General features: G+C 71.0%; 49 protein-coding genes and 2 pseudogenes (1 of these 51 running past the window's edge). 32 read left to right on the top strand and 19 right to left on the bottom strand.

Annotated features, from left to right (window positions below; all coding sequences use genetic code 11):
- Positions 1–127: the 3' end of a hypothetical protein gene (locus ACFYUV_RS45855; protein ID WP_387681139.1), read on the top strand. Its footprint begins 170 nt before the window's first position; the window shows 127 of its 297 coding nt (coding positions 171–297); its start codon lies beyond the left edge, outside the window; its stop codon occupies positions 125–127.
- 193 nt (positions 128–320) lie between these two features.
- Positions 321–635, top strand: coding sequence for a hypothetical protein (locus tag ACFYUV_RS45850; RefSeq protein WP_387681136.1), 315 nt, complete (start codon positions 321–323; stop codon positions 633–635).
- A gap of 20 nt (positions 636–655) precedes the next feature.
- Here ACFYUV_RS45850 and ACFYUV_RS45845 read toward each other — a convergent pair whose 3' ends face one another.
- Complete coding sequence (locus tag ACFYUV_RS45845) at positions 656–1,519, bottom strand: helix-turn-helix transcriptional regulator (protein WP_387681134.1); 864 nt, start codon at positions 1,517–1,519, stop codon at positions 656–658.
- Positions 1,520–1,671: 152 nt separating this feature from the next.
- On the opposite strand from ACFYUV_RS45845, the gene ACFYUV_RS45840 reads away from it, so the two are divergent.
- The 7 genes from ACFYUV_RS45840 to ACFYUV_RS45810 all read left to right on the top strand — a co-directional run bounded on the left by ACFYUV_RS45840 (position 1,672) and on the right by ACFYUV_RS45810 (position 7,910).
- Positions 1,672–2,733 carry an aldo/keto reductase gene (locus tag ACFYUV_RS45840; protein WP_387681131.1) on the top strand — a complete coding sequence of 354 codons (1,062 nt, stop codon included), beginning with the start codon at positions 1,672–1,674 and terminating at the stop codon, positions 2,731–2,733.
- A gap of 14 nt (positions 2,734–2,747) precedes the next feature.
- The gene (locus tag ACFYUV_RS45835; protein WP_387681128.1) at positions 2,748–3,035 is read left to right on the top strand and encodes a putative quinol monooxygenase; all 288 of its coding nucleotides are present in this window, start codon (positions 2,748–2,750) and stop codon (positions 3,033–3,035) included.
- A gap of 170 nt (positions 3,036–3,205) precedes the next feature.
- The gene (locus tag ACFYUV_RS45830) at positions 3,206–4,012 is read left to right on the top strand and encodes a S1C family serine protease (protein WP_387681125.1); all 807 of its coding nucleotides are present in this window, start codon (positions 3,206–3,208) and stop codon (positions 4,010–4,012) included.
- A 35-nt stretch (positions 4,013–4,047) separates the two neighbouring features.
- On the top strand, positions 4,048–5,025 hold the full coding sequence (locus ACFYUV_RS45825) for a MoxR family ATPase (protein ID WP_352361528.1): 978 nt from the start codon (positions 4,048–4,050) through the stop codon (positions 5,023–5,025).
- Between the two features lie 6 nt (positions 5,026–5,031).
- On the top strand, positions 5,032–5,916 hold the full coding sequence (locus ACFYUV_RS45820; RefSeq protein WP_387681122.1) for a DUF58 domain-containing protein: 885 nt from the start codon (positions 5,032–5,034) through the stop codon (positions 5,914–5,916).
- On the top strand, positions 5,913–6,863 hold the full coding sequence (locus tag ACFYUV_RS45815; protein WP_387681120.1) for a VWA domain-containing protein: 951 nt from the start codon (positions 5,913–5,915) through the stop codon (positions 6,861–6,863). Before ACFYUV_RS45820 ends, ACFYUV_RS45815 begins: the two co-directional genes overlap by 4 nt.
- Complete coding sequence (locus tag ACFYUV_RS45810) at positions 6,864–7,910, top strand: VWA domain-containing protein (protein ID WP_387681117.1); 1,047 nt, start codon at positions 6,864–6,866, stop codon at positions 7,908–7,910.
- A gap of 15 nt (positions 7,911–7,925) precedes the next feature.
- On the opposite strand, the gene ACFYUV_RS45805 is transcribed toward ACFYUV_RS45810, so the two are convergent.
- The gene (locus ACFYUV_RS45805; protein WP_387681114.1) at positions 7,926–8,345 is read right to left on the bottom strand and encodes a DNA-binding protein; all 420 of its coding nucleotides are present in this window, start codon (positions 8,343–8,345) and stop codon (positions 7,926–7,928) included.
- 153 nt (positions 8,346–8,498) lie between these two features.
- Between ACFYUV_RS45805 and ACFYUV_RS45800 the strand changes: the two genes are divergently transcribed.
- The gene (locus tag ACFYUV_RS45800) at positions 8,499–9,665 is read left to right on the top strand and encodes an erythromycin esterase family protein (protein WP_387681111.1); all 1,167 of its coding nucleotides are present in this window, start codon (positions 8,499–8,501) and stop codon (positions 9,663–9,665) included.
- Between the two features lie 80 nt (positions 9,666–9,745).
- On the opposite strand, the gene ACFYUV_RS45795 is transcribed toward ACFYUV_RS45800, so the two are convergent.
- Entirely contained in the window at positions 9,746–12,136 is a 2,391-nt protein-coding gene (locus tag ACFYUV_RS45795) for a hypothetical protein (RefSeq protein ID WP_387681108.1), read from the bottom strand.
- 227 nt (positions 12,137–12,363) lie between these two features.
- Here ACFYUV_RS45795 and ACFYUV_RS45790 point away from each other — a divergent pair, with 227 nt between their 5' ends.
- Positions 12,364–13,173: an ArsR/SmtB family transcription factor gene (locus tag ACFYUV_RS45790; RefSeq protein ID WP_387681105.1), complete on the top strand. Its 810-nt coding sequence runs from the start codon at positions 12,364–12,366 to the stop codon at positions 13,171–13,173.
- Positions 13,174–13,279: 106 nt separating this feature from the next.
- Positions 13,280–13,408 (top strand): hypothetical protein, encoded by a 129-nt coding sequence (locus ACFYUV_RS45785; protein WP_387681103.1) that lies wholly within the window; start codon positions 13,280–13,282, stop codon positions 13,406–13,408.
- Between the two features lie 34 nt (positions 13,409–13,442).
- Here the strand turns inward: ACFYUV_RS45785 and ACFYUV_RS45780 are convergent, their stop codons facing one another.
- Together ACFYUV_RS45780 and ACFYUV_RS45775 are read right to left on the bottom strand one after the other, a co-directional pair.
- Positions 13,443–15,050 carry a beta-N-acetylhexosaminidase gene (locus ACFYUV_RS45780; protein WP_387681101.1) on the bottom strand — a complete coding sequence of 536 codons (1,608 nt, stop codon included), beginning with the start codon at positions 15,048–15,050 and terminating at the stop codon, positions 13,443–13,445.
- Complete coding sequence (locus tag ACFYUV_RS45775; protein ID WP_387681098.1) at positions 15,047–16,291, bottom strand: Gfo/Idh/MocA family protein; 1,245 nt, start codon at positions 16,289–16,291, stop codon at positions 15,047–15,049. The genes ACFYUV_RS45780 and ACFYUV_RS45775 overlap by 4 nt, the downstream gene beginning before the upstream one ends.
- Before the next feature lie 141 nt (positions 16,292–16,432).
- Between ACFYUV_RS45775 and ACFYUV_RS45770 the strand changes: the two genes are divergently transcribed.
- Both ACFYUV_RS45770 and ACFYUV_RS45765 read left to right on the top strand, forming a co-directional pair.
- Positions 16,433–17,605 carry an ROK family protein gene (locus ACFYUV_RS45770; protein ID WP_387681095.1) on the top strand — a complete coding sequence of 391 codons (1,173 nt, stop codon included), beginning with the start codon at positions 16,433–16,435 and terminating at the stop codon, positions 17,603–17,605.
- A 210-nt stretch (positions 17,606–17,815) separates the two neighbouring features.
- On the top strand, positions 17,816–18,328 hold the full coding sequence (locus tag ACFYUV_RS45765; protein WP_387681093.1) for an RICIN domain-containing protein: 513 nt from the start codon (positions 17,816–17,818) through the stop codon (positions 18,326–18,328).
- Between the two features lie 19 nt (positions 18,329–18,347).
- On the opposite strand, the gene ACFYUV_RS45760 is transcribed toward ACFYUV_RS45765, so the two are convergent.
- Complete coding sequence (locus tag ACFYUV_RS45760; RefSeq protein ID WP_387681090.1) at positions 18,348–21,110, bottom strand: ATP-binding protein; 2,763 nt, start codon at positions 21,108–21,110, stop codon at positions 18,348–18,350.
- 67 nt (positions 21,111–21,177) lie between these two features.
- Between ACFYUV_RS45760 and ACFYUV_RS45755 the strand changes: the two genes are divergently transcribed.
- Positions 21,178–22,401 (top strand): GNAT family N-acetyltransferase, encoded by a 1,224-nt coding sequence (locus tag ACFYUV_RS45755; RefSeq protein WP_387681087.1) that lies wholly within the window; start codon positions 21,178–21,180, stop codon positions 22,399–22,401.
- 95 nt (positions 22,402–22,496) lie between these two features.
- Here ACFYUV_RS45755 and ACFYUV_RS45750 read toward each other — a convergent pair whose 3' ends face one another.
- Positions 22,497–23,096 carry a DUF305 domain-containing protein gene (locus tag ACFYUV_RS45750; RefSeq protein WP_387681084.1) on the bottom strand — a complete coding sequence of 200 codons (600 nt, stop codon included), beginning with the start codon at positions 23,094–23,096 and terminating at the stop codon, positions 22,497–22,499.
- A 249-nt stretch (positions 23,097–23,345) separates the two neighbouring features.
- Here ACFYUV_RS45750 and ACFYUV_RS45745 point away from each other — a divergent pair, with 249 nt between their 5' ends.
- Together ACFYUV_RS45745 and ACFYUV_RS45740 are read left to right on the top strand one after the other, a co-directional pair.
- Complete coding sequence (locus ACFYUV_RS45745; protein ID WP_387681081.1) at positions 23,346–23,888, top strand: hypothetical protein; 543 nt, start codon at positions 23,346–23,348, stop codon at positions 23,886–23,888.
- 135 nt (positions 23,889–24,023) lie between these two features.
- Positions 24,024–24,479, top strand: a complete 456-nt coding sequence (locus tag ACFYUV_RS45740; protein ID WP_387681078.1) for a hypothetical protein — start codon at positions 24,024–24,026, stop codon at positions 24,477–24,479.
- Positions 24,480–24,591: 112 nt separating this feature from the next.
- Here the strand turns inward: ACFYUV_RS45740 and ACFYUV_RS45735 are convergent, their stop codons facing one another.
- The 3 genes from ACFYUV_RS45735 to ACFYUV_RS45725 all read right to left on the bottom strand — a co-directional run bounded on the left by ACFYUV_RS45735 (position 24,592) and on the right by ACFYUV_RS45725 (position 27,600).
- Positions 24,592–25,773 (bottom strand): RNA ligase RtcB family protein, encoded by a 1,182-nt coding sequence (locus tag ACFYUV_RS45735; RefSeq protein WP_387681075.1) that lies wholly within the window; start codon positions 25,771–25,773, stop codon positions 24,592–24,594.
- 172 nt (positions 25,774–25,945) lie between these two features.
- The gene (locus tag ACFYUV_RS45730; protein ID WP_387681072.1) at positions 25,946–27,136 is read right to left on the bottom strand and encodes a serpin family protein; all 1,191 of its coding nucleotides are present in this window, start codon (positions 27,134–27,136) and stop codon (positions 25,946–25,948) included.
- A gap of 50 nt (positions 27,137–27,186) precedes the next feature.
- Complete coding sequence (locus tag ACFYUV_RS45725; RefSeq protein ID WP_387681069.1) at positions 27,187–27,600, bottom strand: RNA-binding S4 domain-containing protein; 414 nt, start codon at positions 27,598–27,600, stop codon at positions 27,187–27,189.
- Between the two features lie 246 nt (positions 27,601–27,846).
- Here ACFYUV_RS45725 and ACFYUV_RS45720 point away from each other — a divergent pair, with 246 nt between their 5' ends.
- On the top strand, positions 27,847–28,116 hold the full coding sequence (locus ACFYUV_RS45720; RefSeq protein ID WP_387681066.1) for a hypothetical protein: 270 nt from the start codon (positions 27,847–27,849) through the stop codon (positions 28,114–28,116).
- A 229-nt stretch (positions 28,117–28,345) separates the two neighbouring features.
- Here ACFYUV_RS45720 and ACFYUV_RS45715 read toward each other — a convergent pair whose 3' ends face one another.
- Positions 28,346–29,602, bottom strand: a complete 1,257-nt coding sequence (locus tag ACFYUV_RS45715) for a S1C family serine protease (RefSeq protein WP_387681063.1) — start codon at positions 29,600–29,602, stop codon at positions 28,346–28,348.
- A 197-nt stretch (positions 29,603–29,799) separates the two neighbouring features.
- On the bottom strand, positions 29,800–30,600 hold the full coding sequence (locus ACFYUV_RS45710) for a hypothetical protein (protein WP_387681060.1): 801 nt from the start codon (positions 30,598–30,600) through the stop codon (positions 29,800–29,802).
- Here ACFYUV_RS45710 and ACFYUV_RS45705 point away from each other — a divergent pair.
- Positions 30,541–30,663 (top strand): annotated as a pseudogene (locus ACFYUV_RS45705) (DUF305 domain-containing protein); the annotation flags it as partial. The gene ACFYUV_RS45710 and the pseudogene ACFYUV_RS45705 overlap by 60 nt on opposite strands.
- A gap of 324 nt (positions 30,664–30,987) precedes the next feature.
- Here ACFYUV_RS45705 and ACFYUV_RS45700 read toward each other — a convergent pair.
- Both ACFYUV_RS45700 and ACFYUV_RS45695 read right to left on the bottom strand, forming a co-directional pair.
- On the bottom strand, positions 30,988–31,887 hold the full coding sequence (locus tag ACFYUV_RS45700) for a cation diffusion facilitator family transporter (protein ID WP_387681057.1): 900 nt from the start codon (positions 31,885–31,887) through the stop codon (positions 30,988–30,990).
- Positions 31,887–32,270, bottom strand: coding sequence for an ArsR/SmtB family transcription factor (locus ACFYUV_RS45695; protein WP_387681054.1), 384 nt, complete (start codon positions 32,268–32,270; stop codon positions 31,887–31,889). The genes ACFYUV_RS45700 and ACFYUV_RS45695 overlap by 1 nt, the downstream gene beginning before the upstream one ends.
- 426 nt (positions 32,271–32,696) lie before the next feature.
- On the opposite strand from ACFYUV_RS45695, the gene ACFYUV_RS45690 reads away from it, so the two are divergent.
- Positions 32,697–33,191: a hypothetical protein gene (locus ACFYUV_RS45690; protein ID WP_387681051.1), complete on the top strand. Its 495-nt coding sequence runs from the start codon at positions 32,697–32,699 to the stop codon at positions 33,189–33,191.
- Between the two features lie 43 nt (positions 33,192–33,234).
- Here the strand turns inward: ACFYUV_RS45690 and ACFYUV_RS45685 are convergent, their stop codons facing one another.
- Positions 33,235–34,377, bottom strand: coding sequence for a hypothetical protein (locus tag ACFYUV_RS45685; RefSeq protein WP_387681048.1), 1,143 nt, complete (start codon positions 34,375–34,377; stop codon positions 33,235–33,237).
- Positions 34,378–34,652: 275 nt separating this feature from the next.
- Between ACFYUV_RS45685 and ACFYUV_RS45680 the strand changes: the two genes are divergently transcribed.
- Positions 34,653–35,072 (top strand): DUF4279 domain-containing protein, encoded by a 420-nt coding sequence (locus ACFYUV_RS45680; protein ID WP_387681045.1) that lies wholly within the window; start codon positions 34,653–34,655, stop codon positions 35,070–35,072.
- Positions 35,073–35,309: 237 nt separating this feature from the next.
- Here ACFYUV_RS45680 and ACFYUV_RS45675 read toward each other — a convergent pair whose 3' ends face one another.
- Complete coding sequence (locus ACFYUV_RS45675) at positions 35,310–36,221, bottom strand: hypothetical protein (protein WP_387681043.1); 912 nt, start codon at positions 36,219–36,221, stop codon at positions 35,310–35,312.
- Positions 36,222–36,284: 63 nt separating this feature from the next.
- Entirely contained in the window at positions 36,285–42,467 is a 6,183-nt protein-coding gene (locus tag ACFYUV_RS45670; RefSeq protein ID WP_387681040.1) for an RHS repeat-associated core domain-containing protein, read from the bottom strand.
- Between the two features lie 936 nt (positions 42,468–43,403).
- Here ACFYUV_RS45670 and ACFYUV_RS45665 point away from each other — a divergent pair.
- From ACFYUV_RS45665 to ACFYUV_RS45615, 11 genes are all read left to right on the top strand, one after another.
- A complete protein-coding gene (locus ACFYUV_RS45665) occupies positions 43,404–44,162 on the top strand; it encodes an urease subunit gamma (RefSeq protein ID WP_387681037.1) in 759 nt (252 codons plus the stop codon).
- On the top strand, positions 44,162–45,937 hold the full coding sequence (locus ACFYUV_RS45660; protein WP_387681034.1) for an urease subunit alpha: 1,776 nt from the start codon (positions 44,162–44,164) through the stop codon (positions 45,935–45,937). Before ACFYUV_RS45665 ends, ACFYUV_RS45660 begins: the two co-directional genes overlap by 1 nt.
- A gap of 34 nt (positions 45,938–45,971) precedes the next feature.
- Complete coding sequence (locus ACFYUV_RS45655) at positions 45,972–46,646, top strand: urease accessory protein UreF (RefSeq protein ID WP_387681031.1); 675 nt, start codon at positions 45,972–45,974, stop codon at positions 46,644–46,646.
- Between the two features lie 41 nt (positions 46,647–46,687).
- Positions 46,688–47,365 carry an urease accessory protein UreG gene (gene ureG, locus ACFYUV_RS45650; RefSeq protein WP_387681028.1) on the top strand — a complete coding sequence of 226 codons (678 nt, stop codon included), beginning with the start codon at positions 46,688–46,690 and terminating at the stop codon, positions 47,363–47,365.
- 53 nt (positions 47,366–47,418) lie between these two features.
- Positions 47,419–48,186, top strand: a complete 768-nt coding sequence (locus tag ACFYUV_RS45645) for an urease accessory protein UreD (RefSeq protein WP_387681026.1) — start codon at positions 47,419–47,421, stop codon at positions 48,184–48,186.
- 610 nt (positions 48,187–48,796) lie between these two features.
- Entirely contained in the window at positions 48,797–49,693 is an 897-nt protein-coding gene (locus tag ACFYUV_RS45640; RefSeq protein ID WP_387681024.1) for a phytanoyl-CoA dioxygenase family protein, read from the top strand.
- Positions 49,694–49,786: 93 nt separating this feature from the next.
- Positions 49,787–51,259, top strand: coding sequence for an FAD/NAD(P)-binding protein (locus ACFYUV_RS45635; protein WP_387681021.1), 1,473 nt, complete (start codon positions 49,787–49,789; stop codon positions 51,257–51,259).
- Positions 51,260–51,302: 43 nt separating this feature from the next.
- Positions 51,303–52,658 (top strand): DUF6002 family protein, encoded by a 1,356-nt coding sequence (locus ACFYUV_RS45630; protein ID WP_387681018.1) that lies wholly within the window; start codon positions 51,303–51,305, stop codon positions 52,656–52,658.
- 31 nt (positions 52,659–52,689) lie between these two features.
- A complete protein-coding gene (locus ACFYUV_RS45625; RefSeq protein ID WP_387681016.1) occupies positions 52,690–53,355 on the top strand; it encodes a pyridoxamine 5'-phosphate oxidase family protein in 666 nt (221 codons plus the stop codon).
- 58 nt (positions 53,356–53,413) lie between these two features.
- The gene (locus ACFYUV_RS45620; RefSeq protein ID WP_387681014.1) at positions 53,414–54,640 is read left to right on the top strand and encodes an MFS transporter; all 1,227 of its coding nucleotides are present in this window, start codon (positions 53,414–53,416) and stop codon (positions 54,638–54,640) included.
- 32 nt (positions 54,641–54,672) lie between these two features.
- Positions 54,673–55,764 carry a hypothetical protein gene (locus ACFYUV_RS45615; RefSeq protein WP_387681011.1) on the top strand — a complete coding sequence of 364 codons (1,092 nt, stop codon included), beginning with the start codon at positions 54,673–54,675 and terminating at the stop codon, positions 55,762–55,764.
- 141 nt (positions 55,765–55,905) lie between these two features.
- Here ACFYUV_RS45615 and ACFYUV_RS45610 read toward each other — a convergent pair whose 3' ends face one another.
- Entirely contained in the window at positions 55,906–56,775 is an 870-nt protein-coding gene (locus tag ACFYUV_RS45610) for an aldolase (RefSeq protein ID WP_387681009.1), read from the bottom strand.
- Positions 56,776–57,030: 255 nt separating this feature from the next.
- Positions 57,031–57,179: pseudogene (locus ACFYUV_RS45605) on the bottom strand (IS5/IS1182 family transposase); the annotation flags it as partial.

Genomic DNA, 57,179 nt, shown 5'->3' with positions numbered 1-57,179 from the left:
GCTGGCGGCCCTGCGCCGCCACATGAACGACCACTTCACGTCCAGCAGGCCGCGCTGCTGCAAGGACCCGGAGCCCGGCTGCCCGCAGGGGACGCAGGCGTACGGCCCGGACCCGATCAACAACTGACCTGCCAGGCCAGGCTCGGCCTGAGGCCGCCACCCGGCGCCGGGCCGGGCCCTCCGCGGCCCCGCACCCGTTGCTTGCCGGCGGTCGTGTCGGGTATACACGGGTTGCCACCATGTGCTTACAGCAAGTGGGACCCGGCCGCCCTCCACCACTGGGCCGGTTCCCTACCGACTACCGGCAAAGGTAGGAGTAAGTGGATGTAGAGGCGGAGATCCTGGACATCAGGCTTCGGGTCCAGGCGCTGGAGGCGACACTGTGCGCCGAGGCCGACTGCTCCGAGGCGGTGCTCGGCATCGCCGAGATGCGGGCCGACCTCGCCGAGACCCGGAGCCAGTCGGGCCAGGACGTCACGACCCTGACCGACGAGCTGCTCGGCCTGCGCGGGCAGACCGACGAGCACTTCCAGGCGATCCGGTCGAAGATCCGCCGGCGGCTCGACCTGCTGCGCTGCGAGACTCTCGATCTGGCCATCCGGCTCGACCACCTGCTGGAGAAGGGCGACTCCTAGCGGGCGCGCCCCGCCGCGGGTCAGGTGGCGGCGTGGGCCTGGCGGGTCCAGGCGGACAGCAGGCGGAGAGCGGTCTGGGAGGGGGAGCCCTCCTCGGTGGTGTGGGCGATCAACGCCTGGTCGGGGTCGTCGGGCAGGCGGAGGGTCTCGAAGCCGAGGTCGAGCCGGCCGACCACCGGGTGCAGGTAGACGTAGCGTCCGTGGGTCTTGTCCTTGAGCCGGTGCTCGGCCCAGAGCTCGCGGAACTCCGGGCTGGCCGCCGACAGCTCCTCGACCAGCTCCGACGTCCGGGTGTCCGCAGGATGGCGGCCGGCGTCGAGGCGCAGGTAGGCGGCCACGTCGGCGGCCTTGGCGGGCCAGTCGGCGTACAGGTCGCGCATGCCCTCGTCGAGGAACACCAGGCGGGCCAGGTTGCGCTGGCGGGGCGGCAGCGCGCCGAAGTCGGTGATCAGCGCCGCCGCGAGGTGGTTCCAGGCCAGGACGTCGGTGTTGCGCCCGACGACGTAGGCCGGCACGTCGGCCGACGCGTCCAGCAGGCGCTGGAGGCCGGGCCGGACGCGTTGCAGCGGCGGCGCGGCCTGCGCGCGGTCGCCGTCGTTCCAGGGGCGGGCCAGGCGGTGCAGGTGCGCGCGCTCGACGTCGTCCAGGCGCAGGGCGCGGGCGACGGCGTCCAGGACCGCTTCGGAGAAGTGCAGGGTACGGCCCTGCTCCAGCCGGACGTAGTGGTCCACGCTCACCCCGGCGAGCTGGGCCAGCTCCTCCCTGCGCAGGCCGGGCACGCGTCTGCGGCTGCCGTACTCGGGCAGGCCGAGCTCCTCGGGACGCAGCCGGGCGCGGCGGGATCGGAGGAATTCGCCCAGTTCCGCGCGTCTGTCCAGTGCCATGGGACCAGTATCGCCGTCCGGCGCCGTCACGAGCCTGGTCATGCCGTGCCTAGGCAGCGGCGGGCACTGGGTGGGCCGCGGGCGGCGCGCCAGAGTGAGCTGCACCGGACGTCCACAAGGGATGCCCGGTCACCCACAGGGAGCAACGCGACATGAGCACCACCCACCTGCCCACCCGGCCTCTGGGCACCACCGGCATGGACGTCACCCGCCTCGGCTTCGGCTCCTGGGCGGTGTCGGGGGCCGGCTGGAAGTTCGGCTGGGGCACGACCGACGACGCCGAGTCGATCGCCGCGATCCGGCACGCCGTCGCCGGCGGCGTCAACTGGATCGACACCGCGGCCGTGTACGGGCTCGGCCACTCCGAGGAGCTGGTCGGCAAGGCCATCGCCGACCTGCCCGAGGCCGACCGCCCGTACGTCTTCACCAAGGTGGGCCTGGTCTGGGACCCCGACGACCCGCAGGCCGCCCCGCGCCGGATCATGAAGCCGGCCAGCGTCCGGCGCGAGCTGGAGGACTCGCTGCGCCGCCTGAACGTCGAGCGCGTCGACCTGTACCAGGTGCACTACCCCGACACCGGCGAGTCGCTGGAGTACGCCGGCGGCGGCTTCGGCGCGGTGTCGCCCAACGCCACGCCGCTGGAGGAGTACTGGCAGGTCATGGCCGATCTGAAGGCCGAGGGCAAGGTCCGCGCGATCGGCCTGTCCAACCACTCGCCGCAGGAGCTGGCGGCCGCGGAGCGCGTCGCGCACGTGGACGTCATCCAGCCGCCGTTCTCGGCGATCAACCGGTCGGCGGCGGCCGAGATCGCGTGGGCGCACGCCCACGGCACGGGCGTGATCGCGTACTCGCCGCTGCAGTCGGGCCTGCTCACCGCGACGTTCTCGGCCGAGCGCGTCGCGAGCCTGCCCGACGGCGACTGGCGCACCGCCCACCACGACTTCACCACGGGCCTCGCGGCCAACCTGCGGCTGGCGGAGGCGCTGCGTCCGGTCGCCGCCCGGCACGGCGTCGGCGTCGCCGAGGTGGCCATCGCGTGGGTCCTGGCCTGGCCGGGCGTCACCGGCGCCATCGTCGGCGCCCGCCGGCCCGAGCAGGTGGACGGCTGGATCGGCGCCGGCGCGGTGGACCTGACGCCGGCCGACCTGGCGGAGATCGCCGCCGCGATCACCGCCTCCGGCGCCGGCGCCGGCCCCGCCCGGCCCCTCGCGTGAGGACGGCGCCGGAGATGTCCCTCATCGTGCTGGCCCAGTACGTGGCCGCGGCCGGCCAGGAGGACCGGCTGCGGACCGCGCTCGAAGCGATGATCGAGCCGTCCCTGGACGAGCCCGGCTGCCTGGCCTACCGCGCCTACGGCGACCCGAACCATCCGGCGAGCATGGTGGTGATCGAGGAGTGGGCCGGCGCCGGGGCGCGGGCGCGGCACCTGACCACTCCGCATCACCGCCATGCGGCGCAGGTGCTGGCCCTCGTCCTGGCCGCGCCGATGGTCGTGCGCACGCTCGTGACCGCCTAGCTCCACCCGAGTGTCCGCAGGAGGCCGATTCGGGGGACTGGTCGGCGAACGGCTGAGGAATCGGTCCTGCCGTATGGATTGCGGCCCGACCCCGTCGCGTCCGGAGATGTCGGCCATTTGTGTGTCCTTCTTTATGGCAGTTTTCGGTGCGATTGCTGAGTATGAGGGGCATGGAGCGCGTGCCGCAGGAGGACGGTGCGGCCGGGGCTCGGGAAGCCGGGCGGGCCAGGGCCGGGAAGGTTCGGCGGGTCGCCGCCGGGGGCGGGGTGCTGGTCGTCGTGGCGGTGCTGGCGTACTGGCTGGGCGGCGGCGGCAGCGGCGGGACGGCCGCAGGAGGGCCGGGCGCCACGCCGACGCCCACGGCGACGCTCACGGTGCCGGACGTCTTCCGCAGGGTCGGGCCGTCGGTCGTGGTCATCCAGGCGGGCAAGTCGCTCGGCACGGGCGTGATCGCGGCCGAGGACGGGACGATCCTGACGGCCCATCACGTGATCAAAGCCACGAAGGACATCAACCTCACGTTCGCCGACGGGACCAGGGCGAAGGCCGTCGTCGCCGCCGCGAATCCCCAAAGGGACGTCGCCGTGCTCAAGCCGGTGAAGCTGCCGGAGATCGTCGTGCCCGCGACGCTCGGCGGAGCCGTGGCCGTGGGGGCGCCGGTCGTGGCGATCGGCAATCCGCTGGGCCTGACCTACAGCGTCTCCACCGGGGTGGTGTCGGGCCTCGACCGGACCACCGGCCGGACCGGCAAGGACGCCGGTCTGAAGGGGCTGATCCAGTTCGACGCCTCCGTCAACCCGGGCAGCTCCGGCGGCCCCCTGCTGGACGCCCGCGGGCTGGTCGTCGGGATCGTCGTCTCGATCGCCGACCCCGGGGGCGACGACGCGTTCGCCGGCATCGCGTTCGCGGTGCCGATCGGCGCGGCCCTGGGCGGCGACGACGGCGACGGCCCACCAGGCGACGGACCCCAGCTCTGACCGCCACCGCCCATAGCGCCCACAGAAGGGACATCATGCCCCCGGCCCAGGCTCATCCGCTCGAACAGGTCCTCTTCGAGGTCAAACGCACCATCGTCGGGCAGGACGTCCTGCTCGAACGCATGGCCGTCGCGCTGATCGCCGACGGTCACCTGCTGGTGGAAGGCGTGCCGGGCCTGGCCAAGACGCTGGCCGTCCGGTCGCTGGCCGCGGCGATCACCGGCGGGTTCCAGCGCGTGCAGTTCACCCCCGACCTGGTCCCCGCCGACCTCGTCGGCACGCGGGTCTACCACCAGCACTCCGGCGAGTTCCGGACGGAGCTCGGCCCGGTGTTCACGAACCTGCTGCTCGCCGACGAGATCAACCGCGCCCCCGCCAAGGTGCAGAGCGCCCTGCTGGAGGTGATGCAGGAGCACCAGGTGACGATCGGCCGCGAGACGTTCCAGGTGCCGGAGCCGTTCCTGGTGATGGCGACGGAGAACCCGATCGAGTCGGAGGGCACGTACCCGCTGCCCGAGGCGCAGGTGGACCGGTTCATGATGAAGGTGGTCGTCGGCTATCCCGCCCAGAACGAGGAGCAGGCGATCGTCGAACGCGCGCTGCGTCCGCCGGACCCGCCGCAGCCGACGGTCACGACCGCCGAGCTGATGGAGATGCGGGCCCGCGCCCGGCAGGTGTACGTCGATCCGTCGATCGTCGACTACGCCGTACGCGTGGTCGCCGTGACGCGTTCGCCGGGGACGGCCGGGCTGGGGGAGCTGGAGCGGTACGTCACGTACGGGGCCAGCCCGCGGGCGTCCATCGCGCTCGTCACGGGCGCCCGCGCGCTGGCGTTCCTGCGCGGCCGCGACTACGTCCTGCCGGACGACCTGTCCGAACTCGCGCTCGACGTGCTGCGCCACCGGCTCGTCCTGTCCTACGAGGCCCTGGCGGACGACGTCGACGCCGACACGATCATCAGCAGGGTGCTCGGGGCCGTCCGGGTACCCGACGTCGTCCTGCGGAACCGCTGAGCCGTCATGGCCACCGTCCCCGAGAAACTCCTGCTCCGCCTGGAGTGGAAGGTCGTCCGCAGGCTGGACGGCCGCCTCCAGGGCGCCCACCGCACCGCGCACCGCGGCTCCGGCGTCGACTTCACCGGCCTGCGCCGCTACGCCGACGGCGACGACGCCCGGCACATCGACTGGAACGTCACCGCCCGCCTGGACGAGCCCCATCTGCGCGTGTTCACCGAGGACCGCGAGCTGACGGTGTGGCTGGTGCTCGACCGGTCGGCCTCGATGACGGCCGGGCGGCCGGGCCGCGGCAAGCACGACGTCCTGGCCGAGCTGGCGCTCGTCCTCGCCCGGCTGTTCGGGCGGGGCGGCGACCGGGTCGGGGCGCTGCTGTTCGACACCGGGGTGGTGCGGGTCGTGCCGCCGGGCACGTCCCGGCGGCACGCGCTGCGGATCGGCGCCGAGCTGGAGCGCACCGCCGGCCCGCGCGTCGGCGCCACCACCGACCTGGCCCTGATGCTCGACGCGGCCGGACGGCTGGCGCGCCGTCGGGCGCTCGTCGTCGTCCTGTCGGACTTCATCGGCGAGGGCGACTGGGAACGCTCGCTCCAGCGCCTGGCCCGGCGGCACGAGGTCGTCGCCCTGCGCATCGTGGACGCGGCCGACGACGCGCTGCCCGAGGCCGGGCTGATCGTGGTCGAGGACGCCGAGACCGGCGAGCAGCTCGTCGTCGACTCCGCCGATCCGCTGCTGCGGGTGCGCTTCCGCGAGGCCGTGGACGCCCGCGACGCCCGGCTCGCGGCGGGCATGCGCCGGGCGGGGGTGCCGGTCCACCGCGTCGCCACCGACCACGACCTGACCGACACGCTCGTCGAGCTCGCCGCCCGCACGGGGGAGCGGTGGCCATGACGCTGTCGTCCCCCTTGTTGCTGGCCGCCGGGCTGCTCGTCACGGCGGCGCTGGCCTGGGCGGCCGTCGTCTCGGCCCGCCGCCGGAGGTCGGCGCTGGCCGCGGCCGGGGTCGCCGGGCCGGGCGGGCGCGGCGCGTACCTCGGGACCGGCCTGACGATCGCCGGGGTCGGCGTGCTCGCGGTCGCCGCCGCGGGACCGGCGGCGATGGTGCCGCTGCCGCGCACCGCGGGCACCGTCATCCTCGCCGTCGACGTCTCCAACAGCATGGGCGCCGGCGACGTCGCGCCGACCAGGCTGGCCGCCGCGCAGCGGGCGGCCCGCGCGTTCGTGGCGGCGCAGCCCGACAGCGTGGACATCGGGGTCGTCGCGTTCGAGCGCGGCGCGCTCACCACCGCGCGGCCGGATGCGGACCATTCCGTCGCGCTCAGGGCCATCGACCGCCTGAGGATCACCGGCGGCACCTCGCTCGGGGCGGCCATCACGGCCTCGCTGACGGCCATCACCGGCCGGCAGGTGGTCATCGGCCGCGACGGGCCGCCGCCCGACCTCGGCTACTGGCCGTCGGCCACGATCGTGATGTTCTCCGACGGCCAGAACCAGGGCGGCGACGTCGAACGGGCCGCCGCCGCGGCCCAGAAGGCGGGCGTGCGCGTCCACACCGTGGGGGTCGGCACGGCGGCCGGGGCGGCGGTCCAGGTCGACGGCTACCACCTGCAGACCTCGCTGGACGAGGACACCCTCACCACGATCGCGCGGACCACCGGGGGCGCCTACCACCCGGCCGCCGACGCCGCCCGGCTCGACGGCGTCGCCGACACGATCGACCTGCGGCTCACCGTCTCCGACGAGCCGCTGCCGCTCGCCGGCGGGCTGATCGGGCTCGCCCTCGCGCTGCTCGCCGCGGGCGCGGCGGTCACCGTGTCCCGGTCCGGGCGGGTGATCTGAATGTCGTTGTCCTGGCCGTGGGCGCTGCTGTCGGCGCTGGTCATCCCGTTGATCTTCGCGATCCGCTGGTGGGCGGGCCGCCGGCGGCGGCGGGCCGTCGTGCGCGTCACCTCGATCGCGCTCGTACGGGCCGCACTTCCCGGGCGTACGCGCTGGACGCGGCGCATCCCCGTGGCGCTCTTCGTCGCCGGGCTGGCGCTGCTCGCGGTGGGGGCGGCGCGGCCGCAGGCGTCGGTGCCGGTGCCGATGCGGTCGGCGACGATCCTGCTCGCGCTCGACACCTCCGGCTCCATGTGCTCCACCGACGTCGATCCCAACCGCCTCACCGCCGCCAGGAAGGCCGCCGCCGGCTTCATCGAGTCGCAGCGCGGCGGGCCGCGCATCGGCCTGGTCACCTTCGCCGGCACCGCGGGCCTGCTCGTCCCGCCCACCGACGACACCGACGCGCTGATCGAGGCCCTGGACGGGCTCACCGTCGCCCGCGGCACCGCGATCGGCCAGGCCATGCTCACCTCGATCGACGCGATCGCCGAGGTGGACCCTTCGGTCGCCGCCACCGCCGCCACGCCGCCCGCCGGGGCCTCCGGGTACGCCGGCGCCGCGATCGTCGTGCTCACCGACGGCGCCAACACCCAGGGCGTCGACCCGCAGCGGGCCGCCCAGGAGGCGGCGTTGCGCCGCGTACGCGTGTTCACCATCGGCTTCGGCACCACGAAGGTGGTCCCGATGGTGTGCGACAACTCGCAGTTCGACGGCCGCGGCTTCGGCGACTGGGGCGGCGGGTCCGGCGGGGGCTTCGACCGGGGCCGCAACCCCCGGGTCATCGACGAGCCGGCACTCCGGCAGATCGCCCGTACGACCGGCGGCTCCTACCACCGGGCCGAGAACGCCGCCCAGCTCGCGACCGCCCTCGACGCCCTTCCCGGCACCTTCACGGTCGTCCGCGAACGGGTGGACACGGCCGCCGCCTTCGCCGGGGCCGGCGCCCTGCTCGTGGCCGCGGCGCTGTCGCTCTCCCTCTGGTGGAACCGCCCGCGCCGCGCCTGACCCCTGACGGGCGGCCTAGTCGAGAGCCGTCCGTTCGGCGAGCCGTTCGTGGCGTTGCCGGGCGGCCTGCGCGGTGCCGAGGCCGAGGCCGAAGGCGATCTCCTGCCAGGTCATGCCGCGCCCACGGGCCATCGCCAGCAGCCCGGCCTCCAGCGCGTCCAGCTCTCCGCGAACCAGCGGGACGAGGCTCAACGCCGCGGTGATGTCGGCCTGGTCAACGTCGGGCTCGCCGTCGTCGAGCCGCGCTGCCCCGCTGAGCAGGAACGACACCAGCCTGACGGCCTCGTGCGGCCCGATGACCGACGGGTGCGCCTGCCTGAGCCGCTGCTCGTCGGTGGCCGCGTGCCGCTCGGCGATCCGGAACAGGGACGCGTGCACCCGCCGGGCGCGCGCCTGCTCGGGGTCCGGCGGGGAGAAGGGGTGCTCGATCGACATGGAGGCAACGATGGCGCGGGAACCGATTGATGTCAACAGCCCGTTTTGAACGGACTGTTCAACACGTGAAGTGTCGATTGAAGGTTTTGAGAGAGCGCTGCCGGTATTCGGCGGCAAAGATTACACCGAAAGTTCAACGCTAGCGTTGAAGGCATGGATATCAAGGACATCGCCTGGCCGGTCGATGGCGCGGGTGTCTCGGCGTTCCTGGAGACGCTCCCCGCCAGGCCGCTGCTGCTCGGCCTCGGTGAGGCCCGGCACTTCGTGGGAGAACTCGGCGAGTTGCGCAACGAGATCTTCCGGCACCTCGTCGAGAACGAGGGCTACCGGTCGTTCGCCGTCGAGAGCGACTGCCTCAAGGGCCTCCTGGTGGACGACTACGTCACGACCGGCGCCGGCACCCTCGACGACGTCATGGACCGCGGCTTCAGTCACGGTTTCGGCGCCCTGCCGGCCAACCGCGAGCTCGTCCGCTGGATGCGCGCCCACAACGAGGAGCACGACGAGAAGCTGCGCTTCTTCGGGGTGGACGGCCCGCTGGAGTACTGGGCGGCGAGCCCGCGCGAGGCGCTCACCGGCCTCTACGACCTGCTCGACGGCCCGCTCCCCGCCGCGGTGGTGACCAGGGAGGCCCTCGACGCGCTGCTGGGCCCGGACGACCGCTGGTCCGACGAGGCCACGGCCATGGACCCGGCGAAGTCGATCGGCCAGTCCGCCGACGCCCAGCGGCTGCGGGTGATCGCCGACGACCTGGCGGCGCTGCTCGACACGCAGTCGCCGCAGCTCGGCGCGCGGGACAGGGAACGCGCGCACCTGTACGCGCGCACCGCCACCGGCCTGCTGCGTTACCACCACTGGATGGCCGACGCCTCCCCGGCGCGCTGGACCCGGCTGTCGGCCCTGCGGGACGCGATGATGGCGGCCAACCTGCGTGCCGTCGCCGAGCACGGCCCGGCCCTGGTCTTCTCCTCCAACCTGCACCTCCAGCGCGACAAGACGTTCATGCCGTTCGGCGACCAGCGGCTGGAGTGGTGGAGCGCGGGGGCGATCGCCGCCGCCCACCTGGGCGACCGGTACGCCTACCTGGCCTCCGCCTTCGGCACGACCGGCGACGACACCCCGCCGCCGGACACCGTCGAGGGCGTGTTGTCCGCGCTGCCGTGGGACCACTCGGTGATCGACGCCCGCCGCCTGGCCGGGATCGTCGCCGACCCGGCGCGGCGCGTGTCCCAGGATTTCGCCTACTTCCCGCTGGACCCGTCCCACCTCGGCACGATCGACGGCGTCGTCTTCCTCAAGCAGGTCGGCGCCTGGGGGTGACCGTCCGGGGGCGGACAGCACGATGGTCCCTCCCCGCGGGGAGGGACCATCAGGCTGGCGCGGATGGGAAGAGGGACGACCTACTCGGAGGTCTCCCAGGGCATCGGCATGTCGCCCATCTCCCGGTAGGAACGTTCCATGTACGGGTCGTCCATCATGTCCTCAGGCTGAGGCTCGTAGGACTCGTCCATGGACCGGCCCATGTCCCGCTCGTTCTTGTCCGCCTCCTCGGAGACACATCCCGATTCGGCGGTCCTGCCGTCGTACGGCCTCTTGCCCGGCGGGCACTGGTGGTCGTAGCCGTGGTCGTACCGCTGGTCGTACCCGTGCTCGTGACCGTGGTGACGGCCGTGGCCGTGGTGGTGGTGCGGCTTCTTGCCGGGCCGGCAGTGGCGGTCCTTCTTACCCGGCCGGCACGGGTGGTGCGGGTTCTTCGACTTCTGCACGACCCGGATCGTCGCCCTGGCCGGACCGGAGGTCAGGTCGTCCGCCCTGGCGACGGCGGTGTTGGTGACGGTGAAGCGGCAGCCCTTGCGGCAGTCCTTCTTGCCGCCGGGACGGCTCGGCACGACGAAGACGCCCGTGCACGTGGTGGTCTCGCCCGGCTCCAGGGTGGTGGTCCGGCAGACGATGTTCGTCACCCGGTCGTCCTCGATCCGGAGGTTCCGCAGCGTCTCGCCGGAGTTGTTCCTGACCTCGTAGCGGTAGGTGACCCGCTCGCCGGGCCGGTACGTGCGGGTGTCGTCCACGCTCTTGTCCAGCAGCAGCGTCCCGCGCTCGCCCATGACGTCGATGGTGGCCTCCGACGGCGGCGAGCTCACCTCCGTGTCGTCGATCAGGCCCACCGCGGTGGCGGTGTTGGTGACCGAGCCGTGGGCGGCGTCCTCGTCGGTGACCGTGTAGGTCCCCGTGCAGGACGTGGACTCGCCGGGCTCCAGGGTGGTGGTCTCGCAGACGATGTCCGACACCCGGTTGTCGTCGATCCGCAGGTCGGTCACGATCTCGTCGAACGTGTTCCGCACGACGTAGCGGTAGGTGACCCGGTCGCCGGGGCGGTACGCGCGGGAGTCGTCGACGCGCTTGTCCAGCTCCAGCATCCCGCGCTCGTCCGTGACGCCGACGGTGACCTCGGACGGCGGCGAGCTGACCTCCTCACCGTCGGCCCGGCCCATCGCGGTGGCGGTGTTGGTGACCGAGCCGCGCTCGGCGTCCTCCTCCGTGACCGTGTACGAGCCGCGGCAGATGACCCGCTCGCCCACGTTCAAGGTGGTCTGCGGGCAGGTGACCTCTTCGACGACGTCGTCGTCCACCATCAGGTCGGCGATGTTCATGTTGCCGGTGTTGGTGACCACGTACTCGTAGGGCACCTCCGTGCCCACCGGCACCGGGTCGGGCAGGTCGGCGTCCTCGGCGACGCGCTTGGTGAGCGACAGCTCAGGCCGCTCGGCCACCGGACGGACGACCACGTTCCGGATCAGGTGCACATCGGTGAACAGACCGGTGGACGCGCCGAAACCGAACTTGTAGGTCTCCGGAACCGGCTGCGGCGCGGGCAGGGACAGCACCTCCTGCATCCCGTCGCCGTCGTTGAAGTCGATCGAGATGGTGACCTCGGGGTTCGGCGCCGGAGTGATCCGGACGTTGACCGTGCGCTTCGACTCCTCCAGCACGGCCTGCGCCGCCCGCGGGTCGCTGGGCACGGTCCGCGTGGGCCCCTGCAGGTTGCCTGGCAGCGTCGAGGGCCACGGCCCGGTCGTGGTGAAGTTGCTGGTGGTGGCGGTCACGAAGCAGTAGCCCGCGGTGCCGTTGCCGGGCCCGCGCACCGTCACCATGTTCGGCCCGGGAGCCGGGACGCGGAACCCGGTGCCGGCCGGTGAGCGCTCGGCGCAGGTGCGGCCCCGCTGCTCCCAGTCCCCGAAGTAGTTGCCGAGGACGTCTAGGCCGATGCCGATGTAGCCCTGGTTGACCCCGGGCTCGAACGGGTTCGCCGGGTCGTCGTCGGGCAGCTTCTGGGCGTAGCCGAGGCTGCCGCCGAACGCGCCGGGACGGTCCAGCGTGGCCGCGCCGTCGATCAGGAAGAAGGAGATGCCGTCGGCGGGCACCGCCGTGGTGTTGCCGTACTGCCACTGCTCGAACGTCACGTCCAGGCCCTCTTCGGCCGGGATCGGCTCGTTGTAGAGGGCGGCCGCCGTCTGGTCCAGATCGGCGCTGGTGAGCTGGAGGTAGCCGTACGGGGCTGCTCCGGTCGGCGGGACAGGGCCGGTCGCGTCGGCGGGGCAGCCCCCGAGCGGATGGTCGCCGGGCCCGGCGGGCGGAGCCGCGGGCGCGCCGGTCAGGCAGGCCGATCCCACGCCGATGAACTGCGGGATCGCGGTGGCCCCGGTGAAGTCCTCCTCGACCAGCGGAACCGGCTGCGCGGCCGCTGGACGGGCAGGTTGCAGCGCGACAGACACCGCGCTCAGAAGGAGCATGGTGGAAATGGCCGCACGTTTAGGGCCAGATGAGCTGTTTCCCGGCCCCGCAGGGCCAGATCGTATCTTCACGAATACCGAAGGTAACCATGCGCACTTGTGAACAGCTCGATCGACATAGCAAATGATCAACCACGAATGACTACAGGGATTCCGCGTGGCAGCGCGTTCGGCCTGGTCCCGCGGGCTTTGACAATAGGCAGGTAAATACCTGCATAATGGACGACGTGAGCCCCGAAGCGACAGCCGTGGATCTCGTCTTCAAGGCGCTGGCCGACCCCACCCGGCGCCTCCTGCTCGACCGACTGCGCGAGCACAACGGCCAGACGCTGCGCGAACTGTGCGAACGCCTGGACATGGCCCGCCAGTCGGCGACCCAGCATCTGAACGTGCTTGAGCAGGCCGCCCTCGTCACCGTCGTCCGGCGCGGACGGGAACGGCTCCACTACCTCAACCCGGCGCCCATCCACGAGATCCAGGAGCGCTGGATCTCGGAGTTCGACCGGCCCCGGCTGCAAGCGATCAACGCCATCAAGAACCAGGCAGAGGAGTACGCCATGAGCGACGCACCCACGTCCGTGCCGACCTACGTCTACGTCACCTACATCCGCGCGAGCGCCGAGCAGGTCTGGCGGGCCCTGACGGACGCGGACCTCACGGCGCGCTACTGGGGACACGCCAACGTCTCGGACTGGCGGCCGGGATCGCCCTGGGAGCACCGGCGCGCCGACGGGTCGGACGTCGTCGACGTCGTCGGCGAGGTGATCGAGGCCGAGCCCCCGGCCCGCCTGGTCGTCACCTTCGAAGACTCCGCCGGCACGGAACCGGCGCGGAAGGCGTCGGTCGTCACCTTCCTCATCGAGCCGCACCAGGACATCGTCCGGCTCACCGTGACCCACGAGGACCTGCCCGACCAGGCGATGCACGACGGGATCGCGCAGGGATGGCCGGCCGTGCTGGCCAACCTCAAGTCGCTGCTGGAGACCGGCGAGGTTCTCCCACAGGCCCCGTGGGAGATGCACCGGGCACACGCCTGACGCCCCGGCCCCGGGCGACACGACCGCAGAGCGCGTCCGCCGCCAGGGTGACGCCCTCTGCGCGCTCGGCGGGCCGGCGCTGAGCGAGGCCGAACTCGACACGCCGGTGCCCACCCTGCTCCTGTCCAACGGCACGGTCCTGGTCGATCAGGCCGTGCCCCTGAGGGACCTCCTCACCGGCCTCGCCGACGTGGAGCTGCCCGCCCACACCGCGCAGCTCCTGGCCCTGCTCTGAGACCGGCGCCGCCCTCGGCGCGGGGACGCGCGGTTCAGAGACGCAGGCTCGACGTCCAGCGGGCGAGCTGGGCGTCGATCTCCGCCCTGGTCCGGGGGTCACCGGGGGCGTCGGGACGGCGCTGCCACGGGTGCGGCCCGGCCGCCGGCCGGTACTCCACGCCCAGCGCGTCAAGACGTCTCTCGTGCACGGCGAGCCGCGCCAGGAAGTCCGCGAAGTCGCGCTCGCCGCTCCACATCGCCTCGGCGAAGGCGGCCAGCCGCGGGAAGGCCATGTAGTCGAGCAGCCGGGGGGAGTCGATGTGCTCGGTCCACAGAGCGGCCTGCGCGCCGAGGATCCGGTCGCGCTCCCCCTCGCCCAGGCCGCCGGGGACGGGGTCGAAGGCGTGCACCGCCCGCAGGGACGTCACGCTGCCGATCGGCACCGGCTCCTGGTCGCCGTCGGCCTGGCGGAAGTCCAGGTACGTCTCGCTGAACGGCGAGACGACCACGTCGTGACCGGCCCGCACGGCCAGCACCGCGCACTTGTCGCCGCGCCAGGCCGCGACGGTGACGCCGGGCGGCAGGCCGCCTTCCAGGAGCTCGTCCCAGCCGAGCGGTCTGCGCCCGCGGGACAGCAGGTAGTCGGTGAAGTGGCGCATGAGCCAGGTCTGGAGCTCGTCGGCGTCGTGCAGGCCGAGCTCCCGGATGCGCTCCTTGGCCGGGACGCTCTCGTTCCACTGGGTCTTCGGCACCTCGTCGCCGCCGACGCAGACGTACCGGCCGGGGAAGAGCTCCAGGACCTCGTCCAGGACGTCGGTGAAGAAGGCGATCGTGCCGTCGGCGACGTTGAGCACGTTCTCGCCCACCCCCCACTCGGTGCGGACCGGCAGGCGGTCGTCGAGGTTGCCGAGCTCTGGGTAGGCGGCGATGGCGGCCTGCGTGTGGCCGGGCAGGTCGATCTCCGGCACGACCGTGACGAACCGGTCGGCGGCGTAGGAGACGATCTCGCGGATGTCGTCCTGGCTGTAGAAACCGCCGTGCGGGCGCCCGTCGAAGCGCTGGTGCCGCGCGGCGCCCACCGGTGACTCGTGCCGCCAGGCGCCGACCTCGGTGAGCCTGGGGTACTTCCTGATCTCCAGCCGCCAGCCCTGGTCGTCGGTCAGGTGCAGGTGCAGGACGTTGAGCTTGTGCGCGGCCAGCAGGTCGATGTACCGCAGCAGGTCGTTCTTGGGCAGGAAGTGCCTGGCCACGTCGATGAGGCAGCCGCGCCAGCCGTATCGCGGAGCGTCGGCGATCTCCGTCGCGGGGATGCTCCACGTCCTGTCCCCGGTGCGTCCGGCCCGGAAGGCGGCGGGATCGAGCAGCTGGCGCAGGGTCTGCGCCCCGTAGAAGGCGCCGGCCGGGCCCGTCGCCTCGATCAGCACCGACCCGGTCGTGGCGGTGAGCCGGTACTCCTCGGGCCCGAGGCCCGCGACGAGCCGGATCTCCACCCCGCCGGGCCCCTCGGGGAGCGGCAGGCCGGTGGCCGGGGTGAGGGCCCCGCGAAGCCATTCCGCGGCCCTGGCCAGCGCCGGGTCGGCGGACAGCGGGGTCGTGGCGGTGAAGGTGAACCGGCCCTCGCCGGGCGTGCGGTGGGCGGGCGCCGGGATCGTCGCGTTCACAGGGCCTGCACGGTGCGGGTCTCGCGGGCGCGCTCGGCGGCCCAGACGACCAGGTGCCCGGCCAGGGCCTCGGCCGGGCCGGCGCCCAGCGGCGCCTGGTCCCCGGCGGCGACGGCGTCGATGAACGCCTTGGTGAGGCCCCCGTCGCCGCCGCCGTGGCCGTCGGCGAGCGACGCGCCCGCCGTCGTCTGGGTGTCGATCCGCTCCTCGGCGCCGGTCACGAAGTCGACGACCCTGATCTCGCGCCCGTCGCCCTCGGCGTACCCGCGGGTGCCGAAGATCCGGGTCCTGCGGTGCTCCAGCGGCGTGAACGCCGTCATGGTGAACGACACGGTCGCGCCCTTCGCGAACTCCAGCGTGACGACCTGCTGGTCGACCACGTCGTTGTCGCAGTCGTAGACGCAGCGGCCGTACGGGCCGGTCTCCAGCGCGTGCGTGACGCCCGCCACGGTGGCGTCGGACGTGACGGCGCCGAGCGGCCAGAACTCCCGGCGCGGGTCGCCCAGGCAGCTCAGGTAGAGACGCTTGGCGGAGTAGGCGCAGTCCGGCTCGACGGCGCAGCTCACGCACCGCGTGCTCGCGCCCTCGGGCCGGTTCTCCGGCCGGAAGTGGGTCAGCGAGCCGAAGGACGACACCGCGACCGGCTGCTCGCCGAGGATGTGGAGCAACCAGTCGATGTCATGACAGGACTTGGTCAGCAGCATCGGCCCCGATTCGGCCGCGTTCCGCCAGGCGCCCCGCACGAAGGAGTGGGCCATGTGCCACCAGCCCACCGGCTCCAGGTGCTGCACGCTGGAGATCGTGCCCAGCCTGCCGCTGTCCAGCAGCTCCTTGAACGCCCTGGTGTAGGCCGTGTAGCGGAGCACGTGACAGACCGCGAACAACACCCCGTTGCGCTCGACCGCCTCGACGATCCGGCGGGCCTCCGGCTCCGTCGGCGCCATCGGCTTCTCCAGCAGGATGGCGTAACCGAGGTCGGCGAAGGCCACGGCCGGCTCGACGTGCAAGCGGTCCTGGGTCGCGATGACCACGGCGTCCGCGAGCTTCGGCACGGCGGCCAGCTCGTCCCATCCGGCGAAGCAGGCGTTGTCCGGCAGGTCGTGGTCGGCGGCCACCCTGGCCCGCCGGGCCGGGTCCGGGTCGGCCACTGCCACGATGCGGGCCCGGCCGTCCGCGGCGGCGGCCCTGGCGTAGATCTGGCCGCGCGATCCGGCCCCGACGATGGCTATGGTCACTGTCATTTCGCAAACTCCTTTATGAAGGTCTCCATAGATAGTCACGAGAATGACCTTGCCGTCAAGCCTCTTCCCGCACGGCACATGCAGCTAGAAGTGGGGATGGGCCAAAGGGATATAGTTCAGAGACCAGTGATAGTGAGGAGTGTGACCGTGCAGGTCAGTGGTGGCGACCTTCAGCGGCTACGCCAGCTGAACTCCCTGAGCAGCATCCGCGCCCTGCGGGAGGCGCGCGAGCCGCTGACGCTCACCGAGCTGTCCGCCCGCACCGGGTTGTCACGGGCCTCCGTCGTGGACGTCGTCACGGATCTGGAGCAGCGCGGCTGGATCGCCGAGGTGCCGCCCGCGCCGGGCGCCATGGGCCGGCCCGCCAAGCGCTACCGGTTCCGCAGCGACGCGGGGCACGTGCTCGGCATCGACGTGGGCGTGCACAAGGTGCTGGCCGTGATCACCGACCTGGCCGGCCGGATCGTGGCCAGCGGGCGGGTCGCCGTCGACCGGCACACCGCCCAGCGGGAGCGGCTGGAGGCGGTGTGGCGGGCCGTCGACGCCGCGCTCGTCGCCGCCGGGCTGAGCGCGTCCGACATGTGGGGCGTCACCGCGGGCAGCACCGGCGTCGTCAACCGCGAGGGGCTCGTCACCATGGTCAACGACCTGCCCGACTGGCCCGGCGTCGACCTCGTCGGTCACCTCGGGCAGCGGCTGGCCTGCCCGATCACCATCGAGAACGACAGCAAGCTGGCCGCGCTCGCCGAGCAGCGGCTCGGGGTGGCCGCGGGCGTCCAGCACCTCGTCTACCTGCACGTCGGCCGCCGGCCCGGCGCCGCGCTGATCATCGACGGGCGCCTGTACCACGGGTTCAGCGGGGCCACCGGCGAGGTCGGGCTCATGGAGATCACGGGCTGGAGCACCATGGCCGGGCGGCTGGAGAGCGGCCCGGCGGCCAAGGGCGCCGCGCCCGAGGAGGCCGCCCGGCACGTCTTCGGCGCGGCCCGGGCCGGCGACCTGGAGGCCCAGGCCGCGGTCGACGCGTACGCCCGCCATCTCGCGCTCGGCACCGCCGCGATGGTGCTGACGCTCGACCCCGAACTGGTCGTGCTCGGCGGCGGGTTCTCCCGCTCGGCCGACGTCCTGCTGCCCGCGCTGCGCCGGGCGCTCGAACCTCACTGTGTACGCGTTCCCGACATCCGGCCCTCGACGCTCGGCGAGGAGTGCGTCGCCCTGGGCGGAGCCTGTCTGGCGCTGGACCACGTGGACGATCGGTTCTTCTCCCCGGAGGGTTCCATCTCCAGCCCCGCCGCTCCGCAGCGACCCTCCTGACCTGCTTCCGGCGGGTGCGCCTCCGACCTCCCGGGCGGATTCGGAGGCTTTCGACACGGGCCAGTGATGCGTCACCTTTCCGCCAGATCACTTTCCGCTGTCACGCGATTACTTTCTGTATGCATTGCTCATGGTCGTCACGGCCTGTGGGGGCTCGCCCGCCGTCCGAGGCCCGTGCCGGCCCACCCACCGCATCAGTGGAGGTAACCCATGCCCGCCAGCCCCGTCGCCCGTCTGATGGCCGCGTCCGCCGTCGCCCTGGTGGCCGCCGCCGTCGCCCCCGCCTCGACGGCCCACGCCGCCCAGGCCGGCCCGCCGGTGTGCCTGGACGCCACCAACAGCCGCGCCGACAACACCAACGTGCGCCTGTGGACGTGTCTGAACCATCCCAACCAGAAGTGGGTGATCCAGGGCGGCCAGATCAAGGTCGAGGACACCGTCGGCACCGGCCGGGAGGTCTGCCTGGACGCCACCAACAGCCGCGCCGACAACACCAACGTGCGCCTGTGGACCTGCCTGAACCACCCCAACCAGAAGTGGGTGATCCAGAACGGTCACATCAAGGTCGAGGACACCGTCGGCACCGGCCGGGAGGTCTGCCTGGACGCCACCAACAGCCGTGCCAACAACACCGTGGTGCGGTTGTGGACCTGCCTGAACCACCCCAACCAGAAGTGGGTCGTCCAGGGCGGCCAGATCAAGGTCGAGGACACCCTGACCTGACCCCGGGGCTGCTTCCAGCTCACGGCCGGGTCGTGGAGGATCCCGCCAGTCCCTCGCGGAACGCGATGGCCGCCGCCTCGGTACGGGTGGCCGCGCCCAGCTTCGCCAGGATGTGGGAGACGTGCACGCCCGCCGTGCTGGGCGAGATGTGCAGCCGGGCGGCGATCTGCCGGTTGCTCAACCCGTCGGCGATCAGGACGAGCACGTCGCGCTCGCGCTCGGTGAGCCCGTCCTGCGCCGGTCGGGGCCGTCCGAGCAGGGCGATCTCTCTGGCGAGCGGCGCGGCGCCCAGCTCGTCGGCCAGCCGCGCGGCCTCCCTGAGGCGGGCGGTCCCGCCGGGCCGGTCGCCCGCCGTCAGCGCGGCCCGCGCGCCGTGGAACAGGCTCAGCGCCAGCTCGTACGGCTGCCCCAGATCCCGCCAGGCAGCCGCCACGCCGTCCCAGCCGGCGTCCCAGCCGGCGTCCTCGACCAGCGCGCGCAGCATGGCCTGCCAGGCCCGGTCGAACGGCCCGTCCACGCCGAGCATCGCATCGGCCGCGGCGAGCTCGGCCCGGCGGGCCGCGACCCGCTCGCGGGGCGCGCCGCGGGCCAGCCGCGCCTGCTGCACCAGGGCGCCGGCGACCAGGACCGGCCGGGCGTCGCTGCTGTAGATCCGGGTGAGCGCCGGATCGGCCAGCGCCCGCTCCAGCAGCAGGTCGGCCCGCTCCGGGTCGCCTTGGGCGACGGCGAGCAGGCAGAACAACTGATGGCGGGAGAACAGGCCGCCGCTCCCGGCGTGCCCGGCGGCGTCGGCGGCGGCGTCGGCGGCGGTGGCCAGGTCCCCGCGCAGCAGCGCCAGATAGCCGGCCAGGACGCGCAGCGCCAGGCGCGACAGCGGCGGCGGATCCTGCTGGAGGCTCTCCTCCAGCAGGGCGGCGGCCTCGTCCCATCGCCCGGCCAGGATCAGGCCGCGCGCGGCGTAGCGGGCCAGCTCGGCGCCACGGCTGCGGCCCAGCCCGTACCGGCGGGCGTGACGGATGCCGCCGCGGGCCGCCTCCACGGCGCGGTGCTGGTCGCCGGCCTTGGCGTGCAGCGTGGCCTCGTACATCGGGACGGTCATGAGCAGGTCGTGGCTGTCCAGCCGCTCGGCCAGCGTGCGGGCCTCGGCCAGCATCGCGAGGTCGCTCGTCATGGACCCGACGCCCAGCAGCCCGCGGATCGTGACCGTGGCGTCGCCGGTGCGCCGGCCGACGGCCAGCGCCTCCACGAACAGGTCGCGGGCCCGGTCCACCTCCGGCAGCAGGCCCATGGCCAGCACCCCGAGCAGCCGCCCCCGCCGGACGCTGTCGGGAGCGGCGGCCAGCAGGTCGAGGGCGTGTTCCCAGTCGGAGACGCCCGTGCTGTCCAGCCGGTGCCGCAGCCTGCCCCGGTGCTCCAGCAGCTGGGCGGCCCGCTCGGGTTCGCGCCGCTCGTCCACCTCGGCCAGCCCCGCCGTGGCGTGGTCGACGCCGCGGGCGTAGTCGCCGCTGAGCATGGCGGCCTCGGCCGCCTCGGTCAGGACGTCGATCCTGTCGGCCCCCAGCCGCGCCTGCGGATCCCACAGTTCGAGGACCTGGTCGAGCAGGCGGAGCTGCTCCTCGTAGGCGTAGGACCGGCGGGCCTGCGCCGCGGCCAGGTAGGCGGCGGTCAGGGCCGGGCCGCGCTGCCCGGCGGCGTAGGCGTGCGCGGCCAGCTGCGCATGGGCGTCGCCGTCGCGCAGGGCCTCGGCGTAGCGCGCGTGCAGGCGGGCCCGCTCGCCGGGCAGCAGGTCCTCGTAGACGGCGTGCCGGATCAGCGCGTGGCGGAAGTCGTAGCCGTCCCCTGCCGTGACGAGCAGGCTGCGGTCGACGAGCTCGCGCAGGAGGGCGTCCAGGGCGGTCCCGTCCTGCCCGGCCACCTTCGCCAGCAGCCGGTGGGCGACCCGTCCGCCCGCCACCGAGGCCAGGCGCAGCAGCTCACGAGCCGGGCCGGGCAGCGAGCGCGGGCCGTGCAGCAGCAAATCACGCAGGCTGTCCGGGGTCCGCTCGCCCGCGCGGGCGAGCGCCTCGACGAACAGCGGGTTGCCGTCGCTGCGTTCGTGCACGCGCAGCACGGCGGCCGCGTCCGGTTCCGTGCCGAGGATCGCGGCCAGCTGGCGGCCCACGTCCTGCCGATCCAGGCGGTCCAGGCGCAACGCGGTGGCGCGCGGGCGGCGGGCGAGCTCGGACAGCAGCAGACCGTCGCCGGTCTCGTGCGGCCGGTACGTGATCAGCAGCAGCACGCCGGGCTGGGTCAGGTTCCTGGCCAGGAAACCGAGCAGCTCGCGGGTGGCGGCGTCGGCCCAGTGCAGATCCTCGATCGCGACGACCACCGGCTGGTCCGCGGCCACCCGCTCGACCAGCGTCAGGACCTCCTCGTACAGCCGGTGCCTGCCGCCTTCGGCCTCGTCCGTCCCGCCGAGCCCGGGGAACCAGCGGGCCAGCTGGCGGTACGGCCCGGGCAGCACCCCTTCCACGCGGATCAGCCGGCGCAGCACCGTCACGAACGGCGCGTACGGCAGGCCGTCGCTGCCCAGCTCGGCACAGGCGCCCTCGACCATCCGAACCCGAGGGCCCAGCGAGCGGGCGAACTCCGCCAGCAGCCGCGACTTGCCGATCCCGGCCTCCCCGGCGACCAGCGCCACCGCGGGCCCCTCCGCGACAGCGCGGTCGAGGGCGTCGGCCAGGGCCGACAGCTCCTCACCCCGGCCGACGAACACGGGACTGACCACGCGCTCCGCCACCACGGCGTCAGCATATAAATACCCGGATCACCCGATGCGCGGCCCATGTTTACCCGGCCAGGCTCGAAGCATGACGACCACCTACCCCCTGCGCACCATCCACGCCCACGAGCTCGACGCCTGGGCCCGCATGATCACCACCACCTACGGCCAGGACTGGTACGAGGGCAGCCTCCGCAACGCGGCCACCTCCATCGAGCCCGAACGCACGCTCGCCGCCTGCGACGGCCCGGAGATCGTCGGCGGCGCCTCGATCTACGGCCGGGTCATGACGGTCCCCGGCGCGGCCGTCCCCGTCGCCGGCATCACGCTCGTCGCGGTCCTGCCCACGCACCGGCGTCGCGGCATCCTCACCGCGATGATGCGCAAGCAGCTCACCGACCTGCACGAGTCGGGCGGCGAGCCGATCACCGCGCTCAACGCCGCCGAGGCCACCATCTACGGCCGGTTCGGGTACGGCGTCGCCAGCCACGTGGCCGAGATCCAGGCGGACAAGAGACTCATGGCCCTGCGGCCCGGCACCGACCTCGGCGACGGCACGATCCGCCTGCTCGCCCGTCAGGACGCCCGGCCGCTGCTGGAGAAGGTCTACGACACCGCCCGCCGCGGCGCGGTCGGCTGGGTGGACCGTACGGAGAAGTTCTGGCAGGCCCGCCTGGCGGACGGCGAACGCGTCCGCGGCGGCGGGACGGAGCTGCGCTTCGCCGTGCACACCGAGCCAGGCGGCGAGGCCACCGGGTACGTCCTCTACCGCTCCAAGCCCGGGTTGGTGCAGATCATCGAGGTCGCGGCCACCACCAGGCAGTCCTACGCCGCTCTGTGGCGCTTCCTCATCGACCTCGACGCGCACGCCGGACTCACCTACGACGGCGCCGTCGACGAACCGCTGACGCACCTGCTGACCGACCCGCGCGCGGCCCGCACCACCACGATCGACAACCTCTGGGTCCGCCTGGTGGACGTCGACCGGGCGCTGGCGGCCCGCCGCTACTCGACCCCCCTGGACCTGGTCCTGGAGGTTCAGGACCCGTTCTGCCCCTGGAACGCCGGACGCCACCGCCTGCGCGCCGACGGCGACTCCGTCACCTGCGAACGCACCCGGGCCCAGGCCGACCTGCGGCTGACGTCCGCCGAGCTGGGGGCGGCCTACCTGGGCGGCACCACACTGTCGTCGCTGGCGGCGGCGGGCCGGGTCGAGGAACTGCGGCCGGGCGCGGTCACCGCCGCCTCGCTCGCCTTCCGCGGGGAGCGCGCGCCCTTCCACCCCTCAGGCTGGGCCTTCCCCGCCTTCTGACGGTTCGCCCCCCTCCGCCCCCGGCGGGGCGGTCCCCGCCTTCTTCGCCGCCCGCGCCGTCCTTTCCCCTCGCTGGCCGAGCGGTCGGGGCGCCGTCAGGACGTGCCGGTGGTGGGCGTCATGCCGGACATGTGCGGCCCTGGTGTCATCTCGGACATGTGCGGCCCTGGTGTCATCTCGGACATGTGCGGCTCTGGCGTCATGTTGGGCATGCCGGGCATTTGTGGGATGCAGGGCATGCTCTGCTCCCCGAACCACTGGACCAGGTACCGCCGCATCGTGGCGACCTCGGCCCGCTGGTCGTCGCGTACCTTGCGGGCGAAGGCGGCGACCTCGGGATGCACCGCCTCACCGTGCACGAGGAGCTGCTGCGACATCATGATCGCCATCATGTGGTGCGGGATCATGTGCTGCAGGAACGCCTTGTCGAGCTGATTCCCCGAGAGCCCCGACAGGTCGGGCATCGTGGTCCCGGTCGGGCTCGGCGCCGGGCTCTGCGGGTACCACTGCAGCAGCCAGCCCTTCATCCGGGCGACCTCGGCGGTCTGCGTCGTGACGATCGACTGCCCGAGCCGCCGCATCTCCGGCCTGCTGGACCGCTGCAGCTGCCGGGCCGCGGCGATGGCGTCCTCGTGGTGCGGGACCATCTGCGACAGGTAGTCGTACTCGCTGGTCACGGCATGCATCTGCCCCATGCCGGGGCACGTGGGCTGCGTTCCTTCAGGGCTCGGGGACGGCATCGGCGGAGATGCCATGGCCGTCGCGGCTGATCCGGTGGTGATGGCGGCCAGGAATGCCCCTGCGGCCATCGCTGTCTTCGCGGAGCGTCGCTTCATGCGTACCCCCAACGCCGATTCGACACCTACTCCAACGGTAACCCGCCCCTGGAATGTCACCGCATACGCCCGTACGGCACGAAGTTTCGACCTTATGATGATCGACCTATGCGGGGAAAAATCGTGATACTTGCGGTCTTATTGTTGACGGGCTGTTCGACGAACGAGCCGAAGGACTGGCTGCTCAAGGATCCGGGCCGGTGGCCGCTGGCGTCATTGCCGGCCGCGGCTTCCAAGTCGGGCATGCCGGACGGGGCGGACAAGGTGCTGGCGCGGATCCAGATCGGCAAATACGACATGGTCCCCTGGATCAGCACCAAGGGCGTGTGCGGGCTCGCCGACCAGGGATCCTCCAGCGTGCTTTTCAACATGAGCCAGGATCTGACCAAGTCCGAGGGCAACGTCGTCACCGCGGAAGAGGGCTTCGCCGGGCCCAAGGAACCCATGGTCGGCACCAGTTCGGAGAGCACCGTGACACTCTGGTGCACCCCGACCCGGATGTTCGTCACCGTCCAGGCAAAAAAGCTCGGAAAGGTGCAGCTCTACGGAAACGCGGCGGCAAAGAAGACCGAGGAAAAACTGACGGTCGTGGTGGGCACGCCGGAGGCGGTCAAGCAGTCACTCCCAGACGCGACCCTGATCGGTCGCTAGCCCCGTATTTCCACAGGCCGGCACCGGAGCCAACCTCTCCGTCCCCGCCTGCCTGAACAGATACTCAACCGATCCTCAACACCGCCGCCGTCAACCTCGACCACAGATCCGAGCCATGCGAAGGGAGACGCGCAAATGACGCACATCCTCGGGAACGCCGCGGCCACGCTCGCCGGAGCCGGCCTGGCACTCGCCCTGCTGACCTCCGCCGCGCACGCCACCACGGCCGCTCCGGCGCAAAGCGTCAAAGCCAGCTGCACGATGAGCGATGGCGAGAAGGCGTACTTGGAGCTGAAGTACCGGACGACCGGCGGATACCACCGCATCTCCGACATCATCTACCGCTGGAGCTCCAAGGCGCCGACCCGCCTGAAGGCCGCACACCTCAACCTGATGGTCGAACGCCGCGGCAAGGACGGAAAGGTCTACGGGAAGACGTTTCGCGAGAAGAAGGCACTCTACGACGTCTCCTACGACGTCATCCTCGACCTCAAGGTCCCGGCCAGGAAGAAGCTCTACTTCGCCGTGGACGCCACGTTCGTGAGGAAGGGCGACACGCTGCGCTGCACGGGGCGCACTGCCAGCGTCTGACGCCTCCCGATCGCGCACCGACCCCACTCGAACTCCCGCAGCCGGACGCGCTCACCGAAAGCCGCCGGCACAGGGACGCCGCCTTCGAGCCGGTGCGGCAGGCGGACGACGTTCACGGCCGCCCCCGCTTGCGGCGGTCCTTTCGGGAGTCCGGTCCGAGATCGGGGGTCTTGTAGGTGACCAGGGGGATCGTGGTGGCCACGGGCGTGGCCAGTCCGTGGTCGACGAGGTCGCTGATCACCTGCTCGATGCGCTTGTAGGCCGTGGGCGCCTCCTCGAAGAGGAGCTGGCGGTCGCCGCACACCACCACCGACCCCACCGGCGTGCGGCGCAGCTCTTCGACGGTGTGCTTGGCCCGGCCGCGGCGCAGGGCGTCCGCGCGCGACATCTTGCGGCCCGCGCCGTGCGCCACGGAGTGGCCGGCGTCCGGACCGGCGTGGGCGGCCACGAGGTAGGACGGGGTGCCGCGGGTGCCGGCGATGAGCACGTCGCGGCCGTCGCCCGGCGCCGCTCCCTTGCGGTGCAGGTAGCCGCCGTCGCGGAGTTCGACCAGGTTGTGGCACTGGTCGAGGATCGGCTCGGCAGGCTCGAACCCCAGCGCGTGCGCGACCCGGGCGGCCAGCAGCCGCCGGTTGAGCGACCCCCACCGTACGGCCTGGTCGTGCCTGGCCAGGTAGGCCGCGGGATCGGGGGCGGGGCCCGCGCCATGGACCTCGGTGTGCTCGCGCAGGATCCGTTCGCCCAGCCCCCGTGAACCGCTGTGGACGACGAGGACCAGGTCACCGGCGCCGAGGCCGAGCCGAGCGGCATGGCCCGGTTCGAAGACGGTCCCGATCCGGGCCAGCTCGACGAAGTGGTTGCCGCGGCCGACCGTCCCGAGGCCCTCGACGTGACCGGCGGGGATGTCGTCCTTCATGACGGCCCAGGCGGGATCGTCGGCATCACGCTCGGGATCCAGCGCACGATCGAGGTCGGGAAAGCGGGCGGCGAGCCTCTCGGGCACGGCGCGCTTGAGCCTCACCGGGAACACGGCGATGCCGCACCCGATGTCGGAGCCCACCAGGAACGGGTACAGGACGGCCGACGCCATGGCGGCCCCGACGGGCGCGCCCTTGCCGGGGTGCAGGTCAGGCATGGCCGCGACGTGCGTCATGCCGTCGAGAGCGGCCACCTGACGGCACTGCGCGACGGCGTCGGACTCGATCCAGCTGGTGGGCGCGGCGAACACGGTGACGGTGGCCCCCGCGACCGGAGCCGACGGGGCCGGGCGTGGCTGAGACTGTTGCTGAGACAAAGACGTTCTCTTCCCTGCAGAAGGGCATGGACAGGCGGCATCACGACGCGAACCGGCGTCGCGGCATCACAAAGGGCGGGGTGTCTTCCGTCAGAGCCTCATGGGGATCACGCTCTCGAACCCCCGCCATCCCAGGCAACCGATTTTCGGCGCGCCGAGGGCGCCGCGGTCCTCAGCCCGACCAGGCTTCGGCTTCGGCGACCCAGCCGGCGGCCATGACGAGCCGGCTCCGGCGGTCAACCGCGAGGAACCCGAAGGGACGGCTGAAGTCGAGGTCGACGTGCCTGACGCGGTACCGGGACGGCGGGGCCACTCCACCCCCGACGGCGCCGAAGGCGGTGATCGCTTCGGCTTCGAATCCGGCGGAGTGGAAGGCGGCGACGACGTTCTGCCGGGCCTGGGTGACGGCGAGCGGCTGGGTGCTGATGCCCGGGAAGTGTCCGCGGGCCGGGTCGGTCACCGTTGCCAGGCCGAAGACCTCGGGCAACTCCAGGAGGTCGTGCGTGGCGGCGATGGTGAAACGCGGGATTTTGACGTTCAGCACGTCCTCGGGGACGTGGTCGCGAACGTGGCGGACAGTCATCCCGGGGCCCGGACAGCCCACAGCCAGAACATCGGCCGGCGTGGCGAGATGACGCCCGTCCAGCACATCGACCCCGGCGCCGAGAACCTGCCCGGGTCCCATCGAGTCGTCACCCAGCACCAGATGGACGTCGATCCCACCGGTACCCATGACCCGAAGCAAGGTCAGCCGGCCGGCCGGGGTGTCGGCGACCCCGGCCCGGTCGAGCAGGCGGGTGCTGCGGCGTAAGAGATGGATCTCACGTCCGGCCCACGGGCCGGCCTCGAACAGGCCGACGCCGTCGGTGAACGGCCGCAGCCACGCGGTGCGCACGGTCAGCGCCATGGCCAGGACGAGCAGCACGCGGTCGCTCAGCTGGAGGGGCATGCTGTCGATCAGCCCGCCGGTCTGCTCCTTGGCCCAGGTGTCGAGCCGGAGCCGGTCCGCGGCCGGGTCTGCGGTCAGTTCGCCGTGCATGCCCGCGGGAAGCGTGCTGAGCCAGTCCCGACGTAGCGGCAGGTCCGGCCGGGACCACAAGCCCAGCGCCGACCGTACCGCCGTGGACTCGTCCATGATCGACAGCACGACTCGGGCCGCCTGGGACGCGGTGGCGGCGTCCATCCCCACGGCCTCCTGCAGTTCCGCGCGCCCCCCTCCTCCGGCGGCTGACGCGAGATGAGCCAGCAACGGCCAGGCGCCTGCGCCGGCCATCACGACGGATCCCCCCGAACAGGTCTGCACCCACCGGGCGGTCAGTGCGTTGGCGGCGGTCACCGCGGCGTGCTGCTGCTGCCGGTTCATGCGGGCGACCGTACAAGATCGATGCATCCGGTGCGGCGGGATCTGCTCGGTCAGTCCGGGCGTGCCCGGCCGCCCCGTCGCTCCTCCACCACCGGGCGCGCGAGCAGCTTGTCGAGGCTGCGGCGTTCGCGTTTGGTGGGACGCCCCGCGCCACGAGCCCGGACGGCCACCGTCACGGTCTCCTCGCGGGGAGGGGGCGGAGGGCTCTTGTCGACGTAGCACTCGGCGGCCACGGCGGCGCCGACGCGCTTGGTGATGGCACGGGAGACCACCACGATGCGTTCGCGCCCGTCATGCCGCAGCCGGATCTCGTCCCCGACCCGTACGGCGTGCGCAGGCTTGACCCGCACCCCGTTGACCCGGACGTGACCGCCCCGGCAGGCATCGGCCGCGGTCGAACGGGTCTTGGTGAGCCGTACCGACCAGATCCAGCTGTCCACCCGCACACTCAGCTGCTCACCCACCACCCCGACACTGTACTGAGAACCCCGCACCGCCGACATCCGCCCCTTGCCTGGCAGGGGGTGAATGCGCATGACGACCAGAGCTCGCGGCATGCCTGGGTCAGCCGTGCCTCAGCTGGGCCCGCTCGACATACCCAGGAAAGTCCGGATCACGGGCCCAGGCGGCTCCTGCGGTGGGCGTGGTCGGCCGTTAAGATCCGCTTCTGGTGAGGTACGTCCGAGGCTGCGCCTGTCAAAAGGAGCACAATGGCCGCACACGAGCACCCGCTCACGGATCTCGAACAGCGCCTGTTGGCCATCGCGCACGAGCGCGGATTCATCCTGCCCCCCGAGACCGATCTGTCACGGCTTCCGGCGGAGGCCGGATCAAGGATTGCTGACGCGCCCAAGCACTCCGATGGCATGCGTCACTTTCCCAAGAAGGTCAACAAAGGGGAGCGTCCGTCCACCTACGGCTATCCGATCACCTGCGCGGATCTCACAGCATTTGGCCGGCTCCTCGCCTCTCTGACATAGAGGCGTCCTTCGGTTGTCCCGCCGGGGCAGGCGCAGCGCTCGGAGGACTCCCCGAGCGCCGGCGCCTTCTACGTGTTCAATCGGCGGTTCTGTCGTGACCGCTTCATGCCGTGGCGAGCGGCCAGAGAGGCTCCGGCGTGTGCCGAGAACGCTGTCAGGCGCCGAATCGCTGGCCAGAGCCCAACCTTGGGGGAGGCGTGGCCGCTCACTGGCTGGCGTGGACGTCGGGTCAGGTCTTCTCCTGGAGGGTGACGTTGACCTCGTGCGCCTGGCCGTCCCGCAGGTAAGTGATCTTGACCTGTTGGCCCGGCTTGGCGCCTCTGACCTGTCCGACGACGGTCTCGCCCGCGTCGACCGGCGTGTTGCCGATCTTCGTGATCAGGTCGCCCTGCTTCAGTCCGGCCTTCTCCGCCGGGCTTCCCGCTATGACCTGGCTGATCAGGGCGCCGGGCACATCGCCGGTCGCGTCGGTGACGCTCACCCCGAGGACCGCGTGGCGGACCTTGCCGGTGGCGATGAGCTGGTCGGAGACCTGCTTGGCGGTGTTGACCGGGATGGCGAAGCCCACACCGCCGCCGGCGGCGTTCGAGGCGATGGCGGTGTTGATGCCGACCAGTTCCCCAGCGGCGTTGACGAGCGCGCCGCCGGAGTTGCCCGGGTTGATCGAGGCGTCGGTCTGGATGGCGCCGCCGATCGTCGTGCCGGCGCTCTGCCGGCTCTGCTCCTGCCCCCAGCCGGGAGGGAGCTGCTGCCGCTGGTCAGGGCCGGTGGTGAGGGTACGGTCAAGCGCGCTGACGATCCCCGCCGTCACGGATCCGTCCAGGCCGAGGGGGCTGCCGATGGCCAGTACGGCATCACCGACCTTGAGTGCGTCGCTGTCGCCGAGCGTCGCCTTGGTCAGCCCGGACACGTCCGCGGCCTTGATGACGGCCAGGTCGGTGGCTGGATCGGTGCCGACGATGCTCGCCTTGGCCGTCTTGCCGTCGCTGAACTTCACGCTCATCTGCCCGCCGCCCTGGCTCGCGCCCTCGACCACGTGGTTGTTGGTGAGGATGAGGCCGTCCGCCGACAGCACGACGCCCGAGCCCTCGCCGGTCTGCCCCTGGATCATCACGACGGTCGGCTGAACCTTGGCCGCGACGTCTGCCACGGTGAGCGACCCGGAGGCCGGCTTGAGGACGGGACTGGGCACGTGGGTGGTGGTGGTGGCGACGGGCGCGGGCCGGAAGGTGGTCACCGCGACGGCGCCGACCACCCCGCCGACGATCGCCATCGCTGCCAGCGCGAGCCCGGCCACCGCCTTCTGGCCGGCGGTGAAACGGGCCTTCAAGGTCGGCGCCGGCGGAGGCGGGGGCGGCGGCTGCTCCGTGACGATCGGGTCACGGCGGGGGAAGCCTCCGGCGGTCGGTGGCGTGGTGCCGAACTGGCTCCACCCGCCGTTTCCCTGCGCTCCAGGGTCCTGCTCGTGAGGCTCGTGCGCGTTCATCTGTCATCTCCCTCAAGTTCTGCTGCCTCACGGTGCCAACTCCGGCGTAAGACCCGGCTAAGCCCTTGATCCCGAAACCGGGCCCGCTCCTCATGACGGCCTTATCGATCCAGGTCGGGGCGGGGGGTGAGCCGCCGATATTGCTTTCTACATGTTGTCGAACCTGACCGGCCGGACCGGTGGGCCAAGGCGGCGTCTCAGGGGCGCGGGGTGGGGAGCGCGTCGCTGAGTGAGGTGAGCAGGAGGTGGCGCTGCAGCAGGGTGAGCTCACCGACGCTGGTGCCGGGATCGATCTTGGCCTGGCGCAGGGTTCGCGTGATCTGGTCGGGGGTGTGCTCGGGCAGGGCGCGCAGGAGGGCGGTGGCGTCGGCGGTGATGGTGGTGGCGTCCCTGCGGGCCAGGAGTTGTTCGAGGGTGAGCCGCCTGGCGGTGACGGCGGCGCGTAGCTGGGCTTCGGACATCTGCCGAGGCAACGGATCGCGGGGCGGTGCGGCTTCGGCCGTTCGAGGGTTCGGCGCGGTGGCGAGGCCCCGGGCGGCGGCGACCGGTGCGGAGGATGGCGCCGGACCGTCGGCGAGCAGGGTCTGAGCGGTGACCAGCAGGCCGCCGATGGCGGCCACGGCGGTGGCGGCGAGGACGAGGTGGCGGCGGGTCGGGCGGCGGCTGTCGCGGGCGCTGGTGAGTCCGATGAGACCGGTACGCAGCAGTACGCCGGTCACCATGCCGAGCAGCACCGGCACGCTCTGGGCGGGCAGCGGCGCCACCGTCGCCAGGACGACGCCGGCCGCGGGAGCCAGACAGGACAGGGTGAGCAAGGGGGCGGCCGGTCTGCGTGCCAGGTCGAGCATGGCGGTCAGGGCCAGCCCTTCACTGGCCGAGTGGATCACCAGGGCGGCCACCACGACGGCGGACGCGGCCCCCGCGACCAGCTCAAGCAGCTGGAACAGGCGAGCGGCAAGGAGGCGGAGACCCTCTTCCTGCGCCTGATGATCCCGCATCACCAGGGCGGCGTGCAGATGGCTCAGGCGGCGCAGGGGAGCGGCCAGTCGCAGGTGAGACGCATGGCGAAGTCGATACTCGCCGCCCAGGAGGCGGAGATCGAGCTGATGCGCGACATGCTCGCCGCCGCGGCGCGGCCGGCACGCCTGCGCCTCAAGCCGGCTGAGGCATGGCCGGGCTGGGCACCCACACGCTGTACTGCCGCCTGCCGCACGGCGTCGTCGTGCTCATCGCCAAGGACCAGGGATGGCTGTCCTGCCCTGGCTCTTCGGCCCGCTCGGCGCCCTGACCATCGTGCTGTGCCTGCCGCAGACCCGCGGCATGTTCAGGTGGGTGCTCGAACCCCGCCTGACCTTGCTCTACCGGACGGCCGGCCAGGTAGCCGGCTACCAGCCGACCTCGTCGCAGCCGATGTGGCCGTCCGGCTCCACCTGCAGGGTCGCGTGCGCGACGCCATGACGGGTGCGCAGCAGGTCACGGGCCTGATCGAGGACGGAGTGATTGTCGCTCTGGTCGCCCGTGACGAGGTGGGCGGTGGCCACGTTCATGCCGGAGGTCAGCGTCCACAGGTGCAGGTCGTGCACGTCGCGCACGCCCTCGATGGCCGCCAGGTCGGCCGCCACGACGGAGGCGTCCATGCCCTCGGGCACGTGCTGGCCGAGCACCGCGAACACCTGCCGGCCGAGCGAGATCGCACGCACGGCGACGAACACGCCGATGGCCAGCGCGATGACCGTGTCCCAGAACACCTGACCGGTCGCCGTGATCAGCCACCCCGCCGCGATGACGCCGACCGAGCCCGCCGTGTCGGCCACCACCTCCAGGTACGCGCCCTTGACGTTGAGGCTCTCACTGGCGCCGGACCGCAGCAGGAACAGGGCGATCAGGTTGACCGCCAGCCCGAGCGCGCCCACGACGAGCATCGGCCCTGAGGACACCTCGGCCGGGCCGCCGATCCTGCCGATCGCCTCGGCGACCACATAGACGGCGACGCCCAGCATGAGGACCACGGCCAGCAGCGAGGCGAACACCTCGGCCCGGTAGGAGCCGTAGCTGCGCCGGCCGGTGGTGTCGGGGCGAGCGGCGATCCTGGTGGCGACCAGCGCCGCGCCGAGCGTGACGACGTCGGCGGCCATGTGCCCGGCGTCCGACATCAGGGCCAGCGACCCGGAGATCAGCCCGTAGGCCAGCTCGACCAGGAAGAATGCACCGATCAGGACGAACGAGACCGCCAGCCGCCAGCGGTGCCGGGCCCCGGCGTGCCCGTGCCCGTGACCCACGCCCATCAGCCCTCGCCCTCCCGCTCCGGGTGGATGGCCTCGGTGTGCTCGGTATGGGCCAGCGCCAGGTCCAGCAGCATCCGGACGTGCGGATCCTCCAGCCGGTAGTACGCCATCCGGCCCGAGCGGCGGGCGGCCACGATGCGATGGGCACGCAGCAGACGCAGCGCGTGGGAGACCGCAGACTCGCTCTGCCCGGTCACCGCCGCCAGGTCGCACACGCACAGCTCGCCGTCCAGCAGGGCGACCAGCAGCTTCAGCCGGTTGGGGTCGGACAGCAGGCCGAAGATGTCCGCCGTGTCGGTGAGGTCCTCGGCAGCGGGCATGCGCTCGCACACCGCGGACACCCGGTCGGCATCCACCACCTTGACGGCACAACCGTCCACCATCAACACATTCTCAGCTGAAGAACTGTTCATATGTGTATTCTGTCGCCTATGCGGCGAATGTCAACAACGCGCGAGCGAGGCAACAGCCGTACCAGGGGAGCCCGTCGTTCAGTGCGCGCAGGCCGGCTGGGCAGCAATTCGCCGAGCAGCGACGGCATCACCCCGGTCGGCTGAGCCCGGCCCTCCAACAGGGAAGGAGTGGCGGTTAGTGGCCGTCCGGTCGGGATGGTCCGCGGCCAGAGTGCAACCGGTGCCGGTGCTGTCTGCAGATCAAGAACATCTGTGGGAGTCGTCCTGGACCGAGTGCGGCGGCTCGGCCACCATCAGAACATGACCGGAAGCGGATCAGCGGGGGCGGGCGGCGGGGGAGCAGGCTCGCGCCTGAACTGGACGGCAGTGAGCGCTCTGGCGGGTTCCATCGCAGCCGTGGTCGCGCTCTTCGCCTACCTGATGCCGCTCAAGACCTCGCCCGGCACAGTGGGTTCCAGTCCGTCCCCGGCTCCATCCCCAACGGGTCAGGTCGTCACCCCGCACTCACCATCGCCGGTGGACTCACCGCCTGAGTCCAGCACGTCCCAACCAGCGAGTCACACGCAAGCCGTCCAGGAATCCCCTCCACCGCCGCTGAAGGTCCGGACCGTCGGCTGCGACGAGACGGCGGCGGCCCTGACCGCCTACCGCAGGGATGCCGGAACCAGCCCAAGCGGTCAGGCGGCCGCGGCTCAGCAGACGTACAGCGACTTGATGGGCGCAGCCCTCAACGCGCAGGGCGCGGTGGGGGCGAAGATCAGGCGGCTGGCCGCGGAGTTCCAGGAACTGAGCTTCCGCCTGACGGGCATGACCGGCGGCGACCCCAACCAGGTGATCGCGGATATCAATACGGACGTCGCGGAGTTCAACAGGTTGTGCGCCTCGGGTTGATCGCACGACAGGGCCCGCGCTACCGCAATGGCGGGAAGAGTGGTCAGTGAATGGCAGTGAGGTCGACGACCAGGAACTTGTCGCCGCGGCTGAAGAGGGCGATGTTGCTGCCGGCCGGGGCGCGGTAGCGGGTCCGGGTGTCGATGCCGCGGATCTCGGCGGACACGCCTGACCGCACGTCGTGGACGATCGCACGATCGGGCAGCTGGGCGGACAGGAACCGGTCCTGCTGGAGAGGCTGTGGCGCGACTCCCGTCACGTCCATCTCTTGCCGTGCTCGCCCGTCCCGGTCCTGGACCTGCGCCGCCGCGGATCGGCCGGGGTGCGTGACGCAGAGGGTGATGCCGCAGGCCACCGGGCTGCCTGGCTGCAAGGCGGTCCGGGCGCGCTTCTCGCCGGTCTCGATGTTCATGACGGACTGGAAGGGGGCTTCGTTGCCGCCGAACGTCCCGGGTGATCCGACCCAGGGCCAGCTCAGGATGTGCTGTCCCTGCGCGCCGTCTACGCGCTGCGGTTGCCCGCCGTTGACGTCGACGGTGAAGACGCCTTCGTTCCCGGCTGACCAGGCCAGGCGGTCAGGGGTGATGGCGATCCCGGTGACGAAGCCGGCCGATGAGGCGGGCGGCAGGGGAGCGGAGGTGACGAGCTGCGGCTTGCCGCCGGTCGTCGGGACGGTCCAGATGTCGGCGGTTCGCTTGTCGGCGGCGCCGTGTGCGGTCCACCAGGCGACCCGGCCTTGGCCTGCGGTGAAGCCGTCGGGGAAGAGGGTGGTGCCGGCGGGGAGGGTGATGTCGGCGAGTTCGGCCACCTCGCCGCTGTGCACGTCGTAGGTGTAGAGGCCGTTCGCCTTCTCGAAGCCGGCTTCGGCGGTCAGAAGAATCTTGGTGGTGTCCATCATCAGTCGCGGCCGGACTTTTCTGCCGTCGGGTAATTTGGCCGGCACTTCGTGCACTGCTGCGGGCCACAGTTTCTCGATGGGTTCAGGCGCCGAGGCTCGTGCTGAGCTGACGGATGCGGTTCCGCTGCCGGTTGAGGAGGTTTCCGGCTTGGACAGAACATGGGTTGTGACGGTGACTATTGCCGCGACGGCTACTCCGCTCGCGACCGCTGCGGTAAGCGCGGTGCGGCGCGAACGCTTGGGACGACGGCTGCGTTGAACCTGCGCGTAGTTCGATGTATCGGCCATTTGGCGTCCTTGATGAGCGGTTCGATGCCGGATATTCCTGGCCGGCAAGACTTTTGATGGAAGCGCAGGCGCTGAACAAGGTTCGATTCGATGACTGAAAGTACGCCGTCGCATGTATGACGGCCCGCGCTGGGGGACGCTACCAGCGCTACCTACATTTCCGCTAATGAACAGAATGGCGTGGTGCGCTCACTCAGTTGCCGCAGTCCACCCGAGCAGGAGTTGCGAGAGCGGTACGATCGCGATTCAAGTCGACGTGCAAGTGGAAGTAGCGCATGTTCAACGTGTACCTGCGCCTTGTCGCCGATGACGGCGACCCCGAATCGGTGACTCGGGCGCTCGGCATCGCACCCGACGAGTCCACCCGGCACGGCCGCCCGTCCCCGAGAACGGGCACGCCGTACGGGTTCAGTTCATGGACCCTCGCACTGGGCCGGCAGGTGGGGGCGGACCGGTTGCCCGAGGTGTTCGGCAGGCTGGCGGCGTGGGGCGACCGGGGCGCGCACACGTTGCGCGATCTTGCCCGCGGCCAGGGCTGGGAGACGACGTTGATCGTGGTGCAGGAGTTCCGCGACGCTGAGGAGCCCCGGGAGAAGGGCATCTCGATGGACGCGGACCTCATCCGCTGGCTGGCGGCGGCGCGGGCCGGCGTTGAAGTCGATCAATACCTCATGCTTCCGCCAGAGCGAGCTTGATCGCCACGCGGATGTCACTGCCGAATGGCGGACGTGGTGAAGCCCTGAGCCAAGGCAACGGAACGCGTAACCTTCACCACCCGGCGACATCGGCGCCCGGCAGAGCCGCGCCGGCGGCGGTCGGCACGCTGGTCGCGCGGTTCGGGGATGGTGCGGCGGGTCCTGCGGCGGCGCAGGTAGAGGCAGTGGGCGTCGGAGGGATATGTCTTGTCCGCTCGGCTTGTGCTCCTGATGAGCTCACTCCTGGCCGGTGGGAAAGTGCAGCCTGAGATGGTCCATCCCGAACACGCGCCGTACCTTCCCCTTGATGAGGACGGGCCGGAGCGCGTGGAACACCCGCTCGATCGCAGCCTCGTCATAGTCGTCCAGGGTCGGGGTGGCCCGCAGGAACAGTGCGCCGCCGGGCAACTCGGAGACCTCGTCGAAGGCGCCCGTCGCTGCCAGAGCCGTCGGTCCGCCCAGCCGCGCTGCCGGCGCGCCCGCGCACACCGTGACCCAGGAATAGCCGCGCAGTTCGAGTTCGCAGCGGGGGACGGTGACGGCGTCCAGGGCGCCGAGCGCGGTCTCCAAGGGCGTCTCGTCGGTGAGGCAGTCGTCAGTGACATGGCCATAACAGGCGCCGGTGACGGCGGCCCGTCGCTTCAGCGCCTCCGCCCAGCGCTGCTGGACGTCAGGCGGATGCCGGTCACCGGAACGCGGCACCTGCTCCACCCTGAGTTTGAGCCACGGCTCGGCTTCCCCGGCAGGAGCGGACACGTTGATCCAAACAGTGCCGTTGCCGGGGAACCCTCGCTCGTCGAGTGGGGTGACGATGTACTCGACCATGTGGGGGCGTCGTTGGAGCGCACGGGCGACCGCGCGCAGGCTCTGCTCGGAGTAAGGCATGGTCTCGGAGAACGGGCGTGAGAGCGCGGGTTTGACGCGGAACTGCGCCCACAACCCGCCCGGCTCTCCGGAGGGCGTGCGGCCCGTCTCGTCGTCGAGGGCGGCGGGGTTCATCCGGGGGCTGCGGGCCAGCAGCGACGCCAGGTCCGGGGCGAAATCCGCCAGCGCGCCCGACAGCCAGTCCGATGCCAGGCCGGCACGGTGGTCGTCCGACTTCGCATGGACGACGAGTTCAGCCGACAACCTGTTGGAACCGAGCGACACTGTCCCTCCTTCGGAGCCATTCAGCCTAGCGGCCCGCCGGAGGTTCCGGCGGGCCGCGTCATCTCAGTAGGCCAGTCCCGGCGGCTGGTAGAGGCCGAAGCTCAGGATGGACAGGGCGATGCCTCCGAGGATGGCTGCCCCCGTGAGCGTGCCCTGCAACTGCGGCGGCAGAGCGGGCAAGCCCTTGGGCCTGTTCTCCGCGTTACGACGCAGGTCCTCAAGCGTGTAGCCCGGATCGCCCACGTGCGGCATCAAGTGCGGCGTCGGGAACGGCACGGGCTGTGGCTGGGTCTTGGGAGACACCACGGGCACCTGCTGGGGTCCGCGGCTCTTGGTCACCCAGTATTCGATCACTCCCGAGTTCTTGCCCCACTTCGCGGCGTTGGAGTAGGCGATGACGATCTCGTTGGTCTCCTTGACGTAGTTGGGCACGGGGAGCAGGAGGTCGAAGCCGGGCAGGACATTGCGTCCGCCGGTCTGGTTCGGCAGCGCCTTGAGCGCCTTGATGTAGATCGCGAGTTCGTTCTGCCCCTGGGCGGCGACCGTGTTGCGCTTCACCTCCCACAGGTAGATCGCGTCCTCCGTGATCAGGGCGATGTCGGCCTTGCCGTCGGTGCCGAGCTTCTTGGCGCCGGGAATGTGGTACTCCAGCACGATCTTCCCGGACGGGTAGCCGAGCAGCGCCATCCACTTGATCAGCAGCGCCGCCACGTCGACCGCACGGTTGTGCCTGGAGGCGTTGTACTTCCATGGCTTGTCGCCGTCCGCCGTCTTCGCGGCGCGCCGCGGCTTGAGTCCGTCGGGGTCGGACAGCGTGATGGGGTTGTTGGCGGCATAGCTGTAGGGGTTCGCCCAGTCCGGCGCTTGCAGGCTCAGCACCGGGTCGGTGCTGATGAACTTGGCGATTCCGGGGTCGTAGTAGCGGGCCGACAGGTAGACCAGCCCGCTGGCGTCCTCGGTCTTGCCGAGGAAGCCGCGGTCGGTGAAGGGCAGGGCGTCACCACCGCGCCTGCCGCCGAACGGCAGGTAGCGCTGGCGTGCGACCGCGCCGTCGGCGTCGCCGACGGCAAGCTGCTGACTGTTGTTCAGCCCGGCCATCAGCCAGGTGACCGTGCCGCCCGTCCGCAGTGCGACCGTCGTGCCGTCGGCGGTGGCGTAGTACCGCGTGCCGGTCACCTGCCCGCCCGACAGCTTGAGCTCCATGACGCCGAGGTAGAGCGTCGCGGCGCCGCCTGCATCGCGCCGGATCAGCCGCTCACCGTCGGCGTCGTAGACCATCGAGGTCTGCTGGCCGTCGATGGTCACCTTGGACAGGTGGCCGAGCTCGTCCCAGTCGAACGTGCCCTGCTTGCCGCCCACCGTTCTGGAGGACAGCCGGCCGGCGGCGTCGTAGGTGTAGGTGTCCGTGCCGCTTGGGCGGCTGATGGAGGTGACCGCGTTCGGCCGCGTCGCACCGGCGCCCGCGGCCGGGTAGGTGTAGGTGGCCGCCTGCCCGTTGCTGGTCAGCGTGGCGAGGTTGCCGGCGGCGTCGTAGGTGTAGCTCTGGTCGTACGGATCAGGCCCCAGGCCGTCGCCCCCGCCGCCGCAGTCGGCCGCGGTCGTGGTGAAGGCCGCCGACAGACGGAGCAACTCATCGTAGGTGAAGCACTCCGACTGGCCCTGCCGGGCATCCTGGATGCGGTTGAGCTGGCCGGCGACGTTGTAGCCGAACCTGTCGTCCTGAACGGTCTCGGGCGTTGCCGTGTCCGCCTTGGCTGTGGTGGTCACCCGGCTGAGCCACCCGGTTGTGGCGTCGTGTTCGAGCGTGCGCCTGATCTTGCCGGTCGTGCCGAACTGACGCTCGGCGAGCTTCCCGGTTGCCGAGTAGAGGGTGTCCTTGACGTAGGTGAACCCGCCGAGGTCGGAGCTGAGGCCCTTGGCCAGGCCGTAGTCGGTGTACGTGTAGGTGAGGGTCTCCGCCGGCAGTCCGCCTGCGGCCGGCATGCCCTGCTGGCGCAGGTTGCCCGCGGCGTCGTAGACCGAGGTGAACGCGTAGTCTCCGGCCAGCGTGCCCTCGACGGCGGGGATACTGATCTTGTTGCCGGTGGGGCGGTAGTTGTCGTCGTAGGCGGTGACGCTCTGGGTGTAGGGCTGGCCGCCGACGTAGCGGGTGGAGGAGGCGGGCTGTCCCTTGGCGACGGAGTCGTAACTCCACTCGGCGAGCTTGGCGCCCGTGCCCGCCTCGCCGCTCCATTGGGTGGTGACCCGGCCCAGGTCGTCGTAGCCGATGGAGATCTTCTGACCCGTCGCGTCGGTCTTCCACGCGACTCTGCCTGCCAGGTCGTATCCGGTGGTCGTGCGCCCCGCGTCCGGGTCCGCGGCGACGGTCTGCCGCTTGAGCCAGTCGTAGGTGAACGTGCGGACGCTTCCCTTGGCGTCCGTCATCGTCAGCAGGTTGTCGTTGACGTCGTAGGTGTAGACGGTGTCCTGGTGGGAGGAGCCGTCCTTCCACTCCTCGATCTTCGTGGTCCGGTCGAAGACGTCGGTGACGGTAACGGTCTTGCCGCCGACCGGGGGAACGGTCTCGGTCCTGTCCGCACCGGGATAGGCGGTGGTGGTACGGCGTAACTCCTGGGCGAGGTGGTACGAGATGATCGCGACCGGGCGCTCAAGCCCGTCGTAGAGGGTCTTGGTCCACTGGGCCGCGTTCGTCAGGGTGGGGTTGAGCAGGCCGGAGCCGGGCGCAGCGGTGTTGTGCACCGGCTCGGTCTTGGCCAGTGGCAGGCCCCTGGCGTCATAGGTGGTGACGACCACGGCCCGGCCGCCGGAGGGGGAGGTGGCCTGCGCCTCCCGGGTCCGCCCGAGTCCGTCCTCATAGCTGTAGGTGGTCACCGTCTTCGCGGCCGAACCCGTCCCCGTGAGCAGCCGCTTGAGCGTGGTCCTGATCGGTGCGGTCGGCTGGCTCAGTCCGCCGCTGGAGGGGATGTCGTAGGCCGCGGTCGCCGTCGGAGTCCCTCCCGAGCGCGGCTGCCCAGGGGCCCACATCGCGACAGCGCGGCCGAGGGCGTCGTAGTCGAGCTCGGACTTCTTGCCGTTGGCGTCGACGATCGACACGATTTCGCCGTGCAGACGCGAGGTCGTGGCCTGGACCTGATGGTTGAGCGGGTTCGTGGTGACGACGCCGTTCGAGGGCCAGCCCGTCGTGGGGTTGTAGGTGGTGGTGGTGCGCTTGCCCAGCGGGTCCACCACCTCGGTCTGCCTGCCGTACTCGTCGAAGGAAGCCTTGCCTGCCGAGACCGTGCTCGTGTCGGCGTAGGCGCGGGTCTCGGTGGCGTTGCCGTCGCTGGGCTTGTTCGTCGCCGGGTCGGTGCCGTTGTCGTACAAGGTGACGGTCTTCCCGACGAGGGTGCCCGCGGCGCAGTCGTCTCCCGTGCGCTTCTCGACGACCGAGACGAACCCGATCAACCACTGGCCGCCGTCGGTGTTGCGCGCATACGAGATGGACGTGCATGAGTTGTCGGTCGACACGCCGTCCTGCCCGTAAGAGTTGATCTTGATGGGCAGACCGTCGGCGTTGTGCAGAGTCTTGGTGTCGCTGTAGCGCCAGCTTCCGCCGGCCGCCTTCTCCCTGGTGCGCTCGCGCACCCGCAGGACGAAGTACGGGTCCAGCGCGCCTGGGACGTCACCGTTGGCCTTGAGCAGGTACTCCCAGCGTGTCGACTCGACCTCGGCGTAGGCCCGCGGGCTGGTCGCGGTCATCTTCCAGGTCTGCCGCTGGAGCGTCTGCCCCATCAGCGGCCAGGCGTCCAGGATGGTCCCGCCGTCGAAGTCGGGGACGAGCGTGCCCATACCCCGCAGGAACGTCTCGGACGTGACCGTGTAGCCGTCAGGGTCGGAGCCCGATCCGGTGATCGTGCGCACCTGGCCGTATCCGCGCCAGTCGGAGGAGGCTGGTTTGAGCCCCGGCTCCGCGTACTCGGTGGGGCCCACCCAGCCCGGGCCGCCCAGGTATTCGTAGGAGTGGGTGATGTCGGGTGAGCCGCCGACCAGGTCGCGCTCGACGACCTTGGTCGCCAGGTGCTTGTAGAAGCGGGCCCAGCTCTCGTTGCCCTCGATGCTGTAGTCGACCTGGAAGCAGTCACCCGTCTTGTCGGCGAAGTAGTCGGTGCCGTCCCGGCCCTTCCCGCCGGAGCAGGGATCGGCCTGGCCGTACGTGACCTCGGTGCGGCCGCCCATGCCGTTGGCGAAACCGCTCATGTGGGGGACCATCCGCCACGACAGCAGGTCCGTCCAGTCCGACATGTCGTCGTAATCCATGCGGCCGGCCAGCATGGCGGCGTCGAAGTCCAAGGGCGGCAGCGTGATCGCGGGGCTCGCGGCCAGCCCGGTCTGCTGCGCGGTGTCCAGCCACATGACGGGATCGCGTGGCGGACCGAAGTCCGTCCTCGTGTACATCCAGGTCTGGCGCAGGTCCAGCCGTTCGACCGGATCCCATCCGCCGGTCGCGGGGTTGGCCGACTCGGCCGTCACGGAGGTGAGCTTGCGGGTGGAGAAGAAGGCGATCGCGCCGTTGTCGCAGGACGTGGGGGCGGCGCACTGCAGGTCGGTCGGCACGTCGCCGCCGTCTCTCGCCGCCGTGGTGAAGACCGTCCGGGAGGTCGGCGTCGTACCGGCCAGCTGGGAGTTGTGGCCCCACTCGACCTTGGCCAGCATGCCGCCGCTGTCGTACGGCAGCACCCGGTAGGCCTCGTGAGCGCAGGAGGGCAGGCAGAAGTAGTTGGTCTCACGGGTGTAGGAGTAGTCGACCACGTTCTCGTTGCGGTCGGTCTCCCTGTCGAGATTCCAGCGCCACACCCCGGTGCAGGTCGGTGGGATGGCGTCGTTGTAGTAGCGGTCGTAGCAGGGCTCGCCGACGTCGTTGCCCACGTACGGGAGCTGCCATTGGGCGTCCTTGCGGTACCCGAATCTGGAGACTGTGCCGTCCTGACTCGTCACCTGCCAATAGGGCTGGCTGTCCGCGCCACCCGTCAGCTGCTCGATCTTGAACCCCAGCTCGGGAACGGTCTTCCAGCCGCCCGAGGTGTCCTTGACGATGGCGGCGGACCGCCCGCCGACGTTGATGACCAGCTCGGATCCGCTCATGTCGGTCGTCGTGGGGTCATTGTCGTTGGCGTCGGGCGATTCCCAGCACACCGCCCTGCCGCCCACGCCCATCTCGTCGGCGGTCCAGATCAGCTCGGCCGTTTCCGGATGGTAGAAGTTGTCGACGTAGCAGCGACGGTACTTGCGCTCGATGAATCCGGCGTTCAGGTCCCAGCCCACGCCGACCGTGCCTGACTGGTTGTTGGTCCAGCGGCCCTGCCCGTCCACGGAGGAGGAGTCGTAGCGGAGGGACAGCTCAGGGCCGTTGCCCGCAGGGGAGGGGGCTTCGGGCAACGGCAGGCTGTAGTCGAAGCCGCCGCCAGAGGTGCCGGCCTGCCAACTGCCCGACGGCTTGAGGTCGGTTGCGCCGAAGTTGCCGTCCGCGCCCGCGACTCCAGCGGCGAGCACGTACACGGAGCCCGTCCGGAACGCTTTCCCGGCCAGTTCGGCTGCCTTGGGACGGCTGCTCGGCGCCACCGCGACGGGCAGGCTCTCCCCGGTGGCCGGGTCGGGCTGGACATCGGCGATCAGCTTGCCGGCGGCCAGGTCGTTGTGCGCCGTCACCGGCTGCGGGCGCACGACGCAGTCGCGGGGACGCGGGACGGTCACCGCGCACGCCGGCAGCCTGAGCAGGCCGAGCCTGGTGTCGAAGTTGCCGCCGAAGGCGTCGCGGAAGCTCGCGTAGGAGAATTCCGCCCGTACGGCCCCTGCTCCCTCGACGCGGGTCACCCTGGCGGCTATGCCGACGCCGCCGAGTCGGTTGACGGCGTCGGCGGGCAGCGTCTCGACGCGCACCTTGCCCGAGGTCGTCTTCTTCGTCGCAGCCACGGCGACCGGCAGGTCTCCGACCTGGACCGCCTTGCCGGTGAGCGCTGCCTCGCCGTGGCCGGGGCGTGGCCAGACGGGATCGGATCGTTTGACTCTCGGCTGATCCTCCTCCGCGCCTTCGGCCACCTTCGGGACGGGCACCGGGTGACCCTTGACCGACGGTTCGGATTCGGGGCCCGAGACGGCCGCCGATGCCTCCTGGCTCAATACGAGCGGCACCTTGACATCGAAGGCCACCATGGTCAGGGCGACCAGTAATGCGACGATCGCCCGCTTCCAAGAACGCCAACCCTGCATCCTGACACCTTTCAGGCACGCTGACGCGGGCCCGTTCCGATGGGCGGGCCGTTACGTCATAAGGCGGATATAAGGTTCACGGATGATGTTGAAGAGATCTACAGAAAGGGTCAACCCGTAAAGCTGACGTCATTTTTGAACCGAGAGTGACGGGGACGGGAGAAGAGCCGACATTTGAGCTGATCAACATGCTTGGCCTGTCCCTCGGCAGGGCGCCCTGTCGGCCCATGTGATCTATGTCATATTGACGTCATGAGGCCGTTGCGCTCGGTTGTGGCGGTGGAACGCTCCTCGGTGAGATTCCTCCACGTCATTGGCCAGGAGAATGGCTTCGGGGAATCAGTGGAATGGATGTGTCGGGTACTTGCTGGACGGCGGCACGGGTCAGTACGCGTCTCTCTGCTGAAATAGAAATCGACATCGCTGATATTTCGGGCCCGCGCATGGGCTGGCTGTTCCGCGCGAACTGACCGGCAGCCGGTGGCATTCTCGGTCCTGCCGGGCCCGATGCGACGGCATCGCTTTCCTTTCGCCGTCCGCGCCGGCCTCGTCGATCACTGCGTCGGCTCCACCGTGACGGCGGCGCTCGCTCGGGCGGGCTCGCGGTCGGTCGCGGTGCGAACGCGGTGTGGTGGCCGGGACGGAGCTGGTCATGTCGGTCAGCAGGGCGAGGTGTCGGTGTGGCTTCGGCGCGAGGCACCCTTCCCCTTCAGGCCATATCGCGCAGAGTGTCGAATTAGTTACGCTCGGCACGCAACCGGGCGGTGACCACAGAACCCCTTCACGGCGCGTGTTTCGGGCGCATCCGCGAAGGGGGCAACCTCTCGGCGCAAGAGCGGACAGCGATATGGGCCCAGCATCGGCCATACCGGTCGATCCGCACCGTCGGCCCCGAAGGCAAGGGCCTGGGGGCAGAAGCGAAACCGAGGTGAGAGGGTGCACCTGACCCTGCATGAACAAGAACGGCTGATGATCCACGTGGCCGCGGACGTGGCCCACAAGCGCAGAGGGCGAGTGAAGCTCAACTACCCGGAGGCGGTTGCCATCCTGACCTCCTGGGTCCTCGAAGAGGCGCGCGCCGGCAGAACCGTCGCGGACCTCATGGCGAAGCAGCAGCCGCCGGTGCTCATGCCGCACGAAGTCATGCCAGGCGTCGCCGAGATGATCGCCGACCTTCAGATCGAGGCCACCTTCCCCGACGGCACCAAAATGGTCACCCTCCGCGAGCCGATCCCGTTGGCGACCACCCTGCCGTGCCCATCCGACCCGGCCCCGTCGCCGTGCGGGGCTCTGCCGCAGCCGTGCCCACCCGACCCCGAGCCCCCGCCGTGCCCACCCGACCCCGGGCCGTCGGCCTGCGTGGCCGGGCCAGGGAGGCAGGGCCCTCCCGGCGCGATCGACTTCTCCTCCCAGGGGTGTGTGAGCTTCAACGACGGCCGCCCGATCACGACCGTACGGGTCACCAACACCGACGACCGTCACATCCAGGTCGGCTCCCACTACCACTTCTACGAGGTCAACTCCCGCCTCGACATCCACCCCGACCGTGACGCCGCCTACGGCAAGCGGCTGAACATCCCCGCCGGCGGCTCGGTGCGCTTCGCCCCCAACATGCCCCAGGACGTGGAGCTGGTGCCCATCGAGGGCCGGCGCCACGTCGCGGGCCTGAACGGCAAGGTCGGAGGCAACCTCTGATGTCCGAGCCCCTCACGCGCGAACAGTACGCCGACCGGTTCGGCCCGACGACGGGGGATTGTGTCCGCCTGGCCGACACCGATCTGTGGATCGAGATCACCGAGGACTGGGCCGGCGGTCCTGGCCGCAGCGGCAACGAGATCCTCTTCGGCGGTGGCAAGGTGGTCCGGGAGTCGATGGGGCAGTCACTCGCGCCACGCGACAGCGCGACCCCCGGTGCCCCGAAACCGCCCGACACCGTCATCACCGGTGCTCTCATCCTGGACCACTGGGGCGTGGTCAAGGCAGACGTCGCCATTCGCGACGGACGCATCGCCGCGCTGGGCAAGGCCTACAACGACGAGACCATGGACCGGCTGCACGACGGGCATCCAGTCGCCACCGACTTCCTGATCGGCCCCGAGACCGAGGTCATCTCGGGCAACGGCAAGATCCTCACCGCGGGCGGCGTCGACACCCACGTGCACTTCATCTGCCCCGAGCAGATCCAGGAGGCGCTCGCCTCCGGCGTCACCACGCTGATCGGCGGCGGGACCGGCCCCGCCGACGGCACGACCGCCACCACCGTCACGCCCGGCGCCTGGCACCTCGACCGGCTGTTCAAGGCGCTGGACGCCTTCCCGGTCAACATCGGGCTGCTCGGCAAGGGCAGCACGATGTCCACCGAATCCCTTCACAACCAGGTCAAGGCCGGCATCCTCGGCTTCAAGATCCACGAAGACTGGGGTGCCACCCCGGCGGTCCTGCGCCGGTGTCTGGAGGTGTGCCGGGCGACCGGCGTACAGCTGGCCCTGCACGCCGACACCCTGAACGAGGCCGGCACCGTCGAGGACACCATCGCGGCCATCGGCGATCAACCCCTCCACGTCTTCCACATCGAGGGCGCCGGCGGCGGCCACGCCCCCGACATGATCAGAATGGCGGGACTGCCCAACGTGCTGCCCGCCTCCACGAACCCCACCCGCCCCTACACGCACAACACGGTCCCGGAGCACCTGGACATGGTGCTGATCGCCCACCACCTCAACCCGCAGGTGCCCGAGGACCGGGCCTTCGCCGAGTCGCGCATCCGGCCCGCCACGATGGCCGCCGAAGACCTCCTGCACGACCTGGGCGCCATTTCGATCATGTCGTCCGACGCCCAGGCGATGGGACGCATCGGCGAGATGATCACGAGAACCTGGCAGACCGCGCACGTGATGAAGCAGCGGCGCGGACCGCTGGACGGCGACCGGGGCGGCGCCGACGAGACCGACAACCACCGCGCCCGCCGCTACGTCGCCAAATACACCATCAACCCGGCCGTCGCGCACGGCATCGACCACGAGATCGGCTCGGTCGAGGTGGGCAAGCTGGCCGACCTGGTGCTGTGGGAGCCGAAATTCTTCGGCGTCAAGCCGCACCGGGTGATCAAGGGCGGCCAGATCGCGTACGCACAGGTCGGCGACGCCAACGGCGCCATCACCACCCCACAGCCGATCCTGCCCCGCCCGATGTGGGGCGCGACGGGCCGAGCCCCCGGCGCCAACTCCGTCAACTTCGTCAGCGAACAGGCGATCGCGGCCGGCCTGCCCGGCCGGGTCGAGGTGGACAAGTCGTTCACGCCCATCCGCAACACCCGCAGGGTGTTCAAACAGGACATGCGCCGAAACGACGCCACCCCCGTCATCGACGTCGACCCCAACGGCTACGAGGTGCGGATCGACGGCCGGCGCATCGACTACCACGAGCCCCCCACCGAACTGCCGATGGCGCAGCTCTACTTCCTGTTCTGACCCGTCATCTCACTGAGGAAGGTGAGTCACGCCGATGAGCCGTGCCACGCTGCTCGTCCTGGCCGACGGCCGGTTCCCGGCCGGCGGGCACGCTCATTCCGGCGGCGCCGAGGCGGCCGTCGCCGCCGGACGCGTGCGTGACGCGGCCGGCCTGGAGGCGTTCTGCCGAGGCAGGCTGCACACCAGCGGGCTGACCGCGGCCGGGCTCGCGGCCGCGGCCGCCGCCGGGTTGGACCCGCTGCTGCTGGAGGAGGCCGCCGACGCTCGCACGCCCTCTCCGGCCCTGCGGCGGGTGGCGCGCACGCTCGGACGGCAACTGCTGCGCGCCGCCCGAGCCGTCTGGCCCTGCGCCGAACTCGACGCCCTGGCCGCTGCCCGTCCGCGCGGCGTCCATCAGCCCGTGGTGCTCGGAGTGGCCGCCCGCGCCGCAGGGCTGAGCCCGTACGACGCCGCCTGCGCGGCGGCCTACGAGAGCGTCAGCGGCCCGGCCGCCGCGACCGTCCGCCTGCTGAGCCTGGACCCCTTCGACGCCACGGCGGTCCTGGCCCGTCTCGCCGCCGACCTCGACCACGTCGCGCGGCAGGCCGCTGAGGCGGCGGGCCGCGTCCACGCCGACGGTGTCGCGGCGCTGCCGGCCGCCTCGGCGCCGCTGCTCGACATCACCGCCGAACAGCACGTGACCCGCTCGGCCCGCCTGTTCGCCTCCTGACCCACCTGTACGAACGCCTGTCGTCCGACCACGGGAGCGCCATGCACCTCCACCATGACCACGACGTCTCCGCAGGCCAGGGCCATGACCCCGGCGGCCGCCGCGGCGCGCTGCGCATCGGCCTGGGCGGACCGGTGGGCTCCGGCAAGACCGCCACCGTCGCCGCCCTGTGCCGCGCACTGCGCCAGGAACTGTCCATCGCGGTGGTCACCAACGACATCTACACCCGCGAGGACGCCGAGTTCCTGCTGCGTGAGGCCGTACTGCCCGCCGAGCGCATCAAGGCGGTGCAGACCGGCGCCTGCCCGCACACCGCCATCCGTGACGACATCTCCGCCAACCTCCAAGCCGTCGAGGACCTGGAAGAACAGCTCGGCCCGCTCGACCTGATCCTCATCGAGTCGGGCGGCGACAACCTCACCGCGACATTCTCCAAGGGCCTGGTCGACGCGCAGATCTTCGTCATCGACGTCGCCGGCGGCGACGACATCCCCCGCAAGGGCGGGCCCGGCCTGACCACCTCCGACCTGCTCGTCATCAACAAGACCGACCTCGCACCGTACGTCGGCGCCGACCTGGAAGCCATGGCCCGCGACGCCAGGACGCAGCGCGGCGAGCTGCCCGTCGCCTTCACCGCCCTGAAGACCGAAGACGGCGTCCGGCCCGTGGTGGACTGGGTCCTGCACCGCCTGGCGGCCCGCGCCCCGGGCCCCGCATGACCCTCGCGTCCCACGCCGTACCGGGCGCGCCGGGCGTGCGAGGTGTGGCGGCCGTGCCGGCTGTGCCGGGCGTGCGCGCCACCGCCCGCGTCACGGCGACCCGCGCCGGGGAGCGCACCGTACTGTCCGCCCTGGCCGGCGACGGCCCGTTCCACCTGCGCCGCATTCACTCGCACGGCGACCAGGCACGGGTGTGCGTGCTCGGCGCCATGAACGCCCCTCTCGGCGGCGACCGGCTGCGCGTCGAGGCCACCGCCGAACCCGGCGCCCACCTTCACGTCACCACCGCCTCAGCCGCGATCGCCCTGCGCGGCCCCACCCCCGAGCCCGCCACCTACGACGTGCACCTGACCGTGGCCGACGGAGCCAGCCTGCACTGGCTGCCCCAGCCGCTGATCTCCGCCGCCGGCAGCAACCTGCGCCAGACCTGCACCATCGACCTGGCCGCCACCGCGCGCCTCGTCCTGCGCGAGGAACAGGTCCTCGGACGCTTCGGCGAGCCTCCGGGCCGGCTGGCCATCCGCCTCATCGTCCACCGCAATGGACACCTCCTGCTGGACCAGCAGACCGCCTACGGCCCGGGCGCCCCCGGCTGGGACGGTCCGGCGATCCTGGCCAGTCACCGCGCCGCCGGCCAGATCCTCATCGTCGACCCCGACCTGGAACGCCAACCGTCCCAGGTCCGGCTGTTCGGCGACGACCCCACAGCGGGTCAAGCCGTACTGACCCCGCTGGCCGGCCCCGCCAGCCTGATCACCGCCCTGGCCCCGGACAGCCTGCACCTGCGCCGCCTCCTGGACGCGGCCCACCCCACCGAGTGACCGCCCCACGACCTCGCCGCCACCCTCCGGAGCGACCGCTCGCGCCATGCGAACCCCGGGCCCACTCCCGCCCGGCGGTGACGTCTTGCACCCATTCGTGGAATCGATGGAAAACCGCGGCGCAGCGGGCGAGTGCGTGCGGAACGCGATCGCGATCCACCGGCATGGCCCATGTACGGGCAGCCGACACCGCCTACCGATGCGTGCAGATCTGATGCGGCCTGAAGCCGTCGATGGGCGTGGATGGCTTCCGGCGGCGAGCGCTGGTGCAAGACGCCGTCCTGGATGTGCTGGTACATCAACCCGGCCAGGGGGGCCGGCTCATGGCCGGGGGCGGGACGGCTCGTACGGTGGCGCCGAGGCTGCTGTGCCGGCGACGACGGGTTGGGGCCCGGCCGCGGTGTTGAAGGGGGACGGCGGCGGCGGCGTAAACCCTGGCCGCTCTGGCGTCGATGGGGAGGACCCCCTGCTCGCGCACGCATGGGTCACCGTGCAAATCGATCAAAACAGCACTGGACAAAGCCGAATGCGGACAATACGTTGTCCTTATGTAAGGACATACCGATGTATTCAGGTCCTGAGTTCGTAGCTCTGATCGAGGAGAACAGACGTGCTGGTCGACGAGGTCCGCCGCATCACGCCCAAAATCCTGACGAACGAGCAGCGGGAGTTCTACTTCAGCAACGGCTATCTGCTTCTGGAAGAGGTGATCTCCACCGAATGGCTCACGCGGCTCCGAACGGCGACCGAGGAAATGATCGAGCGCAGCCGGCCGATCGACCGCTCCGACGCGGTATTCGACATCGAACCGGGGCACTCCGCCCAAACCCCTCGGCTACGGCGCGTGACCAGCCCGGTAGACCAGCACCCGGAGTACTGGCGCTTCGCACGGGACTCGGTGCTCGCCGACATCGCGGCCGACCTGGTGGGCCCGGACGTGAAGTTCCATCATTCCAAGTTGAACTTCAAGTGGCCTCGCGGCGGCGCCGAGGTGAAGTGGCATCAGGACGTGCAGTTCTGGCCGCACACCAACTACAGTTCGCTGACCTTCGGCACCTATTTGTACGACTGTTCCGCGGATCAGGCGCCGCTCGGAGTGATTCCGGGCAGTCATGAAGGCGAGCTCTACGACCTTTACGGCGCCGACGGCGTCTGGACAGGGGCGCTGAGCGACTTCGACGCCGCCGCGCTGCCGGCCGACCGAGCGGTCCATCTCCCCGGGCCGGCCGGGTCGGTGACCATTCACAACTGCCGCACCCTGCACTGCTCGGCCAAGAACGAGTCGGACCTCGGCCGGCCGCTCCTGCTCAACGTCTACAGCGCGGCCAACTCCATGCCTTACACCGCGAACCCGCTGCCCAGCAGCCATGCCGGCGAGATCGTACGCGGGGAGCCGGCGCGGTGGGCGGTGCACGACCCTCGCCCGTGCCTTCTTCCACCGGACTGGTCCGGCGGTGATTACACCAGTCTGTTCGTCACCCAGCAGCGGAACGTCACACGGCGCTAAGGACACGGCTCGACTCCAGGGAACGGGGGCGCGCTGACGGTCAGTGCTGCCCGGAGTTCCGTCGGCCGTACCTCCGCGCATGAAGAGGACGACATGAAGCTGGGAATCATCGGGGGCGGTGGCGCGGCCGTCGCGTTGCTGGCCGCGCTCACCCGCGACCGCCTGCCGGACCTCGACGTCACGGTGTTCGAGCCGGCGAAGAACGTCGGGCCAGGCCGGGCTTATCTCCCCGACTCCGACGTCGCGCTGCTGAACGTCTCGGCTGAGCGCATGTCCGTACTGCCGGATACACCAGGACACTTCCTGCGATGGGTGCAGGAACGGGGTGGCCTGCAAGGACGTGCGGCATCCCCGACGGCGTTCCTGCCCCGCCGACTCTTCGGCGAGTATCTCGCCGAGGTGGCGACTGGCATCACCGATCAGCTGGCCGGACGCGGGAGGAGCGTGCGCACGGTGGGCTCGTCGGTGACGCGGCTGCGTGAGGGGCCGGCCGGCTTCCACGCGTTCACCGAGGACGGGCGGCGCTTCGGCGACCTGGATCGCGTCGTGCTGTGCGTGGGCACCGGGGGGCCGGTCGATGTGTACCGGCTGACGCGGTCGCCGGGCTATGTCAACGACCCCTACCCGCTGAACGCCCGATTGGCCGCCGTGCCGCCCAAGGCCCATGTCCTGGTGCTGGGGACGGGCCTGACCGCCGTCGACACCGTGCTGTTCCTGCTGGAGAACGGCCATCGAGGCCGCGTTACCATGGCGTCGAGGAACGGGCTGCTGCCGACCGTGCGCACCGTCGCCACCGCGCCTGAACTGCGGTACCTCTCCCGCACCGCCGTTCACGTCGCCCTGACGGCCGACCCGGTCATGACAGGAGAGCGGCTGCTGGCGCTGCTCGACCGCGAATTGCAGGAGGCCGGGACGAGCCTGGACCGCGCCTGCGCCGAGGTCACCCCGGGCGAGTCGGCCGCCCGCCGGCTGCGCCGCCAGCTCGGGCAGGCTCGCGACGGCGGCGCACTCTGGCAGCCGGTCATCATCCAGGCGATGCACGAGTCGGTGGAGCTCATCTGGCACGCCATGCCCGACGCGGAACGGCGCCGCTTCCTCACCCGCTGGCACCGGAAGTTCATCACCCTGTTGAGTCCGATGCCTCAGGAGTCCGCCATCCGGCTGCAGGCGGCCGCCGGGGCGGGACAACTGCAGGTTGTACGCGGTGTCCGCGGGATCAGGTCCGGTGTCTTGCCGCGTCCCGCCTTTCTCGCCCCGACCTCTGTGGGCGAGATCGAGGCCGACATCGTGGTCAACACGACACGTCCGGCCGCCGCGGCCATCCCTGACACGGCGACTTCGCTGATCGAGGACCTGGTTGAAGCCGGCGTGGCGCGGCGGCACGCCCTGGGAGGCCTGGACGTGGCCCGGTACACCAACAGAGTCCTCGCAGCGGACGGGAGCGAGAACCGGAACCTGTTCGCCTTGGGGCAGCTGACGGCGGGCACCCATTACTACACCAGTTCCATGCTCATCATCGGCCGGCAAGCCCGCATCGTCGCCGATCAACTCCTGCGCCATTGCTAGCTCCTCCTGCACGCCTTCCCTTCTGAGTGAAAGGTGCGACTTCATGGACCAGGGCGCGCGCAGTTTCGCGGCCAAAATCAAGACCACCGACTCCGAGAGCGTCATCACCCGCTATTACAACGGCGTGCGGGAGGCCTCGCGGCGCTGCACGCCGACCCGATCCGCCGGCTTTGCCCCGGACTTCTCCTATCCGGTGCTCACCGACGCGTGGGAGGAGTATTTCGCGGTCGCCGGCGCCTCGCTGGCTCCGCTGGGCAGTTACGCCGGCCGGAGTCTGATCCTGCTGGATCTGATGAAGAATCCGGGAACCCGTACGACCAAGACCACGGCGTCGCTGTTGATGGTGGCCCGGGCGGTGCAACACATCGATCGGACCGGCGAATCAGTCCTCCTGTTCACCCCGTCGTCGGGGAACAAGGCCATCGCCCTGCGGGACGCCGTGGCCCGGGCCTTGGAGCTGAAGCTGGCCAGCCCCGACAAACTACGCATCGTCACGCTGACGCCGGCGGCCACGTTGTACAAGTTCCGGCGCAACGTCCTCACCGAGTCCGATGAACTGCGGGCCCGCAACCCGATTCTCGTCTACGACGGGCCCGAGGCCGGCGACGTCAAGAACCTCGGTCGGTCGTTCGCCGAAGCCGCGGCCGGCAGCGCCGGGGAGAGGGTCTGGTACTCCCTCGACATCGCGAACTACAAGGTGGCCGACGCCTGCCGCGCCTTCTACGAGTACGAATTCGGTGACGCCCGGCCCGACCGGCGGCTCCTGCACGCGCATGCCGTCTCCAGCGCGTACGGCCTGCTCGGCTACCAGCACGGCATCGACACCATGGCCGCGTTGGGCATCACGCACCCGCAGCCGGGATTCCTCCTGGTCCAGCATCTGGCGACGAGCGACATGGTCCGCCACTATCTGACCGAGACCCAGGGCCACGATCCGCAGCCGGACTGGAAGCGCCGCGCCGATGACGAGGTGTACGAGCAGCGGGACTTCCCGCATTTCCCCCAGGTGACCTGGAATCCGCAGGAGAATCTGGAACCCACCTTCTACACCCGCAATCCGCCCACCGCGCCGGAGATGACCGCGTTGATCGCCGAGCACGGAGGCTCGGCCGTCGTGGTGTCGCTGCTGGAATGCGTCCAGCGCTATGGCACCGTACGACACCACTTCCAAGCCAGCGACCGGCCCTTGCCCGCCGACCCCCGCCACCTGGCCGAGTGGTCACTGGTCATGGGACTCACCGGCGTGCTCAACAGCCTGGACAGGGGCCTGGTCAGCGGCTTCGACGGCGTGGTGCTGCACGGCTCTGGCATGTACCTCGCCAAACCGGGCCTGATGCCGGAACGGTCCCAGGTCATGGAGGTCCGCTCGGCGCAGGACATCGCCGAGGCCGTGTTGTGAGCGCCTCCGGCGGAACAGGAGAAAGGCTGACATGACCAGTGCCGGGCATGGCCCGCTGTCACCGACGGAACGCAGCACCGTACGCCGCTACAGCGAGCGGGCCGCGGCCGACCGTCAGGTTCTGTACGACGTGCTGGACGCCGGGCTCGTCTGCCACCTGGGGTTCGTCGCCGACGGGGGACCGGTCGTGCTGCCCAGCGTGTACGGCCGCGAGGGCGACACGCTTTATCTGCACGCATCGGCCGGCGCCCGCAGCGCCCGCGTCCTCGCCGCCGGAGCACCGGTCTGCGTGACCGTGACCCATCTCGATGCCATCGTCTACGCACGTTCGGTGTACCACAACTCGGTGAACTACCGCTCGGCCGTCGTTCACGGAACCGGACGGCTCCTGCGCGAGGAGGAGGAGAAGCGGCACGGCATGCGTGTCGTGGCCGAGCATCTCGCACCGGGTGCCTGGGACTACGGGCACGAACCGGACCGCAAGGTGCTGGCCCGGGTCGCCGTCATGACGCTGGACCTGGCCGAGGCGTCCGTCAAGATCCGCGACGCGCCGCCCAATGATCACGGCGACGACGTCGACCTGGACAAGTGGGCCGGCCTGTTGCCGATACGCACGTCCTTCGGCGTCCCGCGTCCTGAAGCGCGGGTGCCCGACGGGCTGCCGGTGCCGGACCACATCCGCCTACGCCGGATGTGAGCAGCGTGCCCGCCCTCCGCCATCTCAGCAGGGTTCCAGAAAGCGCAGGTGAGTGACCATGTCGATGCCCGAAACGCCACCGGCCGCGGTCGGGGCAGGACGTCCGCTCGTGCCCGCTCCCGCCGCGAGCATTCGCGACTCGCGCCGCGCGTGGCTGGCGGCGGCGGGGGCGACGCTCGCGGCGTCCGTGGTCTACGGGCTGGCGTACAGCTATGGGCAGTTCTTCGGGCCGATGGCTCATGCCTTCCACGCCGGTGACGGCGCGGCGTCCGTGGTCTTCTCGATCACGACCTTGCTGGGTTTCGGCCTGAGCGCCGTCACCGGCCCCGTCGCGGACCGGACGGGGCCGCGCGTGATGCTGCTCATCGGCGCGTCCTGCCTGGGGCTCGGCCTCTACCTCACCGCGATCTCGGACGCTCTCTGGCAGGCGTACCTGGCCTACGGGCTCGGTATCGGGCTGGGGGTCGGGTGCGTGTACGTTCCGGTGGTCACCGCCACCGGCCGCTGGTTCGACCGCTACCGAGGGGTTGCCACCGGCAGCGTGGTCACGGGCGTGGGGATCGGCACGGTCGTCAGCTCGCCGCTGTCAGCCTGGATGGTGAGCCACTTCGGCTGGCGGCACGCCTACGAGTACTACGCCGTCGGCGGGGCGGCTCTGCTGCTGCTGGCCGCCATCCTCGTCGGCCGGCCACCACAGGCGCCGGACTCCCCGGTAGCCGCGCAACGGCCGCCCACCCGTGGATTCCGTACCCTCTACATGGCGTCGCTGCTCGTCTGCATGGCCAACTACGTCCCGTTCGCCCACCTTGCTCCTTCCGCGCAGCGCCTGGGCATCAGCGCTCTGGCTGCCGCGGCCCTGGTCTCGGCCATCGGCATCAGCAGCATTGCGGGCCGTCTGATGATCACCGCCCTCACCGACCGGTTGGGATCGCTCACCCTCTTCAAGATCTGTCACGTGGGCATCGGCTTGGGCCTGCTGGTGTGGACGACCGCGCGGGGCTACGGCGGATTGCTGGCGTTCGCCATCATCCACGGCGCCATGTACGGCGGCTACAGCGCTCTCCTGCCCATCGTGCTCGCCGACCAGTTCGGCCTGGCACGCCTTGGCAGGTTGCTCGGCCTCCTGTTCACCGCGCTCGGCGCGGGCTCCGCCCTCGGCCCCGCGCTGACCGGCTACCTCGTGCAGAGCACCGGCGGGTACGGGACCGCCCTGACGGTTCTGAGCGTGCTCGGGCTCGTCGGCGCCGGCATCGTCATGAGCTATCGGGAGCGGAGAACCTCGTGATCTCTACCACGACACAGCCGGAAGGTGACGTGATGGCCGAGCCCGGCATCGTGATCCTGGGCAGCGGCTCGCTGGCCCGTTCGATCTGCTACTCCCTGGCGATCCTTTGTGCCACGAAATGCGTCGTGACCGTCGTGTCGACGACGCCGCAGAACTCGGCGGAGGTGTGTTATGTCGCGGATGTCCGGGCGGCGTCGAGCGGCACGCCGGTACGGTTCCGTGCCCTGTCGGTGGACCGGTACACGACCGAGTCCATTTCCTCGATCCTGCGGCAGTCCCGTCCGCGCATCGTGCTGAACTGTGCCTCGTACCAGTCTCCCTGGGAGAGGACCCGTTCGCCCTCGGCGTGGACCGCGCTGACCACCAGAGCGGGCTTCGGGCTCACCCTTCCGCTGCAGGCGGCCGTGGCCATCGAGGCGGCGTCGGCGATCACCGCCCTGGCCCCCCGCCCCCTCTTCCTCAACGCCTGCTTCCCCGACGCGGTGAACCCGCTGCTCAAGGCGCTCGGACTGCCGATCTTCTGCGGTGTGGGCAACGTGGCGTTGCTCGCCGCCTCGCTGCGGGAGTCGCTCCGCCCGGCCCGCGGGGAACGCCTTCAGGTCCTGGGACATCACTGGCACCTGCACACCCCCGACGACGCCGCCGACGACGCGCTGGCCTGGCTGGACGGGACGCCGGTCCGCGAGGTCGGCCCGCTGCTCCGGCGTCAGCGCGCCGCGGACCGGTCCGAGTTGAACGCGGTGACCGGCCACGTCACCGCGCTGCTGCTGGCGGACCTCGTCATCGGGCGCGAAGTGCGAACCAGCCTGCCGGGTCCGCTGGGGCTGCCGGGTGGTTACCCTGTCCGCATCCACGAGCGGAGCCTCACCTTGGAGCTGCCCCCGGGCATGCCGCCGGCGCAGGCCATCGCCTTGAACCGCGCGTGGGCGCAGCAGGACGGGGTCAGCGTCGAGGAGAACGGAGAGGTCAGGTTCTCCACGTCGGCCTCGCTCGCGATCAGGTCCGAGCTGCCCGATTTTCCGGGCTCGGTGCACGCGAGGGACATCCCGGAGCTCTGCTCGCGCCTCCTGGAGCTGAGAGGCCGGCTGCGCCGGTCCCAAGCACCCTCAACCAGCCACCGTTGAAGAACCCGCCGTGCTGGATCCGCCTTGCCGCAGCCTGCCTGTCCAACTGCCTGCCCGCTCAGGGGTGTCCCTGAACGGGCCGTCTCGAACGCGTCGCCACCTCACGCAGGGCGACCCTCATGCGCCAGGGGAGCCCCTGGATCACAACAGACTGACGGCCTTGTCCACGGCGCCGGCCACGTCCCCATCGGGGGGATAGAGCAGCGTCCGGCCGGGCACCAGCCCCAACGCGGTGGGCAGCTTCAGAGCGCGTTCCCACCTGGCGAACACCTGCTCAGGATCGGGGCCGTCGCCTCCGAGCAGCAACACGGGCAAGGTGGAGGCCGCGAGAACCTCGGTCATGTCCTCGATGGCGGGGAGCTTCAGCCAGGTGTAGGCGGTATTCCGTCCCAGTGCGCAGGCGATGGTGACCGACTGGATCACAGCCTCCGGCGACAGGTCGTTGCAGATCTTGCCGTTGGTCCATCGGGAGATGAACGGTTCTACCATCGCAATCAACTTGCGGTCGCTGAGTTCGTTCACGGCCCGGGCCGTGTTCTCCAGGACGGAAGGCGTCGCCGCGTCCTCCAGCGCGATCCTGGTGAGCGTCTTGCCCCCGTCGAAGCCCATGGCGGCGATGGTCTCCGCGTCGTAGGCGGTGAAGCGGTCATCGATCTCGAACGCCGAGCCGGCCAGGCCGGTCCGGTTCATCGATCCGAACACCGACTTGCCGTCCAGCACGCCGAGCAGCAACAGATCTTCCAGGATGTCGGCCGTGCCCATGACTCCGGTCACCCCAGGGCGTTCCAGCGCCACGCAGAGCCGGTCCAGGAGCGCGCCCCGATCGGCCATGGCCATCGCATCTCCGCCGGCGCCGAGCGCACCGCGCGCCGGATGATCGGCTGCGATGATCATCGCACGGCCGTGCTCCCCCACCACGGAAGACGCCGGCACGCGGCGCTTCGCCGCCTCGGCGATCGCCTCGGGGTTGTGGACCCGCGTGCGCACGATGTCGGCCACCCTAGCAGCCATGCCACTCCTCCGCCGGAGACTTTGTAAGGACATAGTGTTTGTCCTGACAAAATTACCAACCGGGGCTGTGGGAGTCAACGCTCACCTGGGCGGCGGAACCCGTGGCTCCGGTGGTGGTGAGAATCGCTCGCAGTGTGGATCTCCTGAGTGACGTCCGCAAGGAGGTCGCGATCGCACGCTGGCTGGAAGAGGTCGACTTCCCAGGCGTGAAGCTCCTCCCTGACCATCCCCGGGCACTAGGAGCTGTTTCTTAGATCAGGTCCGGAGCCAGATGACCAGGGCGGCCAGGGTGACGGTGCCGAGGAAGATGTAGGCGCGCTTGTCGTAGCGCGTGGCCACGGCCCGGAAGTTCTTCAGCCGGTTGATCGCCCGTTCGACGACGTTGCGTGCTTTGTAGCGGTCGG

The sequence above is a fragment of the Nonomuraea sp. NPDC003560 genome (genome assembly GCF_042878785.1).
GTDB lineage: Bacteria > Actinomycetota > Actinomycetes > Streptosporangiales > Streptosporangiaceae > Nonomuraea.
Note: the sequence above shows the minus strand (reverse complement) of the source record. Positions and strands in the feature narration are given on the sequence as shown.

Bases quoted from the DNA above. Each gene is read 5' to 3' on its own strand.
- ACFYUV_RS45845 (WP_387681134.1), bottom strand. From the start codon at position 1,519: ATGGCACTGGACAGACGCGCGGAACTGGGCGAATTCCTCCGATCCCGC.
- ACFYUV_RS45840 (WP_387681131.1), top strand. From the start codon at position 1,672: ATGAGCACCACCCACCTGCCCACCCGGCCTCTGGGCACCACCGGCATG.
- ACFYUV_RS45835 (WP_387681128.1), top strand. From the start codon at position 2,748: ATGTCCCTCATCGTGCTGGCCCAGTACGTGGCCGCGGCCGGCCAGGAG.
- ACFYUV_RS45830 (WP_387681125.1), top strand. From the start codon at position 3,206: ATGGAGCGCGTGCCGCAGGAGGACGGTGCGGCCGGGGCTCGGGAAGCC.
- ACFYUV_RS45825 (WP_352361528.1), top strand. From the start codon at position 4,048: ATGCCCCCGGCCCAGGCTCATCCGCTCGAACAGGTCCTCTTCGAGGTC.
- ACFYUV_RS45820 (WP_387681122.1), top strand. From the start codon at position 5,032: ATGGCCACCGTCCCCGAGAAACTCCTGCTCCGCCTGGAGTGGAAGGTC.
- ACFYUV_RS45815 (WP_387681120.1), top strand. From the start codon at position 5,913: ATGACGCTGTCGTCCCCCTTGTTGCTGGCCGCCGGGCTGCTCGTCACG.
- ACFYUV_RS45810 (WP_387681117.1), top strand. From the start codon at position 6,864: ATGTCGTTGTCCTGGCCGTGGGCGCTGCTGTCGGCGCTGGTCATCCCG.
- ACFYUV_RS45805 (WP_387681114.1), bottom strand. From the start codon at position 8,345: ATGTCGATCGAGCACCCCTTCTCCCCGCCGGACCCCGAGCAGGCGCGC.
- ACFYUV_RS45800 (WP_387681111.1), top strand. From the start codon at position 8,499: ATGGATATCAAGGACATCGCCTGGCCGGTCGATGGCGCGGGTGTCTCG.
- ACFYUV_RS45795 (WP_387681108.1), bottom strand. From the start codon at position 12,136: ATGCTCCTTCTGAGCGCGGTGTCTGTCGCGCTGCAACCTGCCCGTCCA.
- ACFYUV_RS45775 (WP_387681098.1), bottom strand. From the start codon at position 16,291: ATGACAGTGACCATAGCCATCGTCGGGGCCGGATCGCGCGGCCAGATC.
- ACFYUV_RS45765 (WP_387681093.1), top strand. From the start codon at position 17,816: ATGCCCGCCAGCCCCGTCGCCCGTCTGATGGCCGCGTCCGCCGTCGCC.
- ACFYUV_RS45755 (WP_387681087.1), top strand. From the start codon at position 21,178: ATGACGACCACCTACCCCCTGCGCACCATCCACGCCCACGAGCTCGAC.
- ACFYUV_RS45750 (WP_387681084.1), bottom strand. From the start codon at position 23,096: ATGGGGCAGATGCATGCCGTGACCAGCGAGTACGACTACCTGTCGCAG.
- ACFYUV_RS45745 (WP_387681081.1), top strand. From the start codon at position 23,346: ATGCGGGGAAAAATCGTGATACTTGCGGTCTTATTGTTGACGGGCTGT.
- ACFYUV_RS45740 (WP_387681078.1), top strand. From the start codon at position 24,024: ATGACGCACATCCTCGGGAACGCCGCGGCCACGCTCGCCGGAGCCGGC.
- ACFYUV_RS45730 (WP_387681072.1), bottom strand. From the start codon at position 27,136: ATGAACCGGCAGCAGCAGCACGCCGCGGTGACCGCCGCCAACGCACTG.
- ACFYUV_RS45720 (WP_387681066.1), top strand. From the start codon at position 27,847: ATGGCCGCACACGAGCACCCGCTCACGGATCTCGAACAGCGCCTGTTG.
- ACFYUV_RS45715 (WP_387681063.1), bottom strand. From the start codon at position 29,602: ATGAACGCGCACGAGCCTCACGAGCAGGACCCTGGAGCGCAGGGAAAC.
- ACFYUV_RS45710 (WP_387681060.1), bottom strand. From the start codon at position 30,600: ATGCGGGATCATCAGGCGCAGGAAGAGGGTCTCCGCCTCCTTGCCGCT.
- ACFYUV_RS45700 (WP_387681057.1), bottom strand. From the start codon at position 31,887: ATGGGCGTGGGTCACGGGCACGGGCACGCCGGGGCCCGGCACCGCTGG.
- ACFYUV_RS45695 (WP_387681054.1), bottom strand. From the start codon at position 32,270: ATGGTGGACGGTTGTGCCGTCAAGGTGGTGGATGCCGACCGGGTGTCC.
- ACFYUV_RS45685 (WP_387681048.1), bottom strand. From the start codon at position 34,377: ATGGCCGATACATCGAACTACGCGCAGGTTCAACGCAGCCGTCGTCCC.
- ACFYUV_RS45680 (WP_387681045.1), top strand. From the start codon at position 34,653: ATGTTCAACGTGTACCTGCGCCTTGTCGCCGATGACGGCGACCCCGAA.
- ACFYUV_RS45670 (WP_387681040.1), bottom strand. From the start codon at position 42,467: ATGCAGGGTTGGCGTTCTTGGAAGCGGGCGATCGTCGCATTACTGGTC.
- ACFYUV_RS45660 (WP_387681034.1), top strand. From the start codon at position 44,162: ATGTCCGAGCCCCTCACGCGCGAACAGTACGCCGACCGGTTCGGCCCG.
- ACFYUV_RS45655 (WP_387681031.1), top strand. From the start codon at position 45,972: ATGAGCCGTGCCACGCTGCTCGTCCTGGCCGACGGCCGGTTCCCGGCC.
- ureG (WP_387681028.1), top strand. From the start codon at position 46,688: ATGCACCTCCACCATGACCACGACGTCTCCGCAGGCCAGGGCCATGAC.
- ACFYUV_RS45635 (WP_387681021.1), top strand. From the start codon at position 49,787: ATGAAGCTGGGAATCATCGGGGGCGGTGGCGCGGCCGTCGCGTTGCTG.
- ACFYUV_RS45630 (WP_387681018.1), top strand. From the start codon at position 51,303: ATGGACCAGGGCGCGCGCAGTTTCGCGGCCAAAATCAAGACCACCGAC.
- ACFYUV_RS45625 (WP_387681016.1), top strand. From the start codon at position 52,690: ATGACCAGTGCCGGGCATGGCCCGCTGTCACCGACGGAACGCAGCACC.
- ACFYUV_RS45620 (WP_387681014.1), top strand. From the start codon at position 53,414: ATGTCGATGCCCGAAACGCCACCGGCCGCGGTCGGGGCAGGACGTCCG.
- ACFYUV_RS45615 (WP_387681011.1), top strand. From the start codon at position 54,673: ATGGCCGAGCCCGGCATCGTGATCCTGGGCAGCGGCTCGCTGGCCCGT.
- ACFYUV_RS45610 (WP_387681009.1), bottom strand. From the start codon at position 56,775: ATGGCTGCTAGGGTGGCCGACATCGTGCGCACGCGGGTCCACAACCCC.